Genomic DNA, 57,671 nt, shown 5'->3' on the forward strand with positions numbered 1-57,671 from the left:
CGGAGCACCAATATTCAGCACGTTCTACAATCTTTATAGGGTCTGATACTCCGCTAAATTCTTTAACATATCGATCATATTTAGCTGAATTATATTCTACTATCCAGCCTTGCTGTAACATTAATCTTGCCATATATCGTCCAGCGAAAACTGATTTTCCCGCACGTGTCCTTGCTATAATTGAAAAATGTGGTGAAATATCACTGTGCCAAATCAGATTTTTAGCCAATCTAATAGCATGTTTATCTTCACTGATAAACTCTTTTAACGAATCAGTATCATCTTTTGCTATCAATCGTTGTGAGGTCAGAGTATCTTCAAAATAGAATAATATAAAGCTATCACCTTCAGTTAATTCAGAACTGACAACAGCGTATTTTTGAAACTTACCTGAAAGGATTCCAGAAACCCGTTGCTCAAATTTTTCGCGATCAGCTCGTTCCCAGTTGGCTATATTTTCAATGGCAATATAGCCCTCAGATAGATCAGGATTAATCCAAACATGCACATCAGGCATTTCATCGCCAAAACGTGTTGAATTCGATAGTTTGAGTACATCTGTAATTTGTTTATCGTTAAACAATCGCTTTAGTTTTTTTGCTAGCTTTTGGGATTGAATAGACATGGAAGGTATAGAAATTGTTGATACTTCTTCACGTTTAAGATATGTATAGATAGATAAAGCGATTAATAACAGAGTGCAAGTCAAAAAGAATAATGATGGCTTCTCAAAGAATTTTGAAATAAAAAGATGAGAATTCAGAGCTAGTATACAAACAAGATAACACATAACAGAAAACATCAAAGTTATCAAAGAAAATTGATAACCTTGAAATTTACTGTTTGATTGTCGTTTGATTCTTCTGTATTTACGCATTACGTTGAACCACGCTAACAGAATCAGCCGCATACCAACCAATGCCGTTATTGGTTGCACCACCGCGGACATTGCGGAATTGAAGAACAGTACCAAATTTTACTTCCACTTGATTCGGTGCTTTAATTGTGTATTCTAAATCATTGTTAGTATCAACTACTGAATACTTAAATTTATTACCTACTTCTTCAATAGAACCAGTAGAAAGAACATTGAGAACAGGGACAACATCGGTTGTGTATTCGTTACCAGTCTTTTCACTGACCATTACCTTGGGTTGCGTTTTTTGCTTGAGAACTTCTTCTAAATTTTTAATCCAATTTGTTTTAGCCATTTTCCTCACCCCCTTTCATTTGTGCTTGTTCTAAAACTGCTATTAAAGAATAAAACAAATATGTATCATAATTTTGTAAATAATTAACCAAGAAATGCCACTTGGAAGGCAGATTATCAGTTAGATACTGACATTTGACATAATTGTTATAATCTACTAATATAGCCTGATGCAATCGATACAATTTTTCGAAATATTGAAATTCATTGTAATTAGATTTAGTTTGAATCCATATTACAAATTTTGTAACTTTATTATTCATAACTTTAGTATGGAATGCCTTTCTTTTTTATTTATTAGACGATTTTCTCGTTTAATATGTTTTAATTATATAACACGAATTGCGTTTTTGCAGTTTAATTGATATAATATTAAAAAGGATAAAGCGCCTATATAATAAAGATTTATCTATGATTTGTGTTGCGTTTTTTCTTTTATTTTTTAAAAAAATAAAATGCGTTTTTCAAGGAGGAAATATGATAAAAAAATATACAAATGATGATTTAATAAAAATATTTAAAAAATTAACTGGTATTACGGTCCATAAATCAACTGTAAATAGGTGGATAAAAAACATATCTAAGAATAAAGTTGAAACAAGAGGACGAAAACAATATATTAACGAAGATCTATTTTATCAAGTTCTTATAAAGAATATTGAAAGGAAAACAAACATAATATTAGACATTGATTCTATAAATGAGTTGAAGAAAGATGATTATTTTATTCCACCAGAGATACAGAAGGCAAAAGATAGTAATATAAAGCGCTATAATCAATTATACGAAGAAGATATTAAGAATTTTTTGGGATGGAAAAATAATCCTTTATCTAATAGTGAAAAGCGTTACTTGAAGTTGAATGATTCGGTCCTAAATGATGTGGAAGAACAGTTTAATAATTATGTTAGACAGAATTTTGATGAATTTCTATTTCAAATGAAAATAGCATTTATGCAACAAATAGATTCCTTTGAACTATTAAGCGAGAATCGAAAAAAGTTAAAATCTGATGTGTATGAATATTGTGTAAGCAATACGGAAAATAGGGTTTCACAGAGATTAATTGAGTTATGTGACAATAATTTTGAAACTGGTAAGAAAGAATACGAGAAAGAGATTAACGATATTAAAAACAATTTGTTTAATCGTTCTGAAGTATATTTTAATAAAACACCAAGAGAAATTTATTTAAAAAAAGAACTTGAAGCTAAGAAGTTAGAGTTGCAAGTTAAATGTTTATTTGCTAACTATACAAAATTAACTAAGAAAAAGTTTTATGAAGATGAGTTGGAAAAAGATTTAAAAAAACGATTAAGCCTTATATCTGATGATATCACTGGTGATAAGTTAAATGAGCTTAATGAACAGCTAAATGATTATTCATATTATATATATTAGAGAAGTAAAAAGTATCTCTATCTAATCATAGTCAAAAGATAGTAACATAAATTACTTTATTCAAAAAGATAATTTAGAGACAATGAACATAAAAATATATTCAATATAAAAAATCCGATAAGTTCACATAAAAACTTATCGGATTTTAATTCATCTTCATTAATTAAGTCATTATAAAAGTAAGGAATAAATAAAAAATTAAGATTTTCCTTTGTCTTTTACAGTTTCTATAAGAATTTGAAAGGCAGTTAATAGTTGTTTTTGTTCAGATGAGGGTAATTCAAGCAAATCATCAACTAATGTTTGAAGTTCTTTATTTTCTGTATTAACCTGACTTTCGAAAAATTCTACCGTATTAGAATCTAATGCAGTCAAAATTTTCTCAAGCGTATCTATTTTGATGTTAGAGCCTTTCGTTTCTAAATTTGAAATATAATCCGTTCCAACATCTGCTTTTTCACTTAAAGCTTGCTGACTCATTGATTTGATTTTTCGTAAAGTTCGTACTCTTTTTCCTATGTACTGCCGTAAATAAAATTTTGTCATAATGATAACCTCGTATATAAAATATGATACAGAGTTTACAAGTACAAAATAACCAGTATACAAGCTAAAAATATCTAATATATTGCCTGTAGACTAATTTTGTGTTAAAATAGTTCTAAACAAGTGCTAAATACTTGACAAAAACGCTTGTTATACTACATATAACAAGGCTTGACTTTGTAGTCAAGCCTTCCTAAAAGTTAAAAAACAGGAGGAACTATGGGAAACAAGGTTATTAAAGGTACAGCAACAGGGGCTATAGCACTAGCCGCGTTTGGTGTAGCTAGTGGGGCAACTGTTCAGGCAGAAGAATTGACCAAACCGTCAACTACTCTGTCTTCTGATGTAACAGCACCCAAGGCGCACAATATTAAAGTCTTAGAGGGTGTTCTATTGACAAAGGATGGTGCTGCGGTCACCACCACCCCAACAGAGAAGACGGTTGAGGAAGCGCACAGTGTCAAACAACAAGCGGATCAAGCGGTGACCGACCAAGCCGGGAAAGTAGCTGAAAGTGCTCAAATTGAAGCGAACAGCCAAAAGGCTGTTGAAGATGCTACCGCAAAAGTAGCCGAAGCGGAAAAGAATAAGGCTGCCGCTACACCAGATGCGATTGCCCAAGCGGAAAAAGGCGTAACTGATACGCAAAAAGAGATTGCACAAAATCAAAAAGCAAGTGATACCGCAGCTAATGCCACACAAAAAGCGACTGACGCGGCTACTACCCAAAAACAAGCGGTAGAACAAGCCCAAAAAGGGGTAGAAGCTGGACAAAAAGCAGTTGATACGGCTAAAAAAGGTGTCGATACCGCCAAAGCAGCGCTCGATGGCACCGGGGAACAAAAAGCTCTTGATGAACAAAAAGCAGCCAATAAAAGCTTAGAAGATGCCAAAAAGGCAGAAAGCGATGCTACTCAAAAATTGGCAGCCGCTAAAAAGGCAGATGCCGAACGTCATGCCCAAATCAAGGACTTGAAAAACCAAGCAACCACTCAAAGCAAAACGGCAACCGACACCGCAACCGATGCTGCTGCGAAAAAGGCAGCCGATAGCGCAGCTAAAGCGGACGTTAGCACCGCTAAAAAGGCAGTAGAAACAGCTCAGGCAGCCCTTGACGGGACGGGTGCCCAAAAGGTCTTGGATGAACAAAAAGCCGCTGAGAAGGCTCTTTCTGACGCCAAAACCAAAGAAGTGGAAGCCGCTCAAAAATTGGACGAAGCCAAGAAAGCAGACGCCGATCGTGATGCCAAAATCAAAGACTTAACCACAAAAGAAGCAGAACAAGCTGTAGCTAAAACGGACGCCGAAAATGCCCTTGCGGAAGCCAAGAAAAATGCCGAAGCCAAGAAAGCAGCCAAAGAAGCAGCCGAAGCCAAACGTGATGCTTTACAGAAAGAATTGGATGCTAAGAAGAAGTTATCGACGATCACCGTACCACAATATGTGATTGATGCTTATAAGAAGTATTTGGATTCTGATCAAAACGAATCTGATAAAGAGGTTCTTGAAGCGGCATTTGGTCGATGGATGGAAGATCCAGATCCACGTTATAGTGACCCACAATACAATGGAAATGTACCAATTGATACATCAACAGTTGATCCAGCACACCTAACTCGTGAACAAGCAAAAGCTTTGACACAATATTATGCACATATCGTAACTAATCTTCGTCGTCAATTCTGGAGTGAAAAAGCTAGAACTTACACAACAGAAGCTGCCATTGATTATGTACAAAAGGTTGCCGAAGCTTACGCAAAAGAAAACAAACCATGGTCATCTGGTCACAGCCATACAGCACTGGCTGCTGGTGAAACAGCTTCATCAAAACTAACATGGGGTAGCGAAAACATCAGTTCTATGTCTTCTCGCACCACGACCATGACTGAAATGTATCGTTACATTCTTAGCTCAATTATGCAAATGTTAGTAAACGACTATCATAGCGATTATGGTCATACTAAAAATATGCTTCGTTTTGGTGATTACGATGATGTCATCGGTGTCGCATCCAGTGTGACCCCAAACGGACTTGGTCGCATGCACTATGTGGGATTCAGTGATAAATATGCCGGTCAAGCCCTACCAGACCCATATGACACAACGCAATTGGAAAAAGACTTGGCTCAAGCCGAAAGTGATTTTCAAGCAGCACTCACAGCCTTCAATGAAGCCAATGGGGTTCTGACTGCTAAACAAGCTGCTTTTGATGCAGCTCATCAAGCGCTGAGCACGACACAAAGCGAATTGGCTACTGTACGCAACCAAGCGCTCCAAACACCTAGCGCTGAAATGGCACACCGTGCAGCCGTTGCAACGCGTACTAGCGCAGAAACCCGCAAAGCGAGTGCAGACAAAGCGGTTACCAACCTCAACGCATCAATTCAAGAAAAACAAGTTGCATTGCAAAAAGCGCAAGCGGTCTTAGCTGCTAAAGAAGAAGCGGCTCAAAAGGCTGCGACCGCCCTTCGTGAAGCAGAAAGCAAAGCAATGGAAGCGCAACAGATGCTCAACGCTACCAAAGCCAAATTGGCAGCACTCACCGGGGTGAAAGACGCTACACCAGCGGCTAATGAAGCCTTAGAAAAAGCAACGACTGCTCGCAAGGATGCACAAGCTCGTAAAGATGCGGCAGACAAAGCGGTTGCCAACTTGAACGCATCTATCAAAGAAAAACAAGCGGCACTTCGTACCGCAGAACAAGCCTTGACGGCAGCTGAAAACAACTTAGCAACCCTGAAAGCAAGCAAAGCGAGTGAAGATGCCAAATTGGTAGCCGCTGAACAAGCGGTGGCAGCTGCGAAGAACATGGAAGCTAAATTGGTGGCGGAAGCGAGAGCGCTTGAAAGTAAGTTGAACGATCAACAAAACTTGCTGGCCATGTATAAGAATGCGGATAAGTTGCTTGGTGAAGCGGTATCAAAACAATTGGAAGCAAGTGCGAAACATAAGGAAGCCGTTGCTAAAGTGAATGTAGAGCGTGGTAAACTGGCAGAACTGTTGAAAGACCAACGGGATGCAAATAGCCAGTATGAGGCGGTGAAAAAGGCTTATGAGGAGTGGGTTGCTTCTAAGAAAACAGCAGAAGAAAAAGCACAAGCTCTTTCAATGCGTCAAGCTGTTAAACCAATGACCACAAGCAAAAAGATTCGCCCAACCATTCACTCAAGCTATATTTATAGCCGAGCTGACAAACAACTCCCACAAACTGGAGAAAAAGGTTCATGGCTGGCATTGATAGGTATGGGAATCTTAGCAAGTCTTAGCTTTGGTGTACGTAGAAAACAGGGAAGAAGAGGATAAGGGAGTATATGAAAAAAATTGTAAAAGTAATCTGTTTAGCTTTATCTGTAGTAACGATATTGAGTGCTTGCTCCACGATACAAAAACAATCAGAAACTGCTCAAAAGACAGAAAAATCAGCAACAAATGAATTTAAAAAACCAGTTGGTATTTATGAACATTTTAAGACAGCAAAAAATGAATTATGGTATGATGTTTTAAAAGTAGATAAAAATGCAGAAATATCTGCTATTTGGTTGGTGAATAAAGGTAAGGTTAAAATTTACTCCGTACCAAGGAGTTTAAAACTTGGAGATATCAGCAAAATGTCTGACAAAGAAATCTTAAAACAGCTTCCAAAATGGTATGAACAAGTCAAACAAGATTGGATTACATCTTTAAAGGGAACTACTAATCCTGATGGGCAAGCTTCACTTGCAACAGCGCAGAAATATATTGGTAAGGATGCAATGAATCAAGATTTGAAAGTAAACATTAAGACAGATGCTTCTGGTAATGAAACTATTAGTAAAGAATTTGAATATGTAAGGTCTGACTATTGGCATGCATTGCCACGAGACACTCCACTTGATTTACGTGGTTATCATAGGTTTAATAGTGTCGGAAAGGCAACTATCTTTGATAGTCAATATATTACTTTTTATACATATGACTCTAACAGTGGGAAATCGTCAACTCATTTAATTACAAGAACGTCTGGTCATATTGTTATGGATTCTCCTAATACAAAAGGAGTTAAAGTAGACTAGATAAAAAGCAAGAATCGTCATTGATTCTTGCTTTTTTAAATTTTGAAGTTGCCACAGAACTATATGGTAATAACTAAAAATTGCCCGTATTCATTTTTGTGCAGTTGAGAATTTTTAATATATCATTGTAGCCTATGATGTTAAACAATTATTTCTTAAATTTCTATCAATATTTTACAAAGTAGTTCTTCTAATTTTCCTAAATCTCCATAGACTGTTCCATCCATATAAAGGTTGTAAACTTCATCATCTTGTTCCACTCGTATTTGTGCAGAATACCCTTTTGATAGTGCTAAGGAACGAATGACTTCTCGTTGAGTTCGTCCATTCCCTTCTCGAAAAGGATGAAAGTAATTAAGATTATCAAGAATTTTTGCTAATTGTTTAATAATCTCATCTTTTGAATTAGCAGTTTGATAATAGGTATGAATAAGGTGGTTTATATAGGCTTTAGCAGTACTAAAAGATTGTATTGGCATAAAAGGATTACCACTTTTCGAGATATTCACCTTGCGATATTGTCCCGCCCAAGCATAGACATCTTGAAACAAATATTTATGAATGGCTAAAATATCACTAATAGAACAGACTTCAATAGGTTTCAAGCGCAAGTCTGCAAGCCTTCTAGTAACGAATAAATGCTCATTCCGATAGGCTTCTTCAACGTTTGTGATATTTTGTTTGTTGATTAAGACTGTAGAATTTGGATAGGTATATTGGTGATTAGGGTCAATGTACTCATAGCCTTCGTATTGATTTTTAACCAATATTCAATTCCTTTCGTCTGTTGATAACATAAGTTTTTAAATCAATCACATCTTGAACGGTAGGTTCATAATTTTCAATCATTGATGACCCAATAGCATACCAGACGGTATCAAAATCTGAAAAGTTATCAAAGGGAATCCCTAAAATTGTTAATTTATCTTTATTTACATCAAGAGTCACGGTAAACCTCCTTGTATAGTGCTACTATTATTATATCATAAATTCGGTATGCTCACATTAAGGAATAGAGATTCCTTTCTTTTTATAATAAACAAGAAAAAACAGTAAACCTTTCGATTTGCTGCTCTTCTACATAATTTATTAGCTATTTCATTTTCTTAACTGTTGTAAAATATCTCTGCAATCCCAATAATATAACAATGCCATCAACTATAGGTATAACATACCAAATACTTTGTGCTCCAAATATGTGCGGAAGGAAAATCATAGTTGGAATAAATAAAATCACTTGCCTTAACATAACTAGAATACCAGCTGTTTTACCATCTCCAATCGCTTGGAAAAATGTCATAATCATAATCATTATCCCATAAACAATGAAAATACTATACATTATACGAAAGTTTGGAACCGCTAAAAGTAGTGTTTCATCAGACAATCCAAATAAATTAAGAATCTGTTTAGCAAATCCTTCTGCTGGTATCCAAAAACAAGCTGCCAATACGATTGAACTAATAGTAAAAACATTAAATATTTTTTTCACCCTATTATATTGCTTCGCTCCGAAATTGGCACCAATAGCGGGTTGTAATCCTTGACTCATTCCCCATAGCGGAATGAAAGAAAAAGCTTGTATTCTTAATGATACTGCCATAATGGCTGCTGAAGTTTCTCCTCCATATCGAAATGCCTGACTATAAAGAAAGCTCTGTTGAATAATAGTAAGCACCTGCATAAGCATAGCAGAAACTCCTACCGAAAACATCTCTCCTGTTATTTCCTTTTCTTTTCTCATCAAACCAATTTTTACAGTTTCACTTTTTTTCTTAAAATACCAAAGCGTAAATACTGCTTGAATAAATTGTGCTGTTACTGTAGCAATAGCAGCTCCCTCGACTCCATGTTCTTTAAACATTATCATTAAAACCGGATCTAATACTATATTTATTCCTGCTCCCAATGACATAATTAACATGGCTCGTTTCATTAACCCTTCACCACGCATTACCATATTAGCTGCCTGTGCAAAATTCACAAATAGGGATCCAAGAAAAATAATTCGTAAATAACGAGTAGAAAGATCTAAAAGTTCTCCCTTAGCTCCAAATACCATAAGAAGCTGTCCGCAAAATAAAATACCTAATATTGTAACTATTGTTGACAATAACAAAACCCAAAAGCAAAGATTCCCCATAACTTTGTCAATGGTTCTTTGATTTCCTTCTCCAATTGCTCTGGAAAGTAGAGATGCCGACCCTACACCAATCAAAGTAGCAATCCCAGTATTGATGTAGGTAAATGGGGTAGCAATGCCTACTGCCGTCATGGCTTTTTCACCAAGTATTTGACCCGCAAAAATACCATCCATTAGCGGATATAAGCCAATAACAATCATTCCTAATATCGCAGGTAATGATAGCTTAATTAATATTTGTAATGGCTGCTCTGTTAACAGCTCTTTACTATTTTTATTCATACAATTACACCTCTTCTCTGTTTTCTATTAGAACGTCAATTATCATTTTTTTAAGAATGTGACGTTGTGAAATTAAATGTTCCCTGATTCCTAATGTCTCACAACCTAAAATGAAAGTATTAACCAAATCATTGAGTAGACTCCAAGATTCTTTAGAAATCTTCAAACATCCGTTTTCCTCTAACATTTGCTCAAAATCCCTTATATTACTATCCCTTATATCTTTATAAAGTTGTTGTAAGGTTTCATCTTCCTGCATCGACTGCAAGAACATAACATATATTGGAACAAATGTATTGCTGGAAAGTGCCTTATCAACAATTAGTTCAGCTAACACCTCTATACCTAAAGGTTTTGGAATTTCAGATATCTTTTTTTTAATAATATCTTCCCTATATTTACAACCTCGGATCATCATGTCGTAAAGAATTTCAGATGTACTTTTATAATGATGATACAATCCTCCTGCGGATAGTCCGGTAGCTTGTACTAAATCATGCATACTTGTGTTTTTATATCCCTTTATTGTAAAAACTTCCAATGCAATATTCTGTATTTCTAATTTTCTTTCATTTGCTGTTAGCCGTTCTCTTTTCATTTATCCTCCTTACCGATATACATGTCGGTAGGTATATCTTAACATTAACTAACCAAAATTGTCAATATCTCAAATAGGCAAGCTCTAATATAATATTTCCCCATAAAGAAAGGTTAAGCGTCTTTATATAATAACTAAGATTTAGAAATTCCAATGTTTCATTTGAATTTTAGGCAAAAGTTTCTTTTTTGAAAAGCAATATTTTCACCCCTAACTACAAATTTATCATCACTAATTAAAACTCCATCCTGCATTACATAAACCTTATCACAAATATATTTTAAATAACAAACCCTATGATATTTAGAAAACATGATTTATCGTATATCAAAAATAAAAAACACTTCATTTAACTGTTGAATAGATTGTTTCCTTATTAACCTATGAAGATATTTTAGATTTTGTAGAAAATCATTGATACAAAAAGCAAGTGACTGTTAGAAAATCACTTGCTTTGTTTTTTAAACAATAATGGTGTGAATTTTGGTATTTAGCAGCTCAATTCGTGTATTTGTGGGGTAAAATTCACACCATTCAAATCAAATTAGTTAAAATTAGATGAAAATTCGCTTTCTGTAAATAGGGGAAAGCGCTGATTTTAAAGGGTTTTGAAATTTATTAAAACTAACTCTGTTCAAACCAGGTCTTAAGAAAGCTCGTAAAGCTTCACAATTCTCAAAACGTTAAGAACGGCTTTACAGCAACGATTACAAACACCCAATGTTTACCTCATTGGGTGTTTTTTAGTGCATTTTTTGAGAAACTCACCTCAACTATTATTTCAATGTATTAGAGTTAGTCTAAAATGAAGAGACTGAACTGTTTGCTCAGTCTCTTTTGTGATAGTTAGTTTTCAGTTTTCTCTGACGATATGTATTGATCAATTGAGGTGTGAACGAGGGTTAAAAATTTTTCTTTGAAGATTTGTGGTGGGAGTGGATTTTCTTGGGTTATCCACACTTCAATGTTGGCAATCACATAATGAACCAGTAGGGAGATGATAAAGTCATCTGGTAAATCAATAAGTGATTGATTCGGTTTGATATTTTCAAGCGCCCATTTTGTGTAAATCTTTTTTAAATAATTGGTCCAATGAGGGTCCATTGAGCTAGAATACAGCATCTTTAGCCATTTTCTATTTTCATAAAGGATAGGAAAAATTTTATCTGCAATGAAAAGAAAGGGGTCTTTATTTGTCAATGTACTATATTCTAAAATGTCTCGTAAACAGGTTTATCGATACTATCATGAATAAATGCAATGATATCATCAATATTGTGAAAATGATGTTTGTAGATTGCTTGACGTGAAATACCAGCTTTCTTGGCGAGCTCGCTCATCGAAAGATTAGTTTCATCAGGATTTAGCATCGCTAAATCGTAGAAGGCGTCTAAAATTTTTTGTTTATTACCTTTCACCATATGAAAATACCTCTTATTTCTTTTTTAGTATAAAGAAAATAGAAAAAGATTTCAATAAAAAACTGTGGAATTGTTAGAATAATTTTATAGCATTTAATAAATACAAAATATTTAATATCTGTTTATACAATGTGAAAGATAGTTGATATTTATAAACGATGTCGTAAAAGCTAAGCAAAAAGATTGATAAAATAGTTTAATTATGATGTAATAGCAAATGTGCAATTTTTAGCCCATGAGCATCCTACTGTTATGAAAATCTTAATAGCTATGTGATATTTTACATGGAGAATAGATTAAAATCATAAAAACTATATGCTAAAATATTGACGGTATAAATTTAAAGCGGTACAATATTAGTGTATAGTAGGGGGTGGCTGTCTTATTTTAGCTAGGCGTTTTTATTTGTGTCATTCTGTTATAAGGAGGAAAACGTGAAAAAAATAAAGGTAATGGTCGTTTTTGGTACAAGACCTGAAGCTATCAAGATGGCTCCACTTATTCTTCAATTGAAAAAACAATCAGAGAAATTTGAAACTATGACAGTTGTGACTGCACAACATCGACAAATGTTAGATCAAGTATTACAAACATTTAATATTGAACCAGATATTGATTTGAATATCATGGGAAAGCAGCAAACATTAACGGATATTACTGTAAAAATTTTGGCTAAGTTGGATAAACTTGTAAAAGAAATGAAGCCGGACATCATTTTGGTTCATGGCGATACAACGACAACATTTGCTGCAAACTTGGCAGCCTTTTATAACCAAGTTCGAATTGGGCATGTAGAAGCTGGTTTGAGGACCTGGGAGAAGTATTCTCCATTTCCAGAAGAAATGAATCGCCAAATGACAGATGCAGTAACAGATCTTTATTTTGCTCCAACGATGCAAAGTAAAGTCAATCTCATTAAGGAAAACCATGATGAGAAAAACATATTTGTTACAGGGAATACAGCGATTGATGCTTTGAAATTAACTGTTCAAGAGCATTATCATCATGATATTTTAGCACAAATAGCGCCAAATCGTCGTCTCATTCTCGTTACTATGCACCGTCGTGAAAATCAAGGAGAACCAATGCGTTGTGTATTTAGTACTTTGCGGCAAGTGGTTGAAGCATATGATGATGTTGAGGTCGTCTATCCTGTTCATTTAAGCCCAGCTGTACAAGAAGTTGCATAGGCAATTTTGAGTAATCATCCTCAGATTCATTTGATTGAACCGTTAGATGTTGTGGATTTTCATAATATTGCAGCAAGAAGTTATTTCATTATGTCTGATTCTGGCGGTGTCCAAGAAGAAGCACCGTCTTTAGGAAAACCAGTACTTGTGTTGCGTGATACAACAGAGAGACCAGAGGGGGTGAGTGCTGGGACATTGAAGTTAGTTGGAACAGAAAGTAAGAATATTCACGAGGCCATAGAGACGTTATTGACAGACGAGATCGTTTATCGTCAAATGTCTCAGGCTAGCAATCCATACGGTGATGGTAGAGCTTCTGAGCAGATTGTAGAAGCGATTGCGTATTACTTTGGTCGTGCAGAAAGACCAGAAAATTTTGTGATAGGAGAATAAGATGTATCGAAAAAGAGAACTGGAATGGACAATTGCTTTACTTATCTTGATTATCTTGGCAATTGTTAGTTATAGTTTCTATTTTGCGAGCAGTATTTTAAATATTGAAATTATTTTGATAGTTCTTGCGGTTTTGAGTGTATTTCTTTTACCAGATATGCTGCTCACTTGGTTACTGATCTTTAGCAGTGTATTGGCAACAATTTTTTTGGTTGCAGGTGTTGTGTATATACCAACAAATCAATGTTTTCTACTATTGATTACCTTTCCGCTTATTTTAAGCATATCACAACAAGTCAATGTTCACCGACGAACCTATCTTTCTATTGTCAAGGATCATACTGAGCAAGTAAGGGAAATGTATCAACATCATTTACAAGCTATTCAAGATGGGCGAGAAGAAAGTTTACAAGCTTTATTAGTTCATTGGGCACATAATGATTATTTTCAACAAATTTATCCTAAAGAATTTCGTTGGATGTTGGTGCGGATTTATGTGACTTTAAAGAAATGTATGCAGGGAACAGGTGCTGTTTATTATCTTTCAAATGGGAATTTTCTCATTTTATGTTCGGGAGAAGGGCAATCTCCAGCAGAGATATTCCATCACAATATGCTTGCTAAATTGTCTTTGCTTCGCTTTAAAACCAGTAAAAGTGTGCACGAAGTGCAGTATAAATCAGGCTATCTGTTGATTGATTCAGAAAATTGTGAAAAGTTTTTAAACTTTGATGATTTTGTTAAAAATCTGGACAGACAACTTGAAACAGACATTATTGTAGAATATTAGGAGGAAATTTGTGACAATCACCAATATTTTTTTCGGGGTAGCATTAGCAATTAGTATCTTTTTTACTTTATGCTTCGTTGTATTATTTATTTGCTATTTAGTCATTTACAATAGAGTAAATAAAAACTTTAAGGCGGTGAACCATGATTAGTCAGTTGATTATGATTATAACCTTGGTATCCATTTGGTTGTCCTTAATTTGGAGTCTAGTAACCTTGAGTTCTGGTGTTCATTTTTGGTTGAAACATAGTGATTTTAAAGTAGATGTTAGTCCTTTAAAGTATTATCCAAAGGTCACAATCGTCGTACCAGCTCATAATGAAGATGTGGTCATTGCGCAAACCGCAAGGGCTATTTTGGATATGAATTATCCTCATGATAAAGTTGAATTGCTTTTATTTGCAGATAATTGTGAAGATGATACTTATCAAGAAATGTTAAACGTAAAGGCGATGTCAGAGTACGCTACAAGAGATATTACCATTACCGATCGAAAAGGGACCGGAGGGAAAGCGGGTGTGTTAAATGATGCTTTGAAAATAGCTAAGGGCGATTATATCTGTGTTTATGACGCGGATGCTATGCCAGAGAAAAATGCTCTTTATTTTCTTGTTAAAAAAGTGTTGGAAGATCCTGAACGCCATGTGGCCTCTTTTGGTCGAAACAAGACACGAAATGCTAATCAAAATTTCTTAACACGTTGTATCAATCAAGAGATTGTCGTGACGCAACGAATTCAGCATGTTGGTATGTGGCATATGTTTAAAATTGGTCGTATTCCTGGTACAAATTTTATCATCAATACGGAATTTGTAAAAAGTATTGGTGGGTGGCGAAATGGCGCCTTGACAGAAGATACTGATATTTCTTTTAAAATTATGCAAAGTGGGAAATTGATTGCTTTGGCTTATAATTCTGAAGCTTTCCAACAAGAACCAGAGACAGTTAAAAGCTATTATATGCAGCGGAAACGTTGGGCTAAAGGAAATTATGAAGTTGTTATTTCAAATTTCAAGCATTTGTTTGACAAGAGCAATTGGCGCGTGAAATTAGAGGTAGCCTACTATTCTTGTGTCTTCTTCTGGTTTAATGCAGCGATTATTTTATCGGATATTGTCCTTTTGTCAAATGTGATTGCTATTATTGTTCATCTATTTGTCCCAAGTGTTCATATTCCTTTTACATTTGATTCAAGTAATATTTACATTGCGCAATTGATGTTGTTTAATTGGCTTTTGATGATTATGCTGTATCTCTTACAAATCAATATCTCTCTTGCTTCCCAATTTGGTCAAGCAACTTCTAAGCAGATTTGGTTAGCATTGGTATCTTATTTTACTTACTCGCAGTTATTTATTATTGTTTCAATTGATGCTGTAACTTCTGTTACATTGGACAAACTCTTCCACCGTGATGGAACCAAATGGGTTAAAACAAAGCGATTTGCAGGATAGGAGGAAACGTGAAAAGAACAAATTTAAGATATGTTTGGCTAGTTGGTATTTTATTGACATTAACTGCGATTTTTACTTATGTCAGAATAAATAGTACAGGTCATTTAAAAAGTCAGATTTCTCAACAATGGTTAAAAGGTTATGTTGTTCGACAAAAAGATCAAGCTTATGTAAAAACAACCAACAATAAGAAAAAAGATGTTGTCTTGTCTGAATCACAAGGCTATGGAATGGTGATTGCTGTTGAAGCTGCAAAACAAAGGAATGCTAGCCTGAAAGATTTTGAACGTTTGTACAATTATTATTTGGCACATCGTATAAAAAATACGCAGCTGATGTCATGGCGGCAAACGGTTAAGAATGGCATCGTTAAAGCTGAAACCAATAATGCAACTGATGGCGATCTTTATATTGCATATGCTTTGATTCAAGCAGCTAAACTATGGCCACAAAAGGCTGCCGTTTATAATGCGCAGGCCAAGGCAATTTTGAAGGATATTTTGACTTATAATTATAACAGTACAACAGGAGTGCTGACGGTTGGAAATTGGGCAACTTCAGACTCAAAATACTATCGTTTAATGCGAACATCAGATGTTCTTCCAGCTCAATTCCAAGCTTTTTACAAGTTGACAGGTAATAGGCAATGGTTAAATATCAGATCAAACATGCTATCTAAATTGGAAATGATGAGTGCTAAAACAAAAACAGGTCTACTTCCAGATTTTCTTTGGGTGGAGGCAAATACGGTTCGTGCAGTTGAGAAAAAGTCGGTCGCTTCTAAATATGACGGTGATTATTATTACAATGCTTGTCGTTTACCTTATAATTTAGCGCAAAGTCAGGATAAACAAAGTCAGAAGATTTTAGATAAAATGATGAATTTCTTTATGAAACAAGAGATTCTTTATGCAGGCTATACTTTGAAAGGAAAAGCGCTAAATAATTATCAATCTGCCAGCTTTGGTGCTCCAATTTTTTATGCGGCTAATCGAAATTCGGCATATCGCAAACTGGTTCAGCAGAACAAATATATCTTTATGCAAGATTTGTCAAAAGAAAATTATTATGAAGCAGCAATGATTACTCTTGTTGCGCTAGATGCTTTATAAAACAAACTTCCTCGAATATTAAATCCGAGGAAGTTTTAAGTTATAAAAGAAGATACTTATTCTTCTTTTTTCTTTAAATGGAGCAAGTAGCCACTGACAAGAATGAACATGCTAGCAATGATGAGATTGCTTTGGCTTTCTTTATTTCCAGTTTGAGGAAGTTGAGCTTTTTTAGCAGTGCTCATCATTTGAGGTTGAGGAGTGTAGCGTAGGGTTGTCGCTTGAGCTGCCTGAGGTTTTTGATTGATGATCTCAACAACTTCAGTAGAAGGTTTTTGTTCTTTCTCAAGATCTTTCAGTTGAGCTAATTGACTGCCAAAGATAGCATTGGATACCCAACGGTAGAAATGAATAGTATGCAGACGATTAGTTGGATTTCCAGCATAGATGAACATAGGTTGGTCTTTATAGCTGCCGGAAATCGCAACAATTTTATTAGCTAAGTTTTCATTTCCTGGCCACCAACCAGCAATGTAGTAGTCGCTACCTGCAATTGTTGCCAAAGTCTTGAAATTGGCAGGAACCTTGGCAATCCAGTTTCCAGAATTAGAATAGAAGAGGTCATTCTTATTGTAACCACTGGTTAGCGGATCTGCATCATCAATGATAGCTTTCATCAGGCCTTCGTAATCACTACCACCTTTGAAATGTTCCGCATCAAAGCCACTAAGGACACCGAGTTTTTCAAGGCGTTGCATAGCAGTGCCACCAACTATGATTGTCGGTTTCAAACCGAGAAGAGACTTGTCAAAATTATCGCTTTCTAGAACAATCACATCAGCTTCTTCAGGGGTATTGACAATATCAAATCCCAAATTCTTCAAAGCAAGAGCAGTATGAGCAGGAGTATCTACACCAGCCCAATAATATTGATGAGGCGGTGCATAAACTTTTAAAGCTTTTAAGGCTTGACCTTGAGGAACTTTATACAGTGCATCTCCATAAATTGCAAAGTTGTTCAGCAGGTTGGCAAAAGTAGGAGTATCTACGATATAGCCGTCATCTGTCAAATAAACTTTCTTACCGTCTCGGATTGCACGATTGACAGCGCGAACGGCACTTTCTGAAGTATTGGCAATGACATAATACGGTGCTTTGTGGTCAATTTCACTGGTTCGAGTAGCACGAAGAGCAGTTACTTCACCGAGTTTACCGTCAAAGAGTTTATCTTTGAAAACAGCTACAGCCTTAAAACCTCTCATATCTGGGAAATTAACCAGCAGTTCTGCATACATAGCAGCCCAAGCAGATTCGTTGGAACCCTTGTAGAGGATATGATTGGCATAACCACGTTTGGCTTGCGCCATGTCAACAACCAAATCGCCTTTCTTATAACCGCCAGTATCTTCCTTCAATTCTTGAATGACAACCCCATTTCTCTTGAAGTATTCAATCATATTAAAGGCTTGTTGAGAGTCATTGGATTTGTCAAGTTCCATTGGAATGACATAGTAATCAGGGAAGAATTTCTTTTGTCCATGTTTGATACGACCGACTACTTTACCGTCTGGTCCAACTAATTCATTTTCAGCTTTTGGATCTTCAACCTTGTTGATGCCACGGAGATAGAAGTTGAGGCGCATTTCCATGAGTTTATTAGGATCTTGGGACAGGTAAGAGATACCTCCAAGGACAGCGTGATAACCAGCTTTATAGGATTCTTGATTGCCCTCAGGGATTTCAACGGTATGTCCTAATATTCCGTGGTACATAGCATAGACACCAGTGTAGCCAGAGAAGGAGTCATCCCAGCCATCGCCCCAGTCTAGTTTAGGAATGATGTAGTGGTCATACTTGGAATTGGCAACACCAGCACGGCCCATGTGGTGGGCATTTTCCAACATATTTTTTGCCAAAAGGTCATATTCAAAGTTTGGATCGTGCGGTGGAGTAGCTGGCTCAATCAGGAAGTCCTTGACAAAGCCGTGGATGTCGTAAAGTGCAATTGGATTCCATTTGTTGATGAGTCCAGCAACAGTCCGGGTTTCTGGGTTGGCCTGATAGCTAGTATCGCGGTTTGGATCGATTCCGTTAGCTAGGGCACGGGTATTGGCAACATCTCCGTCAGGATTTTCAGTAAAGTCAAAGAGGAAAATGAATTTCTTGAGGAGTTCTTTGACACTGAGTGTGACAGTCTTAGCATTGCCATTAGCATCAGTGGTTTGGAAAGAAATTTGATCTTTGGTCGCAAAAGTATTGAAGAGTCCAGTGATGATGTCGATAGCAGGTTGTTCATCGGCGTGGGTATTGTTGATAAGGACTGGCAGTTTATAGTCCAGTGTGCCATTTTTCAGAGCTGCTAACATTTCAGCTGGTTTAGTGAGAGCGAGTCGATTGGTTGTATTGAGATAGTCGTCAATGCTCTTTTGATCGGAACTGATGATACCAAGTTTAACATCGCGTCCTTGAGCGCTTTTACCAGTCGTTTCGATTTTGACAAGACGATCCGTTTTAGCATCCTGCCGGCTCTTTTCGATAGCTGCCAGCATTTCGCCATGAGTATGGAAATCTTCGTAAGGTCGCAGAACGATGTTCTTGCGAATGGTCAGGCCTAGATCTTCACTGGTTCCGACTAATTCATGAGTACCCATAAAGTTGCGGTAGGTTCTGCGGATATTATTTGGTGTCCGCAGGCTTAAGTCTTGACCAAATAGCTCATTAAATTTAAGGGAAACTTTGAGGTCATTTCCATCAGCTTTTTCCTCTACAGTGACAAATGGGTCGCCTGAGAAGGTTCCATCAGCCATCTTCCAAGTTTTCCACTCACTAATCGGCTTGTTATCTAATTTCCAGGTAATCTTACCAGCTTGAGCTCCCTGTTCCTGCACAGTATCAGTAATTGTAGCTTTTTCAGACATATGGACTGTACTATCAGTTAATTGGACCTTCTTTTCTTCTGTTCCAGCTGCTCGTGTTTCTGTTTTTGCAGGTGTTGCAGGCGTCTCTGTTCCGGATTCGTTTGTAGTAGAAGTTGGGCTGTCTATTGAAGGAGTGTTTTCCGATTTCTGTGCTTCTTCTTGATGGGTTGTTGTGGGAAGCTGAACTCCAGTTGATGAAGAATCTGGCGTTACATTCGCTCTAGTTGCATTTGTTTCCGTACTTGCCTTTTCGGCAGGAACTACTGTTTCTGTCTTGTTAGTAATAGGCTTCTCCGTGCTATCTTGCGTATCTGCAGCAGCATTTCCTTGCGTTAAAACTGCAACAAGAACGGCAGCTGATAAGCTGAGAACATTTGTGTACAACCGTTTCTTATATGAATTTTTCATAAGAAACCTCCTTTATTATTTGAAGTATACAAAGATAGTATACCAGGAAATGTAAACGATTTCAAGGAAAAATATAGATAAAAAACAGAAATATGTATAAAACAATAGATATGTAATGAATATGAGTGGAAACAAAAAATTATGATGAATGTAACAGAAAACGTTTACAAAAAACGGCAAAAATGATATCCTTTATATAAACCGGTTTACTAACAAAAAGAGATGTACTGAATAATCCTCTCAATGATTGAAATTTATATGTATAGGAGTTGAATATGAATTCAGAAATTAGAAATCATTTTGTATCGAAAAAGTTGCTTATTTCCATTTCATCTGTGCTTTTATCTGGAATCTTATTGGTGAATGCTTCAACGATTGTTAGAGCAGATGAAGCAACAATTAATCCATCTCAGAACTCTGGAGTAACTTCACAAGCAGATACTCAGATAGAGAAAATTACAGAAGAGACAAACCAACAGAGCATGGTAAATCAAGCTATTTATAATCTTTTGAAAAATGGAGATTTTAGTCAGTTAGAAGATAAGCAAGGTTATTGGACAGGGACAAAGGCTATTGGTTGGACAGCTTGGATAGATAACAATTACAAAGACAATACTCCTTCTAGAAAGATAGAAGTGATTGATCAAGCTGTTATGCTGTCTAGTTCAGAACCTTTTCGAGCAGTTGTGCATCAGGAACTAACTGTTGATGCCAGCAAAAAATACAAACTCCGTTTTAAAATCAAAGCAGAAAATAAAACTGGTGCAGCTTATGTTCGTATCATTGAAGGAGAGGGGACTCAGAAGAATCTTTGGTATTCTGAAAAAATATCAGGAACAACCGATTGGAAAGTGTTGGAAAAAGATTATGTTCCCCTTTCAGCTGCTAAAAAAATTAAAATAGAGTTGTTTTATGATAAAGGAACGGGCTCAGTTTCTTTTAAAGATGTTGAATTAGTAGAAAATGGAAATAAGGTGGAAGAAAAACCGCAGGAAACAGAAAAGGGAATAGAAGATAAGATTGATCTTCCATTAGGGAAAAAATATGTTTTAAACAAAGTGGAATATAATTATTCAATAGAAAATAGTACAATAGCCTCTGTAAAAAATGGAATTGTTGAACCACTAAAAGAAGGTCTGACGAATATTAAAGTTGAAAAAGACGGCAAAGTCGTAAAGACAATTCCTTTAACGGTAACGAGGTCTGCTAAAGATCAATATAGTCAACTGTTGGAAGACTGGAATGATATTATTGCAGGTAATCGCTATTTCAATCCAAAAGATCCATACATGTCTACTTTTAACAAAGAATTAGAGGACAAAGTAACAGAAAACTTGAAAACAATCTCATCTAAAGAAAATCGAACTTACTTATGGGAAAAATTAGCAAACTATGAAACTTCTTCTAACTTGACAGCAACTTATCGCAAGTTAGAAGAAATGGCAAAGCAGATTACGAATCCTCACTCTAGCTATTATCAAGATGCCAACGTTATCCGTACTGTTCGAGAGGCTATGGAATGGCTTCATAAAAATGTATACAATAGCTCTAAAAATATCGTTGGAAATTGGTGGGACTACGAGATTGGTACACCAAGAGCCATTAATAATACACTGTCTTTGATGCAGGAATATTTTTCAAATGATGAAATAAAAACGTATACTGATGTTATTGAAAAATTCGTACCAGATCCAGAATATTTCCGGAAAACAACTACGCCATTTAAAGCCTTAGGTGGTAACTTAGTGGATATGGGACGTGTAAAAATCATTGCAGGCCTGTTGCGCAAAGATAAACAAGAAGTTGCTGCTACGATTCGTTCCATTGAGCAAGTTTTCACTTTGGTAAATAGTGGTGAAGGCTTCTATCCAGACGGCTCTTATATCGATCATACCAATGTTGCTTATACAGGAGCTTATGGCAATGTTTTAATTGATGGGCTTTCTCAATTGTTGCCGATTATTCAGAAAACTTCAACTCCTATAGCAACAGAAAAAATGAAGACCATGTATCATTGGATTGACAAATCATTCTTGCCTTTGATTGTTCATGGAGAGCTAATGGATTTGAGTCGCGGACGCTCTATTAGTCGTGCTAATAGTGAAGACCATGTGGCAGCAGTTGAAGTACTTCGAGGCATTCATCGAATTGCAGAAATGTCAGATGAAGCAACAAAACAAAAATTGAAATCAATTATTAAGACGATTATCCAATCCGATACGTTCTATAATGTATTTAACAATTTGAAAACATATCGTGATATTAGCCTGATGGAAAATCTGTTAAATGATGCCTCTGTAGCAACAATCTCAAGAGAGAGTTACTTATCAGCTTTTAATGCAATGGATAAATTAGCTTTGTATCATGCTGAAAAAGATTTTGGCTTCGGCTTGTCTATGTTCTCCAGCCGAACCAAAAATTATGAAGGAATGAACAAGGAAAACAGAAAAGGTTGGTATACAGGAGATGGCATGTTTTATCTTTATAATGGAGATTTGAGCCATTATAGTAATCATTATTGGGCGACTGTTAATCCGTATAAATTGCCAGGAACGACCGAAACGTCTGCTCCTAGAGAAGATGATTCTGGTCAAGGCGTGCTGCCATCTGGTTTTGTAGGGACAAACAAGCTAGATGAAAAAAATGCGACAGCAGCTATGGATTTTACAAATTGGAACAAAACATTGACAGCACATAAGAGTTGGTTTATGTTAAATGGTAACATAGCTTTTCTTGGAAGTGCCATTCAAAACCGTTCAAATGATACAGTCTCAACCACCATTGAGCAAAGAAAAGAAAACCCAGAAAGTCCTTACAAAGTATATGTTAATGATAAAGAAGAAGGTTTAGCGGACAAAGAAAATCCGTATAATGCGACGAAGAGTGTCTTTCTAGAGTCAAACGACAAAAATAAAAATATCGGTTATTTCTTCTTTAAAAAGACAGACATTACAATGATGAAGAGGATTCAAGAAGGGACTTGGAAAGATATCAATGCTTCTCAATCCGATGCGAAAGTGCAGAATACCTTTATTACCATTAGTCAGACTCATAAGGGAGATGGTGATAGCTATAGTTATATGATGATTCCCAATGTAGATCGTACCACCTTTAATCAAATGGTGAAAGATTTGGAAGGCGATCTCCTTAAAAATAATGATAAATTGCAAGCTGTTTATGATGCTCAACAACAAGTTTGGGGCATTGTGAAATATGATGATTCTGTTTCGACTATTTCAGACCGATTCCAAGTAAGGAAACGAGGGTTGTACACTATTAGAAAAGAAGACAATGAATACAAAGTTTCGTACTATAATCCAGAAACAAAAAGCTCTGCTAGCAAAGACGAGGTCTTTAAAGAATTAGCAATAGCAAAACCAACTGATGAAAATTCATCAAAAAATAAGGGAAAGAAAATGAAAGAAAGTGAGACTGAGACAGCACTTCCTAAAGGAAAAAAGAAAACTCTTCCTCAAACGGGAGAAGGAGCCACTATTTTACCCCTTTTGGGCATATTATTGGTGGGAAGTGGTTACGTTGTTCTTCGGCTGAAATAAATCTCCAAAAGCTGAAAATCAATTGATTTGATTTTCGGCTTTTTGTTTTTACTTCATTCATAGTCATGATAATAAAAAAATAAAATTTTTACATAGAATTATATGATCGTTACTCGTTTTAAATTCAGGGAACTATATAGCACTTTATCCTAATCACAACATATAGTATCTTAAAATAAGATTTTTGTAAATTTGACAATCATACTTTGTGGTTGTGTGAACAGGTATATCATTTCCTAAATTTATTTATTATATGGTATAATAAATAAGGATGATCTCTAAAAAATGATAAATATAATCTATTGACAGGAGGATAAAATGTTTAAAATAAAAAGAAGAACAAATAAGATTATCAGAGGTGCACTATTTCTGCTAGCTCTCCTTTTTAGTTTTCACATAACGGTGAAGCAAGTAATTCATGCTAAGACGATTCCAAACGTCATCACTTCAATGAAGGTGACGGATAGTGACGGAAATCCTCTCCAAGGTGACCTTAAAAAATGGCAGGATTTTAAGGTTAGTGCAACTTTCTCGTTACCAAATAATACGGTAGCAGCTGGTGATACGACTACAATTGATTTCCCTAAACAGCTTGTTTATAACTCGCCTAATAAAAGTTTCAATATTGTAAGCAGTCAGGGAGATATTGTTGCAGTAGCAAATATTGATGCAACAAATAAAAAAATTGTTCTTACTTATACGGATTATGTTGAAAAACATTCGGATATTAAAGGGACATTTGATTTTCATGTTCGTTTTGATCATCGCGAGCATAAAGTCAACGGAAAAGTTGATTTAGAATTTAAAATTGATGGTAAGATAACGAATGCAGGGAAACCTGGTTTTGTTGGTGCAGGTGAAGCAGAAAAATTTGCAATTGTAAAGGGCGGATGGCCTTTGACCAATGATCCAGAGAGATTGGGCTATGATGTAGCGATAAACCGAACACAAGAAACCTTTAAAAATGCTGTTATTGAAGATGAGTTTGTGGGGAATGGTGTTATTGAAGCCGATTCTGTCAAGATTATCAAGGGAGTATGGCTTTATAATTCGACAACTTCCGAATGGGAATTGCAGCAAGCAGAAGATGTGACAGCTAAATTGAAGGCTAATATTATAGTAAATAAGCGAAAAGCTACTGTCAAAATTGGTGACATTGCTTCAAATGAGGGCTACTATATCAATTATAAAGTGAAATTGAATGGTGAGCCGAAGATTGGAGATGCTTTTATAAATAAGGTCAAATTAACAGCTGACAATACTGTAGATAGAACTACAGAAGTTGAGACACGATATGTAAAAGCCAATGGGAAGGCTGATGGACAAAACTTCACGATTAAGGTTAAAAAAGTTGATGCTAACGGTCAGCCTCTTTCAAATGCTGAGTTTCAAGTGATTCGCAATCGTACGAAAGAAGTGATTGGGACTATTACAACGGATGCCAATGGTATGGGAGAATTGTCACATCTTTTGAAAGATGAATACACCTTGAAAGAGAGAAAGGCACCAGATGGTTATAAAAAAAGGGATGAAAAGTTCAAGATTTCCCCTTCTGATTTTGGAACAGAACAAACTGTTTTGAGAACGATTGTCAATCAAAAAGTAGGGAACAAGAAGATAAAAATCAGCAAGCTAAATCCAAATGGTAAAATGATTTCAGGTGCCAAACTTCATGTTTACAAAGGAGAAGGAACACAGGGAGAGGTCGTTGCTTCTTGGACATCAGAGTTAGGAAAAACACATGAATTAAGTTTAGATCCTGGAATTTATACTTTTCATGAGGAAACGGCTCCTAATGGCTACAAAGCTGTCAGTGACATTGTTTTTGAGGTAACAACAGCTGGACAAGTGAATATCCTTAAAGCTAAGAATAATACGGCAACTGTCAAAAATGATAGATTAAATATTACAGATCAGTTTGATGAGGCAAGAACGAATATCTCGGTTGTGAAACATTGGGATGACAAAGATAATCAAGCTGGAAAACGTCCAAATCATATTACAGTGAATTTGCTGGCTGACGGGAAAAAGATAGAATCTCAAACGATTAAACCAAATGAAAACGGTAAATGGCGTGCAGAATTTACCAATAAACCAAAATATAAAAATGGAAAAGAAATTCATTATACCATCACTGAAGAGGTTGTTGCTTCTTATCGTGCAGAGATTAGTGGTGATGCAGCATCAGGTTTTGTATTGAAGAATTTATATGATCCATCTCAACCGCCAGCACCAAAACAAAAGATTTTACCAAGGACAGGAACGACAGTTATGGGTGCCTTGATTGTTGTAGGGTTGGTAGTTCTTAACGGGAGTATCTACTTAGCAAAACGAAAAAATAGGTAGGGTTATCTGGTTTGACAAATCGTCCTCTATAGGTGTTTTGATAGTGTAAGATAGTTAAAACAGGCTAGGATTTTCCTAGCCTGTTTAGCTTGTATTTTTCAATAATAGATTTCTTGTTTTTCTTTTTTTTAATAGAAAAGGACTAGATTTTTTACTTCAGTGCGGTATATTGTTTAGCAATTGTTGTAATCGCTTCGTAATTACCTTGGCTGGCAAGTTTGTTAAATTCTCCACCAATACCAATGGCATCCGCACCGGCAGAAAACCAATCTGAAACATTATCCAAATTGACGCCACCTGTCACCATGATAGCTACTTGAGGAATCGGTGCTTTAACGGCAGAGATATATTTTGGACTTAGAGCACTTCCTGGAAAGAGTTTGATGATTTCACTGCCAGCTTCCAGTGCTGTGGTGATTTCTGTTAAGGTCATACAACCCGGAATATAGGGAATGCCATAGAGATTACAGATTCTTGCAGTTTCAGAGTTGAAAGAAGGAGAAACAATATAATGAGCACCTGCTAGCATTGCATCTCTTGCGGTTACAGCATCCAGTACAGTTCCAGCTCCGATACAAACACTGGCATCATCTTGATATAGGTGGTTTAGCTCTTTTATAATTTCGCTAGCGTATTGATTGGTATAAGCAACTTCAATAGCTTTGATACCACCTTTGATACAGGCGATAGATGCTTTGAGTCCTTCTTCTTTTGTCTTTCCACGAACAACAACGACAATTTTTTGTGTTTTTAATTCAATAATGATATCTGATTTAGTCATGCTATTCTCCTAACGAATAATATCTTTGGTGGTTGTTAGCAATTTTTCAATGGCTGTAGCAGATTTGCTCATACTGTCGCCAGCAAGAGTACACTTCATGGTCGCACTCGCAACAGCAAAGTCAAGTGTATCTTTTAAAGAAGCTTGCATGAGTAATTGATAGAGTGCGCCAGAAACAAAAGCATCTCCGCTTCCAACACGTTGATAGACAGCAGTTTTTAGCTGGACAGATTGCTCAAATGTATCACTGAGCGCATAAGCCTGATAGACATTTTTATCTTGTGCATCAGTGGAGCGGAACGTATGAAAAATGGCTTTAAAAGAATAGATTTCTTTTAAATGACGCATGCGATTTTCAATCTCCGCCAAACTTGCTGTTTCTCTTGGAAACATGTCAAGATCTGTTTCATCTGCCATAATTGGATCGATTCCAAAGCAATAGTCGGCATAGCGAGCGAATTTTGAAAATTCATATTTGGCTTCTAATACAGAAATCATTTTAGTGCGCAAGTTGAGATCCATAGAAATGGTGATGTTCCTTTGCTTTGCTTCTTTCAAAAGACATAGTAGCACTTCGCGGACTTGCTCATCAATGGCAACTGTGATGCCACTGAAATGAAAATGGCTGATTCCTTTAAACAAGCAGTCCATATCCAGCATTTCAGGACGAATCTGACTGATACTAGTATGCTTGCGGTCGTAAAAAACTTCACTTTGGCGGCAACCAAATCCATTTTCCAGATAATAAACCCCAAGTCGGTCACCAAGTCGGAAAATAGTGCTAGTGTCGATGTCATGCTGTTTCAAAAACGTTAGGAATCGATTACCAATTTCATTATCTGGCAATCCTGTAAAAAGTTTTGTGCAAATTCCTAAGGCCTGTAAATTACAGGCGATATTGACTTCCGATCCGCCAAAATAAGTTGTGCTGACCACTTGGTCACCAAGAGAAGCAATGTCTACAGGCGTAATTCGAATCAGTGGCTCACCAAATAGCAATAATTTCGTCATGTGTCAATTCCTTTCGGGTTGCAAAATGGATTTATGCATCAAGAAGTCCTTTTAAGTAAGCTGCGATTTCGTTATCTTGGCAGTTCGCAAAGAAGTATTCTTGGAAATGTTCTCCTGCAATTGTTTCTCTCAAGAAATCTTGGTCGATGTTTTTTAGAACGCTTAGCAGGTCGTTATGGGTAATCTTTTTAACCTCGTTTAAAATACGAGCATTTCGTTGTTCAGGAATTGCTCTTTCCTTTGGATAGCCACCGCCAACTTCTTCAGCAAAAAGTCGTTCAAATATCAATTTTAGATTTAATTCTGCACCCCAGCCAAAGCCTTTTGCATAAGGGATTGAAAGAGCATTGCCACCATTTATTTGAGAGAAGAGGTAGGCGTCTGTTGGTTCGACAGCCAAGCCACAGACCACACCAGGAAAACTATTTAAAGCAACCATCGCTCCTTCACCAGTACCGCAACCGGTGATGACAAAGTCAGCAGCTTTTGTATTTAAGAGAATGGCTGCTAGTAAACCATTTTGAACATAAGTTAATTGGCTTTCGCCTTCTTTTCCATACATACCGTAGTTGTACAGTTCATATCCTTTTTTGTCAGTTGTTTCTTTTAAGGCATCATAAATAATGTGGTTTTTAGCAGCTTGACTATTTTCGTTAATTAAAGCAATTTTCATTTTTATTTCTTCTTTCTATTCTGGTTGTTTTCCGATATAAGCTAGGATACCGCCGTCAACGTAGAGAATATGTCCATTGACAAAGTCGCTAGCATCACTAGCGAGAAAAACAGCTGGTCCCATGAGGTCTTCTGGATTTCCCCAGCGTGCCGCAGGTGTTTTAGCGATGATAAATTGGTCAAATGGATGGCGTGAGCCATCTTCTTGTAATTCGCGTAATGGTGCTGTTTGAGGAGTGGCGATATAGCCAGGACCAATACCATTACACTGAATATTAGCACTGCCGTATTCTGAAGCGATGTTACGCGTTAGCATTTTGAGTCCACCTTTAGCAGCGGCGTAAGCACTAACTGTTTCGCGACCGAGCTCGCTCATCATGGAGCAAATGTTGATGATTTTTCCGTGTCCTTTTTTAATCATCGAAGGAATGACGGCTTTGGAAACAATAAACGGTGCGTTTAAGTCAATATCAATCACCTTGCGAAAATCAGCCGCACTCATTTCGCACATAGGAACTCTGCGAATGATGCCGGCATTATTGACCAAAATATCAATAATGCCGACTTCTCGCTCAACTTGCTCAACCATTGCTTGGATGCCAGCTTCGTCAGTAACATCGCAAACATATCCATGTGCTGAGATTCCTGCTTCATGATAAGCAGTTAAACCTCGGTCAACTAATTCTTGGTTGATGTCATTAAAAACAATAGTGGCTCCTGCTTCAGCGTAGGCTTTGGCAATGGCAAAACCTATTCCGTAGGAAGCTCCAGTGATAAGGGCGATTTTTCCCTTTAGAGAAAATTGTTCTATGGAGAAAATTTTTTCTGTCATATTTTATTTCCTTTCAGTTTAATAAGATTTCATTCTAACAAGATTATATTCTAGTAAACCGGTTTTGTCAACGATAAAAAATGTTTTTTTGATATTTAGTAGTGGAACCTTTGTAAAAATCTGCTTTTCGGATTTTTGAAGATAATCTACTAAATATTAAAAAGAAATATAGATTTCAAAAGAGATGTAAGCGCTAATATTTTTTTAAAAAAAGTATTGACAAGTAAAAAACAATAGGCTACAATGGAAAATGTAAGTAAACCGGTAAACTTAAAAGAGAGGAGAATGTATGAAAATCATAGTTATAGGACACGGAAATTTCGCTACAGGGATTCATAGTTCTTTGAAATTGATTGCGGGCGAGCAAGAGAAAGTAGATGCTATTGATTTTGTGGAAGGCATGTCCGCAAACGAACTAAAAGAAAAAATTCTAGCTGCTATTACAAGCGACGAAGAGGTCTTAGTCTTGTGTGATTTATTAGGTGGAACGCCGTTTAAGGTGGCATCCACGATAATGGGAAATAGACCAGATTTGCAAATGAATGTTTTGTCAGGCTTGAATTTAGCTATGTTGCTGGAAACCGTTTTTGCGAGAATGACACTTTCATTTGATGAAGTTGCTAAAAAAGCAGTTGCAGCAGCACATGGCGGTGTTGTCAATGGAAGAGAGTTGTTTTCAGATGATTCAGAAGTAATAGAAGAAGATTTTGAGTCAGGAATTTAAAAAGGTAAAAGGAATGATTAAAAAAGTTACGATTGAAGAAATTAACGCTCCTGAACGATTTGTAGAAGTTCCGCTTTTGACAAAAAATGAAGTAGAACAGGCAATTGAGAAAGTCATTCGGCAGTTAGAGATTAATCTTGATTATTTTAAGGAAGACTTCCCGACTCCCGCAACCTTTGATAATGTTTATCCAATTATGGATAATACAGAATGGACCAATGGTTTTTGGACGGGAGAACTGTGTCTGGCTTATGAATACAGTCATGATGAAAAATTTAAAGAAATAGCTCATAAAAATGTCTTGTCTTTCTTGGAACGGGTCAATAAAAGAGTAGAACTAGATCACCATGACTTAGGCTTTCTTTATACTCCATCGTGCATGAGTGAATATAAGTTGGATGGTGACCAAAATGCTAAAGAGGCTGCCTTAAAAGCAGCAGATAAGCTGATTGAACGCTATCAAGAAAAAGGAGGCTTTATTCAGGCTTGGGGTGAGTTAGGTAAGAAAGAACATTATCGTTTGATTATCGATTGTTTGCTCAATATTCAGTTGCTATTCTTTGCGTATCAAGAAACAGGTGAGCAAAAATATTATGAGATTGCAGAAAAACATTTTTATGCCTCTGTCAATAATGTCATTCGTGATGATGCCTCATCTTTTCACACATTTTACTTCGATCCTGAAACAGGTCACCCTCTAAAAGGTGTAACAAGACAAGGTTATAGCGATGATTCTTGCTGGGCAAGAGGACAATCTTGGGGTGTGTATGGTATTCCATTGACTTATCGCCATTTGAAAGATGAATCTTGTTTTGATTTATTCAAAGGTGTAACGAATTATTTCTTGAATCGCCTGCCAAAAGATCATGTTTCCTATTGGGATTTAATCTTTAGTGATGGTAGTGAACAGTCTCGTGATTCTTCTGCGACAGCTATTGCGGTCTGTGGGATTCATGAAATGCTGAAATACTTGCCGGAAGTAGATGAAGATAAAGACATTTACAAACATGCGATGCACGCTATGCTTCGCTCTCTGATAGAAGATTATGCTAGTGATCAGTACAAGCCTGGAGGAACGACGCTTCTTCATGGAGTGTACTCATGGCATTCTGGCAAAGGAGTAGATGAAGGCAATATATGGGGCGATTATTATTACCTGGAAGCTCTAATACGTTTCTATAAAGATTGGAATTTATATTGGTAGGAGGAGAGAGATGACAACACCAAATATTATTATGACCCGTGTGGATGAACGATTGATTCATGGTCAAGGACAGTTATGGGTGAAATACCTAGGCTGCAATACAGTTATCGTGGCAAATGACGAAGTGAGTACTGATAAGATTCAACAAACATTGATGAAGACGGTCGTACCAGATTCTATTGCCATGCGCTTCTTCTCGTTGCAAAAAGTTATTGATATTATTCACAAAGCAAATCCTGCTCAAACGATATTTATTGTTTTGAAAGATATGAAAGATGCACTAACTTTGGTAAAAGGTGGTGTTCCAATTAAGGAAATCAATATTGGAAATATTCACAATGCAGAAGGAAAAGAACAGGTTACACGTTCTATTTTCCTTGGAGAAGAGGATAAGGCAGCGATTAAGGAACTGAGTCAGTCTTATCAGGTAACTTTTAATACAAAAACAACTCCAAGCGGTAACGATGGAGCTGTAGAAGTAAATATATTGGATTATATTTAGAAAAAGGAGATTCATGATGTCAATTAATTTATTTCAAGCAATTTTAATTGGTTTATGGACAGCGTTCTGTTTTAGTGGAATGCTGTTAGGGATTTATACGAACAGATGTATTGTTTTGTCATTTGGCGTAGGGATTATTTTAGGAGACCTGCCAACTGCTTTAACAATGGGAGCGATTGGTGAATTGGCTTATATGGGATTTGGTGTTGGTGCTGGAGGAACGGTTCCGCCAAATCCAATCGGACCTGGTATTTTTGGAACCTTGATGGCGATTACAAGTGCAGGAAAAGTTACGCCAGAAGCAGCACTTGCTCTATCTACTCCAATTGCCGTTGCAATTCAATTTGTACAAACTTTTGCATATACGGTACGTGCAGGTGCGCCAGAAACAGCTATGAAGCATTTGAAAAATCGTGATATGAAGAAATTCAAAATTACGTTGAATGCGACGATTTGGTTGTTTGCTGTGATTGGCTTTGCTTTGGGATGCTTGGGTGCTCTGTCAATGGATACTTTGCTGAAATTAGTAGGCTACATTCCGCCAGTATTACTTTCTGGTTTAACGGTTGCTGGTAAAATGCTTCCGGCTATTGGGTTTGCAATGATCTTATCTGTCATGGCTAAGAAAGAATTGATTCCGTTTGTATTACTAGGTTATGTTTGTGCGGCCTATCTAAAAATTCCGACAATCGGTATTGCTATTGTAGGTACAATCTTTGCTTTAATTGAATTTTACAACAAACCAAAAACAGCAGATCATGTGGTAGAGGAGGAAGCACACGATGACTGGATCTAAATTAAACAAGAATGATTATCTCAAAACATCTTTGCGGGCATTCTTTTTACAAAATGGCTTTAACTACAGCAATTATCAAGGGTTAGGGTATGCAAATGTTATGTATCCTGCTTTGAAAAAACACTATGGTGATAATCAAGAAGGTCTCTACAAAGCATTAGAAGAAAATTGTGAATTTTACAATACGAATCCTCACTTTCTACCCTTTATTACGAGTTTACACTTAGTCATGTTAGAAAATGATCGTCCCACAGAAGAAACACGTAACATTAAAATGGCATTGATGGGACCTTTGGCCGGGATTGGAGATTCACTTTCACAATTCTGCTTGGCACCACTCTTCTCCACAATCGCAGCTTCTTTTGCGAAAGATGGTTTGATTATTGGTCCAATCTTGTTTTTCTTGGCTATGAATACCATTTTGACAGGGATTAAATTATCTACTGGTTTGTATGGCTATAAGTTGGGAACAACTGTCATTGACAAACTGAGTGAGCAAATGGCGACTATTTCGCGGATTGCTAATATCATTGGCGTGACGGTTATTGCAGGTCTAGCAGCTACTTCTGTTAAGATGACAGTGCCTATTACATTTGCCGCTGGAAAAGTAAAAGCAGGTACAAATCAAAGTATCGTGAGCATTCAAGGTATGCTTGATAAAGTAGCACCAGCGCTTCTGCCAGCTCTCTTTACTCTTTTGGTTTACTATTTGATCAAAGAAAAGAAATGGACAACCTACAAACTAGTTATTCTGACAGTTATCATTGGTATTATTGGCAGCTGGCTTAAGATTTTAGCATAATGAATACGACTTTACTTTATGGAATATTGATTGTTTTGGCAGGAACTCCGATTATACTGTCAAGCATCAGTCATTTCCGTCAGCAAAAAATGCTTCAAGAACAGATGGAGCAACGAAAAACTTATCTAGCTTCTTTAAAAGCTGGTGATGAAGTTCTATTACTGTCTGGAATTCATGGTAAAATTATTTCCATTCAAGATGAGTTGGTGACCTTGCAAATTGCTAAGAATGTAACGATTTATGTGGAAAAAGAAAGCATAATGGGAAAGACAAAGGAACAAGGACAGAAGTTTCCAACCTCTGATTAATGGTAAGGTGTAGCATTATATGGTATTTGAATTGATAATCTAGTAACACGAATGCTGCTTGCTTTATTTATGATGGATTGGAGATAAAAATCTCTAACCTCAAAGCGTACTGTATAATAAATCAACAACTAGATGACAGATTAGGTTCTCTTCCAAGCTTAAAAAAGCGAATGGAGAGAACCTAATCTGCTTTGTAGGGTAGGATAAAAGGCAGATTTCTAGAGAAGCAGAACTGTATCAACCATTTTTTAGGTAAGGAAATATGAAACAAGAACGAACTATTTTTTTTGAAGATTTTGATATAGAGTATTATCGACATTATATTCTTCGCTATCAAAAGGAAGAATATAGCCGCATTCAGCACTCCCTTGAACGAATGTTTAGCCATTATTTTTTGTTTGATGGAAATTGGGATATGGAGCCGTGCCCGAGAGAACATCAGATTCAGCCGATGAATTGGGAAGTGCTATTTGAAGAAGATCCAGAGTGGGCTTACATGCTCAATCGGCAGGAGTATTTACTGAACTTTGTTATTGGTTACTTGGTCGAGGGAGACATGCGATATATTCAAAAATTGAAGTTTTTCATTTTTGATTGGATAGAGCAAGTCCAAGAATTTTCTCCGCAATCTTTGACGACTAGAACCTTAGATACAGGGATTCGCTGTTTTACTTGGTTGAAAATTTTGCTGTTTTTACTGGAATTGGATTTGCTGGAAGAAAAGGAGTTGCAAATCATTTACCGCTCTCTTGAAACTCAGATTCACTTTATGAGAAGGTGTTATCGTGACAAGTATACACTCAGTAATTGGGGGATTTTGCAGACCATTCCAATGATTGCCATCTATCATTTCTTTTCAGAACAGCTCGATATTGAAGAGGAATATCTGTTTGCAATAGAAGAATTACAGCAACAGGTACAAATTCAAATTTTGGAAGATGGCACCCAGTTTGAGCAGTCTATTTTGTATCATGTAGAAGTTTATAAAGCTCTGTTAGAATTGTGTATCTTGCTACCAGAGTTGAAGCACAAGTATGCGACTTTGTTAGGAAAAATGGCTACCTACATTCAGATGATGACAGGCTTGGATGGAAAGACGATTGCTTTTGGTGATAGCGACTGTACAGATACGTGGGATATTCTGAATTTATCTGCTCTCGTTTTAGAAGATGAACAATTACTCTCATTAAAAAATCCATACTTAGATCCATATAGTTTGCTGTTGGTTGGGAGAAAAGGTGCTGATCGTTTAGCGACATTAAAAGCTCAAAAACAAGGAACAAGAACTGCTTTTTTCAAGGATTCTGGTCAGGTTTGTATTCAGACGCCTCGGAGCCATTTCTTTTTCAAAAATGGACCGATGGGTAGTGCCCATACTCACAGTGATCAAAATAGCTTTTGCCTGCAGGATCAAGGCAAGCTAATTTTTGTGGATTCTGGTCGCTATACCTACAGAGAGATAGGAGAACGTTCTGTTCTAAAAAGTGCTTGGAGTCACACCGGATGTATCCTTGATGAGACACCGCCTGAAATAGTATCTGGTTCTTGGGATTATGAAAATTATCCACAATCTTTGTTTTGTGACTATCAAAGAGTTTCAGATGCTCATTATGTGGAAGGCAGTTATCTGGCTTCAAATCCATCTTCTTGCTTGCATACTCGGAAAATCATCATGTTGGAAGAAGGTGTTTGGCTTGTAATAGACGATATTAGATGTGCCGGAGATCATAAGTTACGAACTCAATTTATACTAGACAGCCAAGTTGCTGGTAGTCCAAGTCAAGTCAATGACCTTAAGATTTGGAGCGAGATTCCGCTGGCGTTAGAAAAAACGTTCATTTCTAAGAAATACAATGAACTGGAAGAAAGTCATAAATTGGTCAAAATACAGAAATTTTCAGATCGAATCATTGATGCCACTCTGATTACGGATCAATCATTTGCTGTAAAATATCATACAGTTTATCATACAGATGGGCGCCGGCTTCCTAATGCACTTGCAATTGAAATAGAAAATGACTGCACAAATAAACTGATCTTAGTGTTAAATGATGATATTTACAAAGGAGAAAAATTATGTGTGGTCAATGGTATTAAAATGAGAGGAAAATGTGTTATCTATGACAAAAAAACTTGTACAAAAATCAGACTAAAAAGTTAGAAAAGTCTGATTTTATGGGATTTGAAGCCATCGTTTTGTGATAAAATATGTTATAATATGAGTGCTTAGGAGGGACCTTAAATTGGCAAAAAAATTGACCATAAAAGATATTGCAGAAATTGCTCAGACCTCAAAAACGACTGTTTCCTTTTACTTAAATGGTAAATATGAAAAAATGTCTCAGGAAACCAGAGAGAAAATCAAAAAGGTTATTGAAGAGACTAATTATAAGCCTAGCATTGTAGCGCGCAGCCTCAACTCCAAGCGAACCAAATTGATTGGCGTTTTGATTGGCGATATTACCAATAGTTTTTCAAATCAGATTGTCAAAGGAATTGAGGATATTGCACATCAAAATGGTTATCAGGTTATGATTGGAAATAGCAATTACAACCAAGAAAGTGAAGACAAATATATCGAAAGTATGCTTTTGTTAGGAGTGGATGGTTTCATTATTCAGCCGACTTCAAACTTTAGAAAATATTCTCGCATTATTGAGGAAAAAAAGAAGCGAATGGTCTTTTTTGATAGTCAATTGTATGAACATCGGACAAGTTGGGTCAAAACGAATAATTACGATGCAGTCTATGATGTGACACAGGCTTGTGTTGCAAAAGGTTATGAAAAATATATTCTCATCACGGCAGATATTAGCCGATTGAGTACACGGATTGAACGAGCTAGTGGCTTTATGGATGCTTTGGCAGATTCCAACTTAGAATATACAAGTTTGATTATTGAGGATGAGCACACTGACTTAGATAAAATGAAAGAATTTTTGCAAAAGGAAGTCAATTCAGGAGAGAAAACCTTAGTTTTTGCACCAAATTGCTGGGCTTTACCACTGGTGTTTACCGTTATGAAAGACTTGGATTTTGATATACCAAATGTGGGCTTGATTGGTTTTGATAATACAGAATGGACGAGCTTATCTTCACCAAGCATCACGACAATTGTCCAACCAGCTTTTGAAGAAGGGCAGCAAGCAACGAAAATTCTGATTGATCAGATTGAAGGTCGTCATCAGGAAGAAAAGCAGCAAGTGCTGGATTGTAGTGTTCATTGGAAAGAATCGACAATCAATTGATAACGATTAAGCAAGGTTTGAGGATTAAAATTCGGATTTTTCTCTTTCAGTTTATGCAAATTTCCTTTACTTATGCTACAATAGGAAAAAGTATGTTGATTGGAGCAAAGAATGAAAGCGATTATTACGGTTGTTGGCAAGGATAGAACGGGGATTGTGGCAGGAGTGTCTAGCAAGATTGCAGAGCTTGGTTTGAATATTGATGATATTTCACAAACGGTTTTAGATGAATTTTTCACGATGATGGCAGTCGTTTCTAGTGATGAAAAGAAAGATTTTACTGTTTTGCGCGAGGAGTTTGAAGCCTTTGGCAAAACTCTCAATATTAAAATCAATATTCAAAGTGCAGCAATTTTTGATGCCATGTACAATATCTAACAGAGGTGAAAAAATGGATATAAAGCAGGTTACTGAAACGATTGCCATGATTGAGGAGCAGAATTTTGATATTCGGACTATCACTATGGGCATTTCACTTCTCGACTGTATTGATACGGATATTGAGCGAGCGGCGGAAAAAATCTATCAGAAGATTACCAGTAAAGCTAGAGATTTGGTAGCTGTCGGAGATGAAATCGCTGCTGAGCTAGGGATTCCCATTGTCAATAAGCGCGTTTCTGTCACGCCTATTTCCCTAATTGGGGCAGCGACCGATAGTGAGGATTATGTGCCACTGGCAAAGGCGCTGGATCGAGCAGCAAAAGAAATTGGTGTTGACTTTATCGGTGGTTTTTCTGCTCTGGTGCAAAAGGGTTATCAAAAAGGAGATGAAATCCTTATCCGTTCCATTCCGCGAGCTTTAGCGGAGACTGATAAGGTTTGCTCCTCTGTCAATATTGGTTCCACCAAGTCAGGCATTAACATGACGGCGGTGGCAGACATGGGACGTGTCATCAAGGAAACGGCTGAACTTTCTGATATGGGAGCTGCGAAATTAGTTGTTTTTGCGAATGCTGTCGAGGACAATCCTTTCATGGCAGGAGCTTTTCACGGTGTCGGTGAAGCGGATGTAGTCATCAATGTTGGGGTTTCTGGTCCTGGTGTTGTCAAGCGTGCGCTGGAAAAAGTCCGTGGTGAGAGCTTTGATGTGGTGGCAGAAACGGTTAAGAAAACAGCCTTTAAAATCACTCGTATCGGTCAATTGGTCGGTCAAATGGCTTCAGAGCGCCTAGGTGTGAAATTTGGAATTGTTGATTTAAGTTTGGCACCAACGCCAGCTGTTGGGGATTCTGTCGCTCGTGTTTTGGAAGAAATGGGATTGGAAACAGTCGGTACGCATGGAACGACGGCAGCTTTGGCTTTGCTTAATGACCAAGTCAAAAAAGGTGGCGTAATGGCTTGCAATCAAGTCGGCGGTTTGTCTGGTGCTTTCATTCCAGTTTCAGAAGACGAGGGGATGATTGCAGCAGTTCAAAATGGTTCTCTCAATCTAGAAAAATTAGAAGCCATGACTGCTATCTGCTCAGTAGGCTTGGATATGATTGCGATTCCTGCGGCAACACCTGCTGAAACCATTGCAGCTATGATTGCCGATGAAGCGGCAATTGGCGTTATCAACCAGAAAACGACAGCGGTGCGGATTATTCCTAAAGGAAAAGAAGGGGACATGATTGAATTTGGCGGTCTTTTAGGAACGGCTCCGGTCATGAAAGTTAATCAGGCGTCATCTGTTGATTTTATCGCGCGTGGTGGACAAATTCCAGCACCAATTCATAGTTTTAAAAATTAAAATGTGGTCTGTATGACAGGCCTTTTCTTTTGAAAAGGAGATTGAAATGACAAAAACGAAATTATACATTATTCGTCATGGAAAAACGATGTTTAATACAATTGGTCGGGCGCAAGGATGGAGTGATACGCCACTTACGGCTGAAGGGGAACGTGGCATCCATGAATTAGGAATTGGTCTGCGAGAGTCGGGATTGAAATTTTCTAAAGCTTTTTCCAGTGACTCTGGGCGAACGATTCAGACCATGGGGATTGTCCTTGAAGAACTCGGTTTAACAGGCAACATTCCTTATACTTTTGACAAACGGATTCGTGAGTGGTGTTTCGGAAGTTTTGATGGAGCCTATGGTGGTGAGCTTTTTTATGGCGTGATTCCACGAGTTCTTAATACAGATGACTATAAGGAGCTGAGTCTACCTGAGTTGGCGAATGGCTTGGTTGAAGTCGATACAGCTGGTTGGGCTGAACCTTGGGAACAATTGAGCAGTCGGATTCTGGATGGGTTTACAGCGATTGCTAAAGATGTAGAAGCTTCTGGCGGGGGCAATGCTCTTGTCGTCAGTCATAGTATGACAATCGGTGCTTTTGCGTATCTGATTGATGAAGCGATTACCAAAAATCCTGGCGTGCAAAATGGCAGTGTAACAGTTGTTGAATATGAAAATGGGAAATTTACCATTCAAACATTAGGAGACATGTCTTATCGCCAAGTGGGTGCTAAGATACTGGAAAAACAAAAATAATTATAAAAACAGGAATGTAAGAAAAGTTGATGTTTACAAATTGTGACTTTTATCTTACTCCTGATTTTTCTTTCATCTCTCAAACGATTTTCTGCAAAAAATGATATAATATAGTGAGAAAAACGGAGGTAAAATATGGCAAAAACAAGATTATACATTGTTCGCCATGGGAAAACCATGTTTAATACAATCGGTCGGGCACAAGGCTGGTCTGATACACCTTTGACCGCTGTGGGAGAACGTGGAATTCGTGAGCTAGGGATTGGACTTCGCAAGTCTGGGATTCAATTTGCAAAAGCTTTTTCTAGTGATAGTGGGCGGACGATTCAAACCATGGGGATTCTGCTAGAGGAACTCGGTTTAACAGGACGCATTCCTTATCGCACAGATAAACGACTTCGCGAATGGTGTTTTGGCAGTTTTGATGGAGCCTATGATGGCGAATTGTTCATGGGAGTGATGCCGCGTGTTTTTAATGTAGAGCATGTTCATCAATTGAGTTATCCTGAGTTGGCCGAAGGTCTGGTGGAAGTGGATACTGCTGGTTGGGCTGAAAGTTGGGAAAAATTGAGCAATCGTATTTGGACAGGATTTTCAGACATTGCAAAAGAAATAGAAGCCTCTGGTGGTGGCAATGCCTTGATTGCTAGCCACGGCATGACTATTGGAACTTTTGTATATCTCATTGACCAAACAAGACCGCATGGTTTAGATAATGGTAGTGTGACGGTTGTTGAGTACGAAGAGGGTCGCTTTACAGTTGAATATGTTGGTGATATGTCTTATCGCACAGTGGGGGCAAAAGAACTAGCAGAACAGTCAGCAAAATAAAGTGTTCAAAATCAACTGATATGAACAAATCAAGGGAGTTTAGATAGAATTTGTATATGAAAAAGCAGGGAAATTTCCCTGCTTTTTCATATATTTCTCGACCAAAGCACAATTCGAAGCTAATGACCTGGGTAATAAATTGGGCTGAATCTGAATTGAAAGCGGATACTTTTTATATTATACTAAAATTGTAGGAGGTATCATCGTGTTATCAAATGAGCTCATTGAAAAATTTCAAATCTTTTCTAGCTATCCGAATGCCTCTATATTAGAATTAGCTGTTCTCCTGAAATCCAATAGAAAAATGGTGCTGACGGATATACGTAAAATCAATGATATATTGTTTAGTGTGGGGTTACCACGGATACAAATAGAAGAATCGTATATTCAAATGCCAGATATTTCTCTCAATGATCTATTTTCCCGGATGTCATTAGACTCAGGTGAATATTTGTTCTTTGAAGAGCGATTGGATATGATCATACTTTATATTCTATTGAATACTGATTTTGTCTCTAATACTCATTTGCAATGCTTACTTCAGATGAGTAAAAATTCGGTTTTATCTGATTTAAAAAAAGCGAGATTGCAGGCAAAGAAATATGGGGGGCAACTTGTCTATACTCGACAAGAAGGTTACATTATACGTGCAACCGACACAAAGCGTATGCTTCTACTTGAGCAAGTGGTAGAAAATATTTTAGCCAAAGCTAGTGGCAGTTGGGTCATCAAATATGTGCTGGATGAATGCCAGATTCAAATAAATGTTGAAGAGATTTATAACTTCTTATATGATTTGGGCTGTCAATATCATTTGGTTTTTATTTTTGAAAAAACCAAAGCAGTGAGCTACTTATTAGCGGTTTTGGCTAGCCAACAATGGGAAGAACAGACTGTCATTGGACCTCCATATTTATCGAAAATGGAACAATCTTCCATAGGGAGACTTGTGAAAGAGTTGGTGGTTTCTTATCCTTTGCTAGAGCAGAAACGTTATTTTATCATGAGTCGGTTAGCAGGATGTATTCAAGGAGATTTGATAGACAATCCAGACCCGTTAATGATTTTCATTATGGATCGGATTATCAATCAAGTAAAAGCTTATACAGGGATTGAATTTAGAGATTCCATTCAATTTAGAAAAGATTTATATGCTCATCTTTATCCGGCTTTTTATCGACTTTTGTTTGATATTCCATTGAATAATCCTTTAAAAGAGCAGATTCTAAAGGATTTCAATTCACTCTTTCATCTTGTAAGGCGAAGTTTGAGCCCTTTGGAAAAATATTTGAAAAAGACGATTAGCAATGATGAAATTGCTTATTTCACCATTCATTTTGGTGGGTATCTGGAGCAGATTGGGACATCAAATCAGAGTGCGAAGTTGACTGCTCTAACTATTTGTCCAAATGGTGTTAGTTCTTCTTTGATTCTTCAGTCGGAGTTAAAGCAGCTATTTCCTAAAATGATATTTCGAGAGGTGCACCAGCTAAAACAGGTGAAAGAAATTGGTGTTTCTACTTACGACATGATTTTTTCAACAATTTATTTTGAAACGAATAAGCCACTTTATTTGTTAAAACCTTTGATGAATTCAATGGAGAAAATCATGTTGAAAAAACAAGTTTGTACCGACTTTAATATAGATGAAATGGGAATTTCTGTTGAAGAATTATTGCAGATTATCCATAGGCATGCAGAGATCAAGGATATGAGTAAGCTTCGCAGAGAATTATCGACTTATATCATGGGTAATCAAGAAAAACAAGAACTAGGAGGATATGGTTTGGTAGATTTACTGGAAAGAAAATTAATAAGGCAGATAGAGTGTGTGCCTGATTGGAAGAAAGCGATTCAAGTGGCATCTGCTCCATTGCTGGAACAAGGTTATATCCACCAATCTTATGTGGAAGGGATGATTGATTCGGTGGAGCAAATGGGACCATATATTGTACTGGCACCAAGGGTTGCTGTTCCACATGCATCGCCTGAATACGGAGTTGATAAATTGGGAATTAGTTTATTGCAACTCAAACAACCTGTGGATTTTGATATAACAGGTGAAGGAGATGAGGAAAAGCAAGTTCAATTAATTTTTGTCTTGGCTGCAGTTGATTCGACTTCCCATCTAAAGTCGTTGCAGGAGCTGGCAATGATTTTGGATGATGAAGAAGTAGTAGGGAGCTTAATTAGGGCGGAAACAATTGATGAAATACTATGCATCATCACAGAAGCAATTGAGAAAGGAGAAAGCTATGATTAAAATTGTAACAGTTTGTGGAAATGGTATCGGCAGCAGTCTTTTACTACGTTTAAAGGTGGAAGCAATAGCTAAAGATTTGGGTATCGAAGTGGAGGTAGAGTCTTGTGACTCAAATGCTGCAGTCGGAAAAGGTGCCGATCTTTACGTAACGGTTAAAGAATTTAAAGATATTTTTCCAGTAGAAACCAAAGTCTGTATTGTCAAAAGCTACACAAATCGTAAGAAGATTGAAGCAGATTTGGTTCCAGTTTTAGAAGAAATGAATCCTTAATAAGAATGGAGGTTTTATGATGAATGGAGTACTGACTTTTTTACAAAATATTTTGAGTGAACCTGCGTTTTTGATGGGCCTGATTGCCTTCGTTGGCTTAGTCGCTTTGCGCACTCCGAGTCACAAGGTGTTGACAGGAACATTAGGACCTATTCTAGGGTATTTGATGTTAGCTGCTGGAGCGACTGTTATCCAACAAAACCTAGCTCCTTTGGCTACTTTGATTGACCAAGGCTTTGGCATTACAGGGGTTGTACCAAATAATGAAGCTGTAACTTCGGTAGCTCAGAAGATTTTAGGTGTTGAAACCATGTCTATCTTGATTGTTGGCTTGGTTTTAAATATTTTGTTTGCACGTTTCACGCGATTCAAATATATCTTTTTAACAGGACACCATAGTTTCTTTATGGCTTGTCTTTTGTCTGCAGTATTGGGAGCGATTGGCTTTAAAGGAATGGCTTTAGTTGCGGTTGGCGGCTTTATTCTTGGGGCCTGGTCTGCAATTTCGCCAGCTATCGGGCAAAAGTATACTCTGAAAGTCACCGATGGAGATGAGATTGCTATGGGACATTTTGGCAGTCTGGGTTACTATCTGTCAGCTTGGATTGGTTCTAAAGTTGGCAAAAACAGTCCCAGTACGGAAGAATTGCATATCTCTGAGAAGTGGAGTTTTTTGAGAAATACAACCATTTCGACAGGCTTGGTAATGGTCGTATTTTACCTCATTGCAGTTGTAGCCTGTCTCATCAATAATCCTAAAACTGTAACAGAATTAGCAGCAGGGAAAAATCCGTTCATCTTTGCTATTGTAGGCGGTTTGACATTCGCAGTTGGTGTCGCTATCGTTTATGCTGGTGTTCGGATGATTTTGGCAGATTTGATTCCAGCTTTCCAAGGTATCGCAATGAAATTGATTCCGAATGCTGTTCCTGCTGTGGATTGTGCTGTATTCTTTCCTTATGCTCCGACGGCTGTTATTCTCGGTTTTGCTTTTAGTTTCCTTGGAGGTTTGCTTGGTATGTTCGTGTTAGGAGCAATTGGTGGTGTTTTGATTGTTCCTGGTATGGTGCCTCACTTTTTCTGCGGAGCAACTGCTGGAATATTCGGAAATGCAACAGGGGGGCGACGTGGAGCTATTTTGGGATCTTTTGTAAATGGCTTGTTTCTAGCCTTTCTTCCTGCAACGCTCTTACCCGTTTTAGGAAAATTGGGTTTTGCAAATACAACGTTTGGCGATTTTGACTTTGGCGTATTTGGAATTTTGCTGGGTAATGTTGGAAATTCCATTGGACAAATCGGTGTTTATCTGATTGTAGCGGTTTTAGTCGTGGTTTTACTGTTACCATCCATCATTACAAAGGGAAATACAGCTTTAAATAATATTTCTGAAGAATAACATTAAGGAGAAAAATATGGTTAAAACATTATCTATTAAAGTTTACTCAGATGGTGCGGTATTGGATAAGATGTTAAAGGATTTAGAGTCTGGGTTAGTATCAGGTTTTACGACCAATCCTAGTCTAATGAAAAAAGCGGGCATTACAAGTTATGTAGAATTTGCCAAAGAAGTGTTGACAAAAATTACAGAATTTCCAGTGTCATTTGAGGTGTTTTCAGACGAGATGGAAATCATGGAAAAAGAAGCGGAATTCTTAGCTTCTCTCGGTGAAAATGTCTATGTGAAAATTCCGGTCATCAATTCTCGAGGTGAATCAACTCTTCCTCTCATTGATCGATTAACATCTAAAGGAATTAAAGTTAATGTGACAGCGGTGTTTACTGTAGAACAAGTCAAGGAAATTGTGCCAGTTTTAAAGGCAGGACTGCCGTCAATCGTGTCTGTCTTTGCGGGGCGGATAGCTGATACAGGTGTGGATCCGATACCGATTATGAAAGAATCTTTGACTTTATGTCATCAAAAATCTAGTGTGGAATTGCTGTGGGCGAGTCCACGAGAAGCATACAATATTTATCAAGCAGACGAGTTAGGTGTAGATATTATCACTTGTACACCAGATTTGATTCAAAAATTATCTCTCAATGGCAAAGATCTATATGAGTATTCATTGGAAACTGTTCAGATGTTTCTCCGTGATAGCACTAGCTTAGGGTTTAAGATAATAGAAGAATGATGTGCAAATACTTCATCTTAAGTCTGATTTTTAGCACTCTTGTAAAAAGAGTGCTAATTTTTTGAGTTTTTATCTTGACTTTGGTGTGGAAGAGTGTATAATAGAATCATGAGTTAGCACTCGAGTAGGTTGAGTGCTAATTGTGATTGGAATCTTGATTGGAGGTGATGCCGTGGTCACGGAGCGTCAAAATGAGATTTTGAATTTGATTATTGATATCTTTACCAAGACCCACGAGCCAGTCGGATCCAAAGCGCTACAAGAGTCAATCAAATCAAGCAGTGCGACGATTCGTAATGATATGGCTATTCTTGAAAAACAAGGCCTTTTAGAAAAAGCACACACATCAAGTGGACGTAAGCCTAGTGTTGCAGGTTTTCAATACTTTGTCAAACACTCCCTTTCCTTTGATCGTCTTGCTGAAAATGAACTCTATGAAGTGATAAAGGCATTTGATCGTGAATTCTTCAAGTTAGAGGATGTTCTTCAACAGGCAGCAGATGTTCTTTCAATGTTGAGCGGATGTACAGTGGCAGCACTTGATGTAGAGCCAAGTCAACAACGCTTGACTGCTTTTGACATCGTGATTCTCAGCCAACATACAGCTTTAGCAGTTTTCACTTTAGATGAGTCCAATACGATTACCAGCCAGTTCGTGATCCCCCGTAATTTCCTACGAGGTGATTTGATTCAGCTGAAAGAATTGATTCAAGATCGTTTTTTAGGACAAACAGTTCTTGATATTCACTATAAAATCCGAACAGAGATTCCTCAGATTATCCAGCGTTATTTTACAACGACCGATAATGTTCTGGATCTTTTCGAGCATATCTTTAGTGATATTTTCAAAGAAAATGTCATTGTGTCTGGGAAGGTAAGATTATTAGATTTTGCAGATTTAGAGAGTTATCAGTTCTTTGATCAGCCCCAAAAAGTAGCTTTTGAGCTTCGAGATAGTTTAGCTGAAGATCAGATGCAAAGTGTGCGCGTGGCAGACAGCAGAGAAAGCTGTTTGGCTGATTTGACTCTAATTTCCAGCAAATTCCTCATTCCTTATCGAGGTTTTGGGGTGCTGGCAGTTGTTGGTCCGGTTAATCTTGATTACCAACGGCTGGTCAGCCAGATGAATGTTGTCAACCGTGTGCTGACCATGAAATTGACTGATTTTTATCGATATCTGAGTAGTAATCACTATGAAGTCCATTAATTATAGTATAAATATTCCTAAAAAGGAGGTGCCTTGTGGCAAAACATAAACAAGAAGAACATCCAGAAGATGTAGAAGTAAAAGAGGAAGCTGTAGAAACAACTGAGCAGGTTGAATCAGTAAGTCCTGAAAAAACAGAATTAGAACTAGCCAATGAGCGTGCAGAAGATTTTGAAAACAAATATCTCCGTGCTCACGCTGAAATGCAAAATATTCAGCGCCGTGCTAATGAAGAACGCCAGCAGCTGCAAAGATACCGCAGTCAGGATCTGGCAAAAGCTATCTTGCCTTCGTTGGACAATTTAGAGCGAGCTCTGGCTGTCGAAGGGTTGACGGATGATGTCAAAAAAGGCTTAGAGATGGTGCAGGAAAGCTTGATTCACGCTCTGAAGGAAGAGGGAATTGAAGAAATCGCAGCGGACGGAGCATTTGACCATAACTATCACATGGCCATCCAAACAGTTCCAGCTGATGATGAGCACCCTGCCGACACTATTGCACAGGTCTTCCAAAAAGGCTACAAACTCCATGACCGCATCTTAAGACCAGCAATGGTGGTTGTTTATAATTAGGCGGTAAGTCAGAAATCTGTGATTTCGTTGACGCACCCCCGCAAGGGTGATTAGGCTGGTCACGAGCGTTTGCGAAGTGAACTGCCAATCAGCTACTGCGTAAAATTTGTCCGAAACGACAATAAACTATGAAGGAAGAAAACATTCGTTTAGCTTTGCTTCTGATGAGCGAAGCGAACCAAAGACGATACTCTTTGTCGTGGCGCTACTTACGCAAACTTTGAGACTTTAGGCTCAAAGTTTAGTCAAAGAGATTGACGAAGTCAAGCTCTGACGGCGTCGCCACCTAAGAAGAGTATCAAAAAGAAAATTAAAGTAAAAATAGGAAATAAGAAAGGATTTGAACCCGAACGAAATGCTCGGAAAATAGATAAACCGCCTGGCATTCATCGAATGCTTCGTTGGTTCCCTAATTTTCAGTCGCATTGTCGGCGTTCTTGGTATCATTATTATGTCTAAAATTATCGGTATTGACTTAGGTACAACAAACTCAGCAGTTGCAGTTCTTGAAGGAACTGAAAGCAAAATTATCGCAAATCCAGAAGGAAATCGCACAACTCCGTCTGTCGTATCATTTAAAAATGGTGAAATCATCGTTGGCGATGCTGCAAAACGTCAAGCAGTGACAAACCCAGATACAGTGATTTCTATCAAATCAAAAATGGGAACTTCTGAAAAAGTTTCTGCTAACGGAAAAGAGTACACTCCACAAGAAATTTCAGCCATGATTCTGCAATACTTGAAAGGTTATGCAGAAGATTATCTTGGTGAAAAAGTAACTAAGGCAGTTATCACTGTGCCAGCTTACTTTAACGATGCACAACGTCAAGCGACCAAAGACGCTGGTAAAATCGCTGGTCTTGAAGTAGAACGGATTGTCAACGAACCAACAGCTGCAGCCCTTGCTTATGGTCTGGATAAGACTGATAAAGAAGAAAAAATCTTGGTATTTGACCTTGGTGGTGGTACTTTTGACGTCTCTATCCTTGAATTGGGTGATGGTGTCTTCGACGTATTAGCAACTGCAGGGGACAACAAACTCGGTGGTGACGACTTTGACCAAAAGATTATTGACCATATGGTAGCTGAGTTTAAGAAAGAAAACGGCATTGACTTATCAACTGACAAGATGGCGCTTCAACGTTTGAAAGACGCAGCTGAAAAAGCAAAGAAGGATCTTTCAGGTGTGACTTCAACGCAAATCAGCCTGCCATTTATCACAGCTGGTGAAGCTGGACCGCTCCACTTGGAAATGACCTTGACTCGTGCTAAATTTGATGATTTAACACGTGATCTTGTAGACCGTACAAAAGGTCCTGTTCGTCGTGCTTTATCTGACGCTGGACTTTCTCTGTCAGAAATCGATGAAGTTATCCTAGTTGGTGGATCAACTCGTATCCCTGCCGTTGTGGAAGCTGTTAAGGCTGAAACTGGTAAAGAACCAAACAAATCAGTGAACCCTGACGAAGTTGTTGCCATGGGTGCAGCTATCCAAGGTGGCGTCATCACTGGTGATGTCAAAGACGTTGTCCTTCTTGACGTAACACCATTGTCACTTGGTATCGAAACAATGGGTGGAGTTTTCACAAAACTGATTGACCGCAACACAACGATTCCAACATCTAAATCACAAGTCTTCTCAACTGCAGCAGACAACCAACCAGCTGTTGATATCCACGTTCTTCAAGGGGAACGCCCAATGGCAGCAGATAACAAGACTCTTGGACGTTTCCAATTGACAGATATCCCAGCTGCTCCTCGCGGAATCCCTCAAATCGAAGTAACATTTGACATTGATAAGAACGGTATCGTGTCTGTTAAAGCCAAAGACCTTGGAACTCAAAAAGAACAACACATTGTCATCCAATCTAACAGCGGCCTGACTGACGAAGAAATCGACCGCATGATGAAGGATGCAGAAGCGAACGCTGAAGCAGATAAGAAACGTAAAGAAGAAGTTGATCTTCGTAACGAAGTTGACCAAGCTATCTTTGCGACTGAAAAGACTATCAAGGAAACAGAAGGTAAAGGCTTCGACGCAGAGCGTGACGCTGCCCAAGCTGCTCTTGATGAACTTAAGAAAGCGCAAGAAGACAATAACTTGGACGACATGAAGGCGAAATTGGAAGCTCTCAACGAAAAAGCTCAAGCATTGGCAATGAAACTCTACGAACAAGCCGCTGCAGCCCAACAAGCTCAAGCAGGAGCAGAAAGCGCACAAGCAACAGGAAACGCAGGCGATGACGTCGTAGACGGAGAGTTTACTGAAAAATAAGATGCAAAGCCCGTTAAAACCTCACAGTGAAAATAGGAAATCTGATGCAGAAACTTTAGTTTCTAGAAAGATTTATCTTTTTCACCAAGAGGTTAGGGCGTGCTCGATTCAGCATTACTAGTTTGATTTTTAAAACTCGAACGTCGTAATGATAGGAAGAAATCCAGAGGTTGTAAGCCAGCCTCTGTTTTTCGGTAAGAAAGAAATTGGAATGGAAACTTCCGGTTCTTTCTTATACTAAGTTAGAAAGGAACTGAACCCGACCTAAATTCTCAGAAAAAAGAGAAATCAGCCTAGGAGCATCGCTCCGTCGCTTGATTTCCTATTTTTCAGTCGAATTTTACAGTCTTGGTATCTTAAATGAACAATACAGAATATTATGACCGTCTAGGTGTCTCTAAGAATGCATCTCAGGATGAGATCAAGAAAGCCTATCGGAAATTATCAAAGAAATATCACCCAGACATCAATAAAGAACCGGGTGCTGAAGAGAAATACAAGAAAGTCCAAGAGGCTTATGAAACCTTGAGTGATGAGCAAAAACGGGCAGCCTATGACCAATATGGTGCTGCGGGTGCCAATGGCGGCTTCGGTGGTGGAGCTGGCGGTTTCGGTGGCTTTGATGGTTCTAGCTTTGGTGGCTTTGAAGATATTTTCTCTAGCTTCTTTGGTGGAGGCGGTGCAAGTCGCAATCCAAACGCACCTCGTCAAGGAGATGATCTGCAATATCGAGTCAACCTTAAGTTTGAAGAAGCGATTTTTGGCACAGATAAAGAAATTAAATACAATCGTGAGGCAACCTGTCATACTTGTCATGGTTCTGGTGCGAAACCAGGAACCAGTCCAGTCACTTGTAGCCGCTGTCGTGGGGCAGGCGTGATCAATGTGGATACACAAACACCTCTTGGAATGATGCGCCGTCAGGTGACCTGTGATGTCTGTCATGGGCGTGGACAAGAAATCAAAGACCCTTGCCAAACTTGTCACGGAACAGGGCATGAAAAGCAAGCTCATAGTGTTCATGTTAAAATTCCAGCAGGTGTTGAAACTGGTCAACAAGTTCGCTTATCTGGGCAAGGTGAAGCTGGTTTCAATGGTGGACCTTATGGTGATTTGTATGTCGTCGTTCAGGTGGAATCAAGTGACAAGTTTGAACGGGATGGATCAACCATTTATTATAAGCTCAATCTCAATTTCGTTCAAGCAGCTTTAGGTGACAGCGTGGAAATACCAACCGTTCACGGTGATGTGGAATTAACCATTCCAGAAGGAACGCAAACCGGCAAACGATTCCGCCTACGTGGAAAGGGAGCACCGAGCCTTCGTGGCGGCAGCATGGGAGACCAGTATGTCACAGTCAATGTTGTAACACCGACAGGACTTAATGACAAACAAAAAGCAGCGCTGAAAGAGTTCGCAGAAGCTGGTGATATGAAAATCAATCCAAAGAAAAAAGGTTTCTTTGATAAAATGAAAGATGCCTTTGAGCAATAAGAAAAGAGCAGTTTGACGCTGCTCTTTTATATTATAAGGATAAAAATGTGTGTTTTTCATCTTTGGTGATGACGCGCTTGATACCAGTTGGTTGTGTGGAAACAAGTTTTGCTAGAAAATTTGGGTAGGCTTGATACTCATCCATTCGATCTAGTGGAATCCATTCAACTGTTTCGGCAGCAGAAAAGCTTGGGAACTGCTGGCCTTTTGACTTCATCAAGTAATAAAAGGAAATTTCATGGCAATTCAGACCGGCTAATTTGCCAGAACTTTGTTGGAAAAAATTTTCGTGAATGAACAGCAATCGATCGATTTCGTAGTCCTGTCCAGTTTCTTCCTTAATTTCTCGAAGAACAGCTTCTTCTGATGTTTCTCCTAGCTGAACAGCTCCACCTAAAGGATAAAAATAATCCTCGTTTGGATTGGTCATAAAAGCAAGCGCGCCTTCTTCAATAATGACGGCAGCAGCTTTGTAACGAAATCGAAATTTCTTTTCGCAAAAAGTAATATCAGTCATTTATCTTTCCTCCGTATTCTAGTGTAGCATATTTTTAATGAAAATCTGTCCCCGGACAGTTGGGTTTTTAGTTTCTTGTTTTCCAATTTATTTCTTGTTACAATAAACACATGACACGATATAAAGCGATTATTTCTTACGATGGTCATGACTTTGCTGGTTTTCAGCGGCAACCTCATGCTCGCAGCGTTCAAGAAGAGATTGAAAAGACTTTAACTAAAATCAATAGAGGAAAGCCTGTCATCGTTCATGGAGCTGGACGCACAGACAGTGGCGTTCATGCTTTGGGGCAGGTAATTCATTTTAATTTACCACAAAAAAGGGATGAAGAAAAACTACGTTTCGCACTTGATACGCAGACACCAGAAGACATTGATTTTATTAGCGTAGAAGAGGTGAATGAAGATTTTCATTCAAGATATTGTAAACACAGCAAGACCTATGAATTTATAGTGGATATCGGGCGTCCTAAAAATCCTATGATGCGCCATTATGCAACCCATTACCCTTATCCGCTTGATTTGAGTTTGATTGAAGAAGCTATTGAAAAGTTAGAAGGAACTCATGATTTTACGGGTTTTACAGCTTCAGGGACTAGTGTGGAAAATAAAGTTCGGACGATTACAAAAGCATACTTAGACTTTGATGAGAAACGCAACTTTCTGATTTTTACTTTCTCTGGCAATGGCTTCTTGTATAAGCAAATTCGCAATATGGTCGGTACTTTATTGAAAATTGGAAATAAACGAATGCCAGTTGAGCAAATTGATAGAATTTTAACAGAGAAAAATCGTCATTTGGCTGGACCAACAGCAGCACCAAACGGACTTTATCTAAAGGAGATACGATATGAGGAATAATCTTATTCTGGCAATTTCAGGGAATGATATCTTTAGCGGTGGCGGATTGCACGCTGATTTAGCCACTTATACAGTCAATCAACTACATGGTTTTGTGGCAGTGACTTGCCTGACAGCCATGACAGAGCAAGGTTTTGAAGTCATTCCTGTTGATTCTACTGTTTTTTCTCAGCAGCTTCATTCTCTCAAGAATGTGCCTTTCTCAGCCATCAAACTAGGACTCTTACCAAATGTTGAAATAGCAGATTTGGCCTTGGATTTTGTGAAAGCTCATGCAGGCATTCCTGTCGTATTAGATCCTGTCTTGGTTTGCAAGGAAACTCATGATGTCGAGGTCTCAGCACTTCGAGAGGAACTGATTAAATTTTTCCCTTATGCAAGTATTATCACGCCTAATTTACCAGAAGCCGAACTATTGGCTCAAAAAGAGTTGCGAACGGTGGAAGACGTAAAAGAAGCGGCTAGAATTTTCCATTTCTTAGGTGCTAAATCCGTTGTTATCAAAGGAGGGAATCGTCTAGATTCTCAAAAAGCAGTTGATGTTTTTTATAATGGAGAGCAGTTTCAATTTCTGGAATCACCTGTTTTAGACAACAATAACACGGGCGCTGGCTGTACCTTTGCTTCTAGCATTGCCAGTCAGTTAGTGTTAGGAAAATCAATTGTTGAAGCAGTTCAAATTTCAAAAAAATTTGTTTACCAAGCTATCCAACATTCAGATCAATATGGGGTTGTTCAATATGAAAAAAAATCAGACATATAAACTTGTCCTTTTGTCCATGATTGCTGCGTTGACAGTTGTTTTGGGCTACTATTTAAAAATTCCAACACCAACGGGGATTTTAACGTTCCTTGATGCAGGTATTTTCTTTACCGCCTTTTATTTTGGCAGAAAAGAAGGAGCAATCGTCGGTGGTTTAGCTGGGTTTCTCATTGATTTGCTTTCGGGTTATCCACAGTGGATGTTCTTTAGCTTGATTTTTCATAGTTTACAAGGATATTTTGCAGGTTTTAAAGGAAGAAATCGTTATCTCGGTTTGGTGTTGGCTACGCTTGTTATGGTAGGAGGTTATGCTGTTGCTTCCACTATCATGCATGGTTGGGGAGCGGCTTTTCCAGAAATATTTCCTAACTTTTGCCAAAATACCTTAGGGATAATTGTCGGATCTATTTTGAATAAACTGTTGACAGATGTTTTGAAAAAGTCAAACAAATAAGGGCGGTGTCCTCTTGGGCTTCTAAAAGCTCTATTTGTAAATATATTCAGAAGTATTTATGACAAAATGAAACGAGGCGAAATGATGAATTTACCAGAATTGAAAAAACAAACTCAAACCATTTTAGCAGATGTTTTAGAGAAATCAGCACTATCTTCCGGTGATATTTTTGTACTGGGCTTGTCTTCCAGTGAGGTGATTGGAGGGCATATTGGAAAAAATTCCAGTCAAGAAGTGGGAGAAGTTGTTGTCAAAACTATGTTGGATATGTTGTCAGTTCGCGGAATTTACTTGGCAGTTCAGGGATGTGAACATGTCAATCGTGCTTTGGTCGTGGAGAAAGAATTGGCGCAGAAACAAAATCTGGAAATTGTCAATGTGTTGCCAACTCTTCATGCTGGTGGAAGTGGTCAATTAGCAGCTTTTAAATATATGAACAACCCAGTTGAAGTGGAATTTATTACGGCTCAAGCAGGGATGGATATCGGAGATACAGCAATTGGTATGCATATTAAGCACGTCCAAATTCCAGTACGACCAATTTTGAGAGAACTCGGAGAAGCGCATGTGACTGCGCTTGCCAGTCGTCCAAAGCTAATCGGTGGAGCGCGAGCTGCTTACCAAAAAGATAAAATTCGAAAAGCATAAAGAGCAAAATCAGCAAATGGACGGAAAAATCGTTAAATTTTTCATTAGAAAATTTGTGAAATAACGTGTATTTATGGTATAATTGATTGTATTCAATAAATTTTAAGGAGAAATGACAGAATGTCTGTATCATTTGAAAGCAAAGAAACAAATCGCGGAGTTTTGACATTTACAATTAGTCAAGAACAAATCAAGCCAGAATTGGATCGTGTATTTAACTCAGTTAAGAAGAATCTGAATGTACCAGGTTTCCGTAAAGGTCATCTTCCTCGTCCAGTGTTTAATCAAAGATTTGGTGAAGAAGCTCTTTACCAAGATACATTAAATGCTCTTCTCCCAGCTGCTTATGAAGCTGCTGTTAAAGAAGCAGAGATCGAAGTTGTTGCTCAACCACAATTTGATGTGGCGTCTATGGAAAAAGGTCAAGATTGGACCATTACTGCGGAAGTGGTTACAAAACCCGAAGTAAAATTAGGTGAGTATAAAAACTTAGAAGTATCTGTTGATGTCTCTAAAGAAGTATCTGATGCAGATGTAGATGCAAGAATTGAACGCGAACGCAATAATTTAGCAGAACTTGTATTGAAAGAAGATAAGGCTGCTAATGGTGATACAGTTGTGATTGATTTTGTTGGAACAGTTGACGGCGTTGAATTTGATGGTGGTAAAGGAGATAACTTCTCACTTGAACTTGGAAGCGGTCAATTCATTCCAGGTTTTGAAGACCAATTAGTTGGACATGCTGCTGGTGAAACAGTAGAAGTAAACGTGACATTCCCAGAAGACTATCAAGCAACAGATCTTGCAGGTAAAGATGCTAAATTTGTGACTACGATTCATGAAGTCAAAGAAAAAGAAGTTCCAGAAGTAGATGACGAACTTGCCAAAGACATTGATGAAGATGTTGAAACACTGGATGAATTAAAAGAAAAATACCGCAAAGAATTGGCTGAATCAAAAGAAATTGCGTTTGATGATGCAGTTGAATCTGCGGCACTTGACCTTGCAGTAGAAAATGCAGAAATCGTTGAATTGCCAGAAGAAATGGTTCACGAAGAAGTTCATCGCTCTGTAAATGAATTTCTTGGGAACATGCAACGTCAAGGTATTTCACCAGACATGTACTTCCAAATCACTGGTACAACTCAAGAAGATCTTCATAAACAACATGAAGCTGACGCTGAAAAACGTACTAAGACTAATCTTGTGATTGAAGCTGTTGCAAAAGCAGAAGGATTTGAAGCGAGCGATGAAGACATCGAAGCAGAAATTTCTTCACTTGCAACTGACTACAACATGGAAGTGGAGCGTGTTCGTCAACTTCTTTCAACAGATATGTTGAAACATGATATTGTTATTAAAAAAGCCGTTGAATTGATTACAAGTACTGCAAAAGTAAAATAATCTAATGATACATAAGGCAAATTCAGTCGGAGATTCGGCTGAATTGCCTTTTTGCTTCTTTTATATAAAAGTAGAAGTCATTTTGATGAAAAAGAGTGATTTTCTTGATTGGAAAATAAAATTCTTTTTGACGAAAGAAGATTTTTATCGTACAATAAAAAGTAGCGAAAATTCAACAAATTAATTTTTAAGAGCAAGTCTAAAAAAGCTCTTAAACCTTAAAAGGAGATCAATTTTGGAATTAGAAGTATTTGCTGGACAAGAAAAAAGTGAACTTTCTATGATTGAAGTGGCGCGTGCTATTTTAGAGACACGTGGTCGCAATCATGAAATGTATTTTAATGACCTTGTCAATGAAATTCAAAATTACCTTGAAAAATCAAATAGTGATATTCGTGAAGCCTTGCCGCTTTTTTATACAGAGTTAAATGTAGACGGCAGTTTCATTCCTCTAGGAGATAACAAATGGGGCTTGCGTTCATGGTATGCGATTGACGAGGTGGATGAGGAAATTATCGCCCTTGAAGATAACGATGAAGAAACTCCTAAGAAACGGAAGAAAAAACGTGTGAATGCCTTTATGGACGGAGATGAAAATGCCATTGATTACAATGACGATGATCCAGAAGATGAAGACTCATATGAAGCAGATCCTGCCCTTAATTATGACGAGGATAATCCGGACGACGAAAAGAGTGAAGTAGAAGCGTATGATGCTGAAATCAATGAAATTGCACCTGATGATTTAGGTGAAGAAGTCGAACTCAATGAAGAGGATGAAGACTATTCAGATGATGAGGTGGATTCAGAGGATGAAGAATAGTTAAGTCCGCTAACGTTTGCTTCTGTTCTTATTTGACAAAAAATTTATTCTGCGATATTATAATATCGGGCACTTCTTTTAAGAAGTCAAAAGCTCCCTAGCTCTAGGGAGCTGTTTTTGTTTTTGCTATTAGAAGTGAACACGCCTGAAAACATCGAAAAAGCAAAGGTTGATTTATGAATAGTCGTTTCCCATTTTCGTGTGTTTTCTAAATGAGTTTTGTATCTTAGATAAGGAGAATGTATGGCAACAAAATATATTTTTGTTACAGGTGGTGTAGTTAGTTCGATCGGTAAAGGGATTGTGGCAGCAAGTCTTGGTCGTCTTTTGAAAAATCGTGGTCTTAAGGTAACCATTCAAAAGTTTGATCCATATATCAATATTGACCCAGGAACGATGAGCCCTTATCAACATGGGGAAGTATTTGTGACGGATGATGGTGCAGAAACTGACTTAGACCTCGGGCATTATGAACGCTTTATTGATATTAACTTAAATAAATATTCAAATGTGACAACGGGTAAGATTTATAGCGAAGTTCTTCGTAAAGAACGTAAAGGTGAGTACCTTGGAGCAACTGTTCAAGTCATTCCACACATTACAGATGCTCTAAAAGAAAAAATTAAACGCGCTGCAACGACAACAGACTCTGACGTGATTATCACAGAAGTAGGAGGAACTGTTGGAGATATTGAAAGTTTGCCATTCTTAGAAGCACTTCGTCAAATGAAGGCAGATGTTGGTGCAGATAATGTGATGTATATCCACACGACATTGCTTCCTTATCTGAAAGCTGCTGGGGAAATGAAAACGAAGCCCACTCAGCATTCTGTAAAAGAATTGCGTGGTCTTGGAATTCAACCGAACATGCTTGTTATTCGTACTGAAAAACCGGCTGGCCAAAATATTAAGAACAAATTGGCACAATTTTGTGATGTAGCACCAGAAGCAGTGATTGAGTCCTTAGATGTGGAACATTTGTACCAAATTCCGCTCAATCTGCAAGCGCAAAACATGGATCAGATCGTTTGTGATCACTTGAAGTTGGATGTGCCAGAAGCAGATATGACGGATTGGTCTGCTATGGTTGATAAAGTCATGAACTTGAAGAAACAAGTAAAAATTGCACTGGTTGGGAAATATGTGGAATTACCAGATGCTTACATTTCTGTTGTGGAAGCTCTCAAACATTCTGGTTACGCCAATGATGCAGAAATTAAACTGAGCTGGATCAATGCGAATGATGTCACAACTGAAAATGTCGCCGAGTTGCTGAATGATGCGGACGGGATTATTGTGCCGGGTGGATTTGGTCATCGTGGAACGGAAGGAAAGATTGCGACGATTCAATATGCGCGTGAAAATGATGTGCCAATGCTTGGAATTTGCCTTGGTATGCAGTTGACTTGTGTTGAGTTTGCTCGCCATGTGTTAGGATTTGAAGATGCTAATTCTTCAGAATTAAATCCTGATACGAAGCATCCTGTTATTGATTTGATGCGTGATCAGATTGATGTGGAAGATATGGGAGGGACACTTCGCTTAGGACTTTATCCGTCTAAGTTGAAACGTGGTTCCAAAGCCGCTGCAGCTTATGATAATCAAGAAGTTGTTCAGCGTCGCCACCGCCACCGTTACGAATTTAATAATGAATTCCGTCAACAATTTGAAGATGCCGGTTTTGTATTCTCAGGAGTTTCACCGGACAATCGCTTGGTGGAAATTGTTGAAATTCCAGAAAATAAATTCTTTGTGGCTTGTCAATACCACCCAGAATTATCTAGCCGTCCTAATCGTCCAGAAGGACTTTATACAGCTTTTGTTACAGCAGCAGTTGAAAATAGTGAGAAATAAGATTGGAAGCAATTCCAGTCTTTTTAGCATTTCTCATAGGAGAAAAATTTGTTAATATGAATGAAAGACAGCATTTTAAAACTAAAGTAAGAAATTTTCTCCTAAAAATGATACAATTTGAATAGTTGATGAGCTCAATAAATAATGAAACGGAGGTGGATCATGATGAAGTTTATACTGAATGAAAGTCT

The 57,671-nt window shown here is 37.7% G+C and carries 48 protein-coding genes and 3 pseudogenes (1 of these 51 running past the window's edge); 37 read left to right on the forward strand and 14 right to left on the reverse strand.

Annotated elements, in window-relative coordinates; genetic code table 11:
* Together HMPREF2963_RS03540 and HMPREF2963_RS03545 are read right to left on the reverse strand one after the other, a co-directional pair.
* A pseudogene (locus tag HMPREF2963_RS03540) lies at positions 1 to 877 on the reverse strand (cell division protein FtsK); the annotation flags it as partial.
* Positions 870 to 1,211 carry a hypothetical protein gene (locus HMPREF2963_RS03545; RefSeq protein ID WP_070668747.1) on the reverse strand — a complete coding sequence of 114 codons (342 nt, stop codon included), beginning with the start codon at positions 1,209 to 1,211 and terminating at the stop codon, positions 870 to 872. The gene HMPREF2963_RS03545 and the pseudogene HMPREF2963_RS03540, both read right to left, overlap by 8 nt.
* A gap of 476 nt (positions 1,212 to 1,687) precedes the next feature.
* On the opposite strand from HMPREF2963_RS03545, the gene HMPREF2963_RS03555 reads away from it, so the two are divergent.
* Complete coding sequence (locus HMPREF2963_RS03555) at positions 1,688 to 2,611, forward strand: hypothetical protein (RefSeq protein WP_070668753.1); 924 nt, start codon at positions 1,688 to 1,690, stop codon at positions 2,609 to 2,611.
* Between the two features lie 198 nt (positions 2,612 to 2,809).
* Here the strand turns inward: HMPREF2963_RS03555 and HMPREF2963_RS03560 are convergent, their stop codons facing one another.
* Complete coding sequence (locus tag HMPREF2963_RS03560; protein ID WP_017649262.1) at positions 2,810 to 3,157, reverse strand: helix-turn-helix domain-containing protein; 348 nt, start codon at positions 3,155 to 3,157, stop codon at positions 2,810 to 2,812.
* Positions 3,158 to 3,376: 219 nt separating this feature from the next.
* Between HMPREF2963_RS03560 and HMPREF2963_RS03565 the strand changes: the two genes are divergently transcribed.
* Positions 3,377 to 6,460 carry an SEC10/PgrA surface exclusion domain-containing protein gene (locus tag HMPREF2963_RS03565; RefSeq protein WP_070668756.1) on the forward strand — a complete coding sequence of 1,028 codons (3,084 nt, stop codon included), beginning with the start codon at positions 3,377 to 3,379 and terminating at the stop codon, positions 6,458 to 6,460.
* Positions 6,461 to 6,468: 8 nt separating this feature from the next.
* Entirely contained in the window at positions 6,469 to 7,209 is a 741-nt protein-coding gene (locus HMPREF2963_RS03570; protein WP_070668758.1) for a hypothetical protein, read from the forward strand.
* 155 nt (positions 7,210 to 7,364) lie between these two features.
* Here HMPREF2963_RS03570 and HMPREF2963_RS03575 read toward each other — a convergent pair whose 3' ends face one another.
* The 5 genes and pseudogenes from HMPREF2963_RS03575 to HMPREF2963_RS09655 form a co-directional block, all read right to left on the reverse strand.
* Positions 7,365 to 7,976, reverse strand: coding sequence for a Fic/DOC family protein (locus tag HMPREF2963_RS03575; protein ID WP_017649259.1), 612 nt, complete (start codon positions 7,974 to 7,976; stop codon positions 7,365 to 7,367).
* The gene (locus HMPREF2963_RS03580) at positions 7,969 to 8,157 is read right to left on the reverse strand and encodes a hypothetical protein (protein ID WP_037598016.1); all 189 of its coding nucleotides are present in this window, start codon (positions 8,155 to 8,157) and stop codon (positions 7,969 to 7,971) included. Before HMPREF2963_RS03580 ends, HMPREF2963_RS03575 begins: the two co-directional genes overlap by 8 nt.
* 145 nt (positions 8,158 to 8,302) lie before the next feature.
* On the reverse strand, positions 8,303 to 9,634 hold the full coding sequence (locus tag HMPREF2963_RS03585) for an MATE family efflux transporter (RefSeq protein WP_049481597.1): 1,332 nt from the start codon (positions 9,632 to 9,634) through the stop codon (positions 8,303 to 8,305).
* Between the two features lie 4 nt (positions 9,635 to 9,638).
* Positions 9,639 to 10,232 carry a TetR/AcrR family transcriptional regulator gene (locus HMPREF2963_RS03590; protein WP_017649257.1) on the reverse strand — a complete coding sequence of 198 codons (594 nt, stop codon included), beginning with the start codon at positions 10,230 to 10,232 and terminating at the stop codon, positions 9,639 to 9,641.
* A gap of 846 nt (positions 10,233 to 11,078) precedes the next feature.
* Positions 11,079 to 11,653: pseudogene (locus HMPREF2963_RS09655) on the reverse strand (TetR/AcrR family transcriptional regulator).
* Positions 11,654 to 12,087: 434 nt separating this feature from the next.
* Between HMPREF2963_RS09655 and wecB the strand changes: the two are divergent.
* From wecB to HMPREF2963_RS03615, 4 genes and pseudogenes are all read left to right on the forward strand, one after another.
* Positions 12,088 to 13,236, forward strand: a pseudogene (gene wecB / locus HMPREF2963_RS03600) (non-hydrolyzing UDP-N-acetylglucosamine 2-epimerase).
* Position 13,237: 1 nt separating this feature from the next.
* Entirely contained in the window at positions 13,238 to 14,026 is a 789-nt protein-coding gene (locus tag HMPREF2963_RS03605; protein WP_070668761.1) for a hypothetical protein, read from the forward strand.
* Positions 14,027 to 14,169: 143 nt separating this feature from the next.
* Entirely contained in the window at positions 14,170 to 15,480 is a 1,311-nt protein-coding gene (locus HMPREF2963_RS03610; RefSeq protein WP_037598007.1) for a glycosyltransferase family 2 protein, read from the forward strand.
* Between the two features lie 8 nt (positions 15,481 to 15,488).
* Complete coding sequence (locus tag HMPREF2963_RS03615) at positions 15,489 to 16,592, forward strand: family 8 glycosyl hydrolase (RefSeq protein ID WP_003070614.1); 1,104 nt, start codon at positions 15,489 to 15,491, stop codon at positions 16,590 to 16,592.
* Between the two features lie 56 nt (positions 16,593 to 16,648).
* Here the strand turns inward: HMPREF2963_RS03615 and HMPREF2963_RS03620 are convergent, their stop codons facing one another.
* Positions 16,649 to 19,858, reverse strand: coding sequence for an LPXTG-anchored zinc carboxypeptidase (locus HMPREF2963_RS03620; protein WP_070668764.1), 3,210 nt, complete (start codon positions 19,856 to 19,858; stop codon positions 16,649 to 16,651).
* A 275-nt stretch (positions 19,859 to 20,133) separates the two neighbouring features.
* On the opposite strand from HMPREF2963_RS03620, the gene HMPREF2963_RS03625 reads away from it, so the two are divergent.
* Together HMPREF2963_RS03625 and HMPREF2963_RS03630 are read left to right on the forward strand one after the other, a co-directional pair.
* Entirely contained in the window at positions 20,134 to 23,415 is a 3,282-nt protein-coding gene (locus HMPREF2963_RS03625; protein WP_070668766.1) for a polysaccharide lyase family 8 super-sandwich domain-containing protein, read from the forward strand.
* A 318-nt stretch (positions 23,416 to 23,733) separates the two neighbouring features.
* Positions 23,734 to 25,761 carry a SpaA isopeptide-forming pilin-related protein gene (locus HMPREF2963_RS03630; RefSeq protein WP_070668770.1) on the forward strand — a complete coding sequence of 676 codons (2,028 nt, stop codon included), beginning with the start codon at positions 23,734 to 23,736 and terminating at the stop codon, positions 25,759 to 25,761.
* Positions 25,762 to 25,912: 151 nt separating this feature from the next.
* Here HMPREF2963_RS03630 and HMPREF2963_RS03635 read toward each other — a convergent pair whose 3' ends face one another.
* The 4 genes from HMPREF2963_RS03635 to HMPREF2963_RS03650 are packed head-to-tail and all read right to left on the reverse strand — an operon-like array spanning position 25,913 to position 29,057.
* Positions 25,913 to 26,542, reverse strand: coding sequence for a bifunctional 4-hydroxy-2-oxoglutarate aldolase/2-dehydro-3-deoxy-phosphogluconate aldolase (locus HMPREF2963_RS03635; RefSeq protein ID WP_006268263.1), 630 nt, complete (start codon positions 26,540 to 26,542; stop codon positions 25,913 to 25,915).
* Between the two features lie 9 nt (positions 26,543 to 26,551).
* The gene (locus HMPREF2963_RS03640; RefSeq protein ID WP_070668773.1) at positions 26,552 to 27,553 is read right to left on the reverse strand and encodes a sugar kinase; all 1,002 of its coding nucleotides are present in this window, start codon (positions 27,551 to 27,553) and stop codon (positions 26,552 to 26,554) included.
* 31 nt (positions 27,554 to 27,584) lie between these two features.
* The gene (locus tag HMPREF2963_RS03645; protein WP_009569354.1) at positions 27,585 to 28,226 is read right to left on the reverse strand and encodes an RpiB/LacA/LacB family sugar-phosphate isomerase; all 642 of its coding nucleotides are present in this window, start codon (positions 28,224 to 28,226) and stop codon (positions 27,585 to 27,587) included.
* Between the two features lie 15 nt (positions 28,227 to 28,241).
* Positions 28,242 to 29,057 (reverse strand): gluconate 5-dehydrogenase, encoded by an 816-nt coding sequence (locus HMPREF2963_RS03650; RefSeq protein WP_003035431.1) that lies wholly within the window; start codon positions 29,055 to 29,057, stop codon positions 28,242 to 28,244.
* A 289-nt stretch (positions 29,058 to 29,346) separates the two neighbouring features.
* On the opposite strand from HMPREF2963_RS03650, the gene HMPREF2963_RS03655 reads away from it, so the two are divergent.
* The 20 genes from HMPREF2963_RS03655 (at position 29,347) to dnaJ (ending at position 50,157) form a co-directional block, all read left to right on the forward strand.
* The gene (locus HMPREF2963_RS03655) at positions 29,347 to 29,781 is read left to right on the forward strand and encodes a PTS sugar transporter subunit IIA (RefSeq protein ID WP_003035587.1); all 435 of its coding nucleotides are present in this window, start codon (positions 29,347 to 29,349) and stop codon (positions 29,779 to 29,781) included.
* 13 nt (positions 29,782 to 29,794) lie between these two features.
* Positions 29,795 to 30,985, forward strand: a complete 1,191-nt coding sequence (locus tag HMPREF2963_RS03660; RefSeq protein ID WP_025271639.1) for a glycoside hydrolase family 88 protein — start codon at positions 29,795 to 29,797, stop codon at positions 30,983 to 30,985.
* Positions 30,986 to 30,995: 10 nt separating this feature from the next.
* Positions 30,996 to 31,487, forward strand: a complete 492-nt coding sequence (locus tag HMPREF2963_RS03665) for a PTS sugar transporter subunit IIB (RefSeq protein ID WP_003035570.1) — start codon at positions 30,996 to 30,998, stop codon at positions 31,485 to 31,487.
* A 16-nt stretch (positions 31,488 to 31,503) separates the two neighbouring features.
* Positions 31,504 to 32,283 carry a PTS mannose/fructose/sorbose/N-acetylgalactosamine transporter subunit IIC gene (locus tag HMPREF2963_RS03670; protein WP_003070605.1) on the forward strand — a complete coding sequence of 260 codons (780 nt, stop codon included), beginning with the start codon at positions 31,504 to 31,506 and terminating at the stop codon, positions 32,281 to 32,283.
* Positions 32,270 to 33,085: a PTS system mannose/fructose/sorbose family transporter subunit IID gene (locus HMPREF2963_RS03675; protein ID WP_003035586.1), complete on the forward strand. Its 816-nt coding sequence runs from the start codon at positions 32,270 to 32,272 to the stop codon at positions 33,083 to 33,085. Before HMPREF2963_RS03670 ends, HMPREF2963_RS03675 begins: the two co-directional genes overlap by 14 nt.
* The gene (gene yajC / locus HMPREF2963_RS03680; RefSeq protein WP_006270279.1) at positions 33,085 to 33,393 is read left to right on the forward strand and encodes a preprotein translocase subunit YajC; all 309 of its coding nucleotides are present in this window, start codon (positions 33,085 to 33,087) and stop codon (positions 33,391 to 33,393) included. The genes HMPREF2963_RS03675 and yajC overlap by 1 nt, the downstream gene beginning before the upstream one ends.
* Positions 33,394 to 33,655: 262 nt before the next feature.
* Positions 33,656 to 35,554 (forward strand): heparinase II/III domain-containing protein, encoded by a 1,899-nt coding sequence (locus HMPREF2963_RS03685; protein ID WP_070668776.1) that lies wholly within the window; start codon positions 33,656 to 33,658, stop codon positions 35,552 to 35,554.
* Positions 35,555 to 35,636: 82 nt separating this feature from the next.
* Positions 35,637 to 36,641, forward strand: a complete 1,005-nt coding sequence (locus HMPREF2963_RS03690; protein WP_003035460.1) for a LacI family DNA-binding transcriptional regulator — start codon at positions 35,637 to 35,639, stop codon at positions 36,639 to 36,641.
* Between the two features lie 111 nt (positions 36,642 to 36,752).
* Complete coding sequence (locus HMPREF2963_RS03695) at positions 36,753 to 37,019, forward strand: ACT domain-containing protein (protein ID WP_003035507.1); 267 nt, start codon at positions 36,753 to 36,755, stop codon at positions 37,017 to 37,019.
* 13 nt (positions 37,020 to 37,032) lie between these two features.
* A complete protein-coding gene (locus HMPREF2963_RS03700) occupies positions 37,033 to 38,370 on the forward strand; it encodes a PFL family protein (protein ID WP_003070600.1) in 1,338 nt (445 codons plus the stop codon).
* 46 nt (positions 38,371 to 38,416) lie between these two features.
* Positions 38,417 to 39,112 (forward strand): histidine phosphatase family protein, encoded by a 696-nt coding sequence (locus tag HMPREF2963_RS03705; RefSeq protein WP_037597982.1) that lies wholly within the window; start codon positions 38,417 to 38,419, stop codon positions 39,110 to 39,112.
* A gap of 135 nt (positions 39,113 to 39,247) precedes the next feature.
* Complete coding sequence (locus tag HMPREF2963_RS03710; protein WP_037597981.1) at positions 39,248 to 39,943, forward strand: histidine phosphatase family protein; 696 nt, start codon at positions 39,248 to 39,250, stop codon at positions 39,941 to 39,943.
* Between the two features lie 205 nt (positions 39,944 to 40,148).
* Positions 40,149 to 42,206 carry a BglG family transcription antiterminator gene (locus HMPREF2963_RS03715; protein ID WP_070668779.1) on the forward strand — a complete coding sequence of 686 codons (2,058 nt, stop codon included), beginning with the start codon at positions 40,149 to 40,151 and terminating at the stop codon, positions 42,204 to 42,206.
* Complete coding sequence (locus HMPREF2963_RS03720) at positions 42,199 to 42,477, forward strand: PTS sugar transporter subunit IIB (protein ID WP_003035564.1); 279 nt, start codon at positions 42,199 to 42,201, stop codon at positions 42,475 to 42,477. The genes HMPREF2963_RS03715 and HMPREF2963_RS03720 overlap by 8 nt, the downstream gene beginning before the upstream one ends.
* Positions 42,478 to 42,496: 19 nt before the next feature.
* The gene (locus HMPREF2963_RS03725; RefSeq protein WP_003070596.1) at positions 42,497 to 43,873 is read left to right on the forward strand and encodes a PTS ascorbate transporter subunit IIC; all 1,377 of its coding nucleotides are present in this window, start codon (positions 42,497 to 42,499) and stop codon (positions 43,871 to 43,873) included.
* Positions 43,874 to 43,889: 16 nt separating this feature from the next.
* Entirely contained in the window at positions 43,890 to 44,609 is a 720-nt protein-coding gene (locus tag HMPREF2963_RS03730; RefSeq protein WP_003070595.1) for a transaldolase, read from the forward strand.
* Positions 44,610 to 44,781: 172 nt separating this feature from the next.
* The gene (gene hrcA, locus HMPREF2963_RS03735; RefSeq protein ID WP_037598203.1) at positions 44,782 to 45,816 is read left to right on the forward strand and encodes a heat-inducible transcriptional repressor HrcA; all 1,035 of its coding nucleotides are present in this window, start codon (positions 44,782 to 44,784) and stop codon (positions 45,814 to 45,816) included.
* A gap of 35 nt (positions 45,817 to 45,851) precedes the next feature.
* Positions 45,852 to 46,388, forward strand: coding sequence for a nucleotide exchange factor GrpE (grpE, locus tag HMPREF2963_RS03740; RefSeq protein ID WP_006270252.1), 537 nt, complete (start codon positions 45,852 to 45,854; stop codon positions 46,386 to 46,388).
* Between the two features lie 451 nt (positions 46,389 to 46,839).
* Positions 46,840 to 48,663, forward strand: coding sequence for a molecular chaperone DnaK (gene dnaK, locus HMPREF2963_RS03745; RefSeq protein ID WP_070668783.1), 1,824 nt, complete (start codon positions 46,840 to 46,842; stop codon positions 48,661 to 48,663).
* A 360-nt stretch (positions 48,664 to 49,023) separates the two neighbouring features.
* A complete protein-coding gene (dnaJ, locus tag HMPREF2963_RS03750) occupies positions 49,024 to 50,157 on the forward strand; it encodes a molecular chaperone DnaJ (RefSeq protein ID WP_070668785.1) in 1,134 nt (377 codons plus the stop codon).
* A gap of 31 nt (positions 50,158 to 50,188) precedes the next feature.
* Here the strand turns inward: dnaJ and HMPREF2963_RS03755 are convergent, their stop codons facing one another.
* Positions 50,189 to 50,674 carry an NUDIX hydrolase gene (locus HMPREF2963_RS03755; protein ID WP_037597974.1) on the reverse strand — a complete coding sequence of 162 codons (486 nt, stop codon included), beginning with the start codon at positions 50,672 to 50,674 and terminating at the stop codon, positions 50,189 to 50,191.
* Between the two features lie 110 nt (positions 50,675 to 50,784).
* Between HMPREF2963_RS03755 and truA the strand changes: the two genes are divergently transcribed.
* The 8 genes from truA to HMPREF2963_RS03800 form a co-directional block, all read left to right on the forward strand.
* A complete protein-coding gene (truA, locus tag HMPREF2963_RS03760) occupies positions 50,785 to 51,534 on the forward strand; it encodes a tRNA pseudouridine(38-40) synthase TruA (protein WP_003070588.1) in 750 nt (249 codons plus the stop codon).
* Positions 51,524 to 52,297, forward strand: a complete 774-nt coding sequence (locus tag HMPREF2963_RS03765; RefSeq protein WP_070484245.1) for a bifunctional hydroxymethylpyrimidine kinase/phosphomethylpyrimidine kinase — start codon at positions 51,524 to 51,526, stop codon at positions 52,295 to 52,297. The genes truA and HMPREF2963_RS03765 overlap by 11 nt, the downstream gene beginning before the upstream one ends.
* Entirely contained in the window at positions 52,275 to 52,751 is a 477-nt protein-coding gene (locus HMPREF2963_RS03770; RefSeq protein WP_070668788.1) for an ECF transporter S component, read from the forward strand. The genes HMPREF2963_RS03765 and HMPREF2963_RS03770 overlap by 23 nt, the downstream gene beginning before the upstream one ends.
* Positions 52,752 to 52,835: 84 nt before the next feature.
* On the forward strand, positions 52,836 to 53,399 hold the full coding sequence (locus HMPREF2963_RS03775; RefSeq protein WP_070668791.1) for a TIGR01440 family protein: 564 nt from the start codon (positions 52,836 to 52,838) through the stop codon (positions 53,397 to 53,399).
* Positions 53,400 to 53,519: 120 nt separating this feature from the next.
* Complete coding sequence (gene tig / locus HMPREF2963_RS03780; RefSeq protein ID WP_037597966.1) at positions 53,520 to 54,803, forward strand: trigger factor; 1,284 nt, start codon at positions 53,520 to 53,522, stop codon at positions 54,801 to 54,803.
* Between the two features lie 235 nt (positions 54,804 to 55,038).
* Positions 55,039 to 55,626, forward strand: a complete 588-nt coding sequence (gene rpoE / locus HMPREF2963_RS03790) for a DNA-directed RNA polymerase subunit delta (protein WP_003070583.1) — start codon at positions 55,039 to 55,041, stop codon at positions 55,624 to 55,626.
* 243 nt (positions 55,627 to 55,869) lie between these two features.
* Positions 55,870 to 57,480 carry a CTP synthase gene (locus HMPREF2963_RS03795; RefSeq protein WP_070668794.1) on the forward strand — a complete coding sequence of 537 codons (1,611 nt, stop codon included), beginning with the start codon at positions 55,870 to 55,872 and terminating at the stop codon, positions 57,478 to 57,480.
* A gap of 162 nt (positions 57,481 to 57,642) precedes the next feature.
* Positions 57,643 to 57,671 carry the 5' portion of a B3/B4 domain-containing protein gene (locus HMPREF2963_RS03800; protein ID WP_037597959.1) on the forward strand. Its footprint extends 661 nt past the window's final position, so the window shows 29 of its 690 coding nt (coding positions 1-29); it begins with the start codon at positions 57,643 to 57,645; the stop codon falls past the right edge of the window.

The sequence above is a fragment of the Streptococcus sp. HMSC067A03 genome, from assembly GCF_001814295.1.
Classification (GTDB): domain Bacteria; phylum Bacillota; class Bacilli; order Lactobacillales; family Streptococcaceae; genus Streptococcus; species Streptococcus constellatus.

Excerpts from the sequence above, each read along its gene's own strand:
- HMPREF2963_RS03765 (WP_070484245.1), top strand. The coding sequence starts at position 51,524 with ATGAGGAATAATCTTATTCTGGCAATTTCAGGGAATGATATCTTTAGC.
- HMPREF2963_RS03640 (WP_070668773.1), bottom strand. The coding sequence starts at position 27,553 with ATGACGAAATTATTGCTATTTGGTGAGCCACTGATTCGAATTACGCCT.
- HMPREF2963_RS03610 (WP_037598007.1), top strand. The coding sequence starts at position 14,170 with ATGATTAGTCAGTTGATTATGATTATAACCTTGGTATCCATTTGGTTG.
- HMPREF2963_RS03660 (WP_025271639.1), top strand. The coding sequence starts at position 29,795 with ATGATTAAAAAAGTTACGATTGAAGAAATTAACGCTCCTGAACGATTT.
- HMPREF2963_RS03670 (WP_003070605.1), top strand. The coding sequence starts at position 31,504 with ATGTCAATTAATTTATTTCAAGCAATTTTAATTGGTTTATGGACAGCG.
- HMPREF2963_RS03675 (WP_003035586.1), top strand. The coding sequence starts at position 32,270 with ATGACTGGATCTAAATTAAACAAGAATGATTATCTCAAAACATCTTTG.
- HMPREF2963_RS03795 (WP_070668794.1), top strand. The coding sequence starts at position 55,870 with ATGGCAACAAAATATATTTTTGTTACAGGTGGTGTAGTTAGTTCGATC.
- HMPREF2963_RS03570 (WP_070668758.1), top strand. The coding sequence starts at position 6,469 with ATGAAAAAAATTGTAAAAGTAATCTGTTTAGCTTTATCTGTAGTAACG.
- HMPREF2963_RS03545 (WP_070668747.1), bottom strand. The coding sequence starts at position 1,211 with ATGGCTAAAACAAATTGGATTAAAAATTTAGAAGAAGTTCTCAAGCAA.
- HMPREF2963_RS03585 (WP_049481597.1), bottom strand. The coding sequence starts at position 9,634 with ATGAATAAAAATAGTAAAGAGCTGTTAACAGAGCAGCCATTACAAATA.
- HMPREF2963_RS03685 (WP_070668776.1), top strand. The coding sequence starts at position 33,656 with ATGAAACAAGAACGAACTATTTTTTTTGAAGATTTTGATATAGAGTAT.
- HMPREF2963_RS03710 (WP_037597981.1), top strand. The coding sequence starts at position 39,248 with ATGGCAAAAACAAGATTATACATTGTTCGCCATGGGAAAACCATGTTT.
- HMPREF2963_RS03705 (WP_037597982.1), top strand. The coding sequence starts at position 38,417 with ATGACAAAAACGAAATTATACATTATTCGTCATGGAAAAACGATGTTT.
- HMPREF2963_RS03590 (WP_017649257.1), bottom strand. The coding sequence starts at position 10,232 with ATGAAAAGAGAACGGCTAACAGCAAATGAAAGAAAATTAGAAATACAG.
- yajC (WP_006270279.1), top strand. The coding sequence starts at position 33,085 with ATGAATACGACTTTACTTTATGGAATATTGATTGTTTTGGCAGGAACT.
- HMPREF2963_RS03625 (WP_070668766.1), top strand. The coding sequence starts at position 20,134 with ATGAATTCAGAAATTAGAAATCATTTTGTATCGAAAAAGTTGCTTATT.
- HMPREF2963_RS03650 (WP_003035431.1), bottom strand. The coding sequence starts at position 29,057 with ATGACAGAAAAAATTTTCTCCATAGAACAATTTTCTCTAAAGGGAAAA.
- tig (WP_037597966.1), top strand. The coding sequence starts at position 53,520 with ATGTCTGTATCATTTGAAAGCAAAGAAACAAATCGCGGAGTTTTGACA.
- HMPREF2963_RS03775 (WP_070668791.1), top strand. The coding sequence starts at position 52,836 with ATGAATTTACCAGAATTGAAAAAACAAACTCAAACCATTTTAGCAGAT.
- HMPREF2963_RS03695 (WP_003035507.1), top strand. The coding sequence starts at position 36,753 with ATGAAAGCGATTATTACGGTTGTTGGCAAGGATAGAACGGGGATTGTG.
- dnaK (WP_070668783.1), top strand. The coding sequence starts at position 46,840 with ATGTCTAAAATTATCGGTATTGACTTAGGTACAACAAACTCAGCAGTT.
- HMPREF2963_RS03725 (WP_003070596.1), top strand. The coding sequence starts at position 42,497 with ATGAATGGAGTACTGACTTTTTTACAAAATATTTTGAGTGAACCTGCG.
- HMPREF2963_RS03630 (WP_070668770.1), top strand. The coding sequence starts at position 23,734 with ATGTTTAAAATAAAAAGAAGAACAAATAAGATTATCAGAGGTGCACTA.
- truA (WP_003070588.1), top strand. The coding sequence starts at position 50,785 with ATGACACGATATAAAGCGATTATTTCTTACGATGGTCATGACTTTGCT.
- HMPREF2963_RS03560 (WP_017649262.1), bottom strand. The coding sequence starts at position 3,157 with ATGACAAAATTTTATTTACGGCAGTACATAGGAAAAAGAGTACGAACT.
- HMPREF2963_RS03755 (WP_037597974.1), bottom strand. The coding sequence starts at position 50,674 with ATGACTGATATTACTTTTTGCGAAAAGAAATTTCGATTTCGTTACAAA.
- HMPREF2963_RS03720 (WP_003035564.1), top strand. The coding sequence starts at position 42,199 with ATGATTAAAATTGTAACAGTTTGTGGAAATGGTATCGGCAGCAGTCTT.
- HMPREF2963_RS03645 (WP_009569354.1), bottom strand. The coding sequence starts at position 28,226 with ATGAAAATTGCTTTAATTAACGAAAATAGTCAAGCTGCTAAAAACCAC.
- HMPREF2963_RS03620 (WP_070668764.1), bottom strand. The coding sequence starts at position 19,858 with ATGAAAAATTCATATAAGAAACGGTTGTACACAAATGTTCTCAGCTTA.
- HMPREF2963_RS03565 (WP_070668756.1), top strand. The coding sequence starts at position 3,377 with ATGGGAAACAAGGTTATTAAAGGTACAGCAACAGGGGCTATAGCACTA.
- HMPREF2963_RS03605 (WP_070668761.1), top strand. The coding sequence starts at position 13,238 with ATGTATCGAAAAAGAGAACTGGAATGGACAATTGCTTTACTTATCTTG.
- dnaJ (WP_070668785.1), top strand. The coding sequence starts at position 49,024 with ATGAACAATACAGAATATTATGACCGTCTAGGTGTCTCTAAGAATGCA.
- HMPREF2963_RS03665 (WP_003035570.1), top strand. The coding sequence starts at position 30,996 with ATGACAACACCAAATATTATTATGACCCGTGTGGATGAACGATTGATT.
- HMPREF2963_RS03770 (WP_070668788.1), top strand. The coding sequence starts at position 52,275 with ATGAAAAAAAATCAGACATATAAACTTGTCCTTTTGTCCATGATTGCT.
- HMPREF2963_RS03555 (WP_070668753.1), top strand. The coding sequence starts at position 1,688 with ATGATAAAAAAATATACAAATGATGATTTAATAAAAATATTTAAAAAA.
- HMPREF2963_RS03635 (WP_006268263.1), bottom strand. The coding sequence starts at position 26,542 with ATGACTAAATCAGATATCATTATTGAATTAAAAACACAAAAAATTGTC.
- HMPREF2963_RS03700 (WP_003070600.1), top strand. The coding sequence starts at position 37,033 with ATGGATATAAAGCAGGTTACTGAAACGATTGCCATGATTGAGGAGCAG.
- HMPREF2963_RS03730 (WP_003070595.1), top strand. The coding sequence starts at position 43,890 with ATGGTTAAAACATTATCTATTAAAGTTTACTCAGATGGTGCGGTATTG.
- HMPREF2963_RS03655 (WP_003035587.1), top strand. The coding sequence starts at position 29,347 with ATGAAAATCATAGTTATAGGACACGGAAATTTCGCTACAGGGATTCAT.